At 34.6% G+C, this 40,517-nt stretch carries 35 protein-coding genes, 3 pseudogenes and 1 riboswitch; of the genes and pseudogenes, 13 read left to right on the top strand and 25 right to left on the bottom strand.

The window, feature by feature from the left end; translation table 11 throughout:
• A partial coding sequence (locus COE49_RS27810; RefSeq protein ID WP_141556610.1) for an LPXTG cell wall anchor domain-containing protein occupies positions 1–768 on the top strand: 768 nt, incomplete at its 5' end.
• Positions 769–1,170: 402 nt separating this feature from the next.
• Here the strand turns inward: COE49_RS27810 and topB are convergent.
• Positions 1,171–3,315: a DNA topoisomerase III gene (gene topB / locus COE49_RS04895; RefSeq protein WP_098945741.1), complete on the bottom strand. Its 2,145-nt coding sequence runs from the start codon at positions 3,313–3,315 to the stop codon at positions 1,171–1,173.
• Positions 3,316–3,649: 334 nt separating this feature from the next.
• Here topB and COE49_RS04890 point away from each other — a divergent pair, with 334 nt between their 5' ends.
• Complete coding sequence (locus COE49_RS04890; protein WP_098882647.1) at positions 3,650–4,195, top strand: hypothetical protein; 546 nt, start codon at positions 3,650–3,652, stop codon at positions 4,193–4,195.
• Positions 4,196–4,335: 140 nt separating this feature from the next.
• Here COE49_RS04890 and COE49_RS04885 read toward each other — a convergent pair whose 3' ends face one another.
• Positions 4,336–4,782: a MarR family winged helix-turn-helix transcriptional regulator gene (locus tag COE49_RS04885; RefSeq protein WP_088231286.1), complete on the bottom strand. Its 447-nt coding sequence runs from the start codon at positions 4,780–4,782 to the stop codon at positions 4,336–4,338.
• Positions 4,783–5,103: 321 nt separating this feature from the next.
• Between COE49_RS04885 and COE49_RS04880 the strand changes: the two genes are divergently transcribed.
• Positions 5,104–6,546, top strand: coding sequence for a DHA2 family efflux MFS transporter permease subunit (locus COE49_RS04880; RefSeq protein ID WP_249278325.1), 1,443 nt, complete (start codon positions 5,104–5,106; stop codon positions 6,544–6,546).
• 59 nt (positions 6,547–6,605) lie between these two features.
• On the opposite strand, the gene COE49_RS04875 is transcribed toward COE49_RS04880, so the two are convergent.
• Entirely contained in the window at positions 6,606–7,889 is a 1,284-nt protein-coding gene (locus tag COE49_RS04875) for an aminopeptidase P family protein (protein ID WP_088231284.1), read from the bottom strand.
• A gap of 187 nt (positions 7,890–8,076) precedes the next feature.
• Here COE49_RS04875 and COE49_RS04870 point away from each other — a divergent pair, with 187 nt between their 5' ends.
• Positions 8,077–8,307: a DUF896 domain-containing protein gene (locus COE49_RS04870; protein ID WP_088231283.1), complete on the top strand. Its 231-nt coding sequence runs from the start codon at positions 8,077–8,079 to the stop codon at positions 8,305–8,307.
• Between the two features lie 46 nt (positions 8,308–8,353).
• On the opposite strand, the gene COE49_RS04865 is transcribed toward COE49_RS04870, so the two are convergent.
• The 3 genes from COE49_RS04865 to COE49_RS27520 form a co-directional block, all read right to left on the bottom strand.
• On the bottom strand, positions 8,354–8,836 hold the full coding sequence (locus COE49_RS04865; protein WP_088231282.1) for a CcdC family protein: 483 nt from the start codon (positions 8,834–8,836) through the stop codon (positions 8,354–8,356).
• Between the two features lie 15 nt (positions 8,837–8,851).
• Positions 8,852–9,247: a DUF2871 domain-containing protein gene (locus COE49_RS04860; RefSeq protein WP_088231281.1), complete on the bottom strand. Its 396-nt coding sequence runs from the start codon at positions 9,245–9,247 to the stop codon at positions 8,852–8,854.
• A gap of 384 nt (positions 9,248–9,631) precedes the next feature.
• Positions 9,632–9,961 carry a hypothetical protein gene (locus COE49_RS27520; RefSeq protein WP_088231279.1) on the bottom strand — a complete coding sequence of 110 codons (330 nt, stop codon included), beginning with the start codon at positions 9,959–9,961 and terminating at the stop codon, positions 9,632–9,634.
• A 120-nt stretch (positions 9,962–10,081) separates the two neighbouring features.
• Here COE49_RS27520 and COE49_RS04845 point away from each other — a divergent pair, with 120 nt between their 5' ends.
• From COE49_RS04845 to COE49_RS04835, 3 genes are all read left to right on the top strand, one after another.
• The gene (locus tag COE49_RS04845; protein WP_176549298.1) at positions 10,082–10,252 is read left to right on the top strand and encodes an EndoU domain-containing protein; all 171 of its coding nucleotides are present in this window, start codon (positions 10,082–10,084) and stop codon (positions 10,250–10,252) included.
• A gap of 79 nt (positions 10,253–10,331) precedes the next feature.
• Positions 10,332–10,670 carry a hypothetical protein gene (locus tag COE49_RS04840; protein WP_088231278.1) on the top strand — a complete coding sequence of 113 codons (339 nt, stop codon included), beginning with the start codon at positions 10,332–10,334 and terminating at the stop codon, positions 10,668–10,670.
• Between the two features lie 352 nt (positions 10,671–11,022).
• Complete coding sequence (locus COE49_RS04835) at positions 11,023–11,364, top strand: hypothetical protein (RefSeq protein ID WP_088231277.1); 342 nt, start codon at positions 11,023–11,025, stop codon at positions 11,362–11,364.
• Positions 11,365–11,417: 53 nt separating this feature from the next.
• On the opposite strand, the pseudogene COE49_RS04830 reads toward COE49_RS04835, so the two are convergent.
• The 9 genes and pseudogenes from COE49_RS04830 to COE49_RS04785 form a co-directional block, all read right to left on the bottom strand.
• Positions 11,418–11,962: pseudogene (locus COE49_RS04830) on the bottom strand (IS3 family transposase); the annotation flags it as partial.
• 382 nt (positions 11,963–12,344) lie between these two features.
• Complete coding sequence (locus COE49_RS04825) at positions 12,345–13,376, bottom strand: hypothetical protein (protein ID WP_098882646.1); 1,032 nt, start codon at positions 13,374–13,376, stop codon at positions 12,345–12,347.
• A gap of 245 nt (positions 13,377–13,621) precedes the next feature.
• Positions 13,622–13,999, bottom strand: coding sequence for a helix-turn-helix domain-containing protein (locus COE49_RS04820; protein ID WP_088231275.1), 378 nt, complete (start codon positions 13,997–13,999; stop codon positions 13,622–13,624).
• A 93-nt stretch (positions 14,000–14,092) separates the two neighbouring features.
• Positions 14,093–14,488, bottom strand: coding sequence for a cytidine deaminase (locus COE49_RS04815; RefSeq protein WP_088231274.1), 396 nt, complete (start codon positions 14,486–14,488; stop codon positions 14,093–14,095).
• Positions 14,489–14,521: 33 nt separating this feature from the next.
• Entirely contained in the window at positions 14,522–15,823 is a 1,302-nt protein-coding gene (locus COE49_RS04810) for a pyrimidine-nucleoside phosphorylase (protein WP_002118293.1), read from the bottom strand.
• A gap of 36 nt (positions 15,824–15,859) precedes the next feature.
• Positions 15,860–17,041 carry a NupC/NupG family nucleoside CNT transporter gene (locus tag COE49_RS04805; protein ID WP_088231273.1) on the bottom strand — a complete coding sequence of 394 codons (1,182 nt, stop codon included), beginning with the start codon at positions 17,039–17,041 and terminating at the stop codon, positions 15,860–15,862.
• A gap of 106 nt (positions 17,042–17,147) precedes the next feature.
• Positions 17,148–17,819 (bottom strand): deoxyribose-phosphate aldolase, encoded by a 672-nt coding sequence (gene deoC, locus COE49_RS04800; protein WP_016088364.1) that lies wholly within the window; start codon positions 17,817–17,819, stop codon positions 17,148–17,150.
• A gap of 305 nt (positions 17,820–18,124) precedes the next feature.
• The gene (locus COE49_RS04795; protein WP_088231272.1) at positions 18,125–19,063 is read right to left on the bottom strand and encodes a DNA-binding transcriptional repressor DeoR; all 939 of its coding nucleotides are present in this window, start codon (positions 19,061–19,063) and stop codon (positions 18,125–18,127) included.
• Positions 19,064–19,357: 294 nt separating this feature from the next.
• On the bottom strand, positions 19,358–20,533 hold the full coding sequence (locus tag COE49_RS04785) for a DUF4272 domain-containing protein (protein ID WP_088231270.1): 1,176 nt from the start codon (positions 20,531–20,533) through the stop codon (positions 19,358–19,360).
• Positions 20,534–20,949: 416 nt separating this feature from the next.
• Between COE49_RS04785 and COE49_RS04780 the strand changes: the two genes are divergently transcribed.
• The gene (locus COE49_RS04780) at positions 20,950–23,130 is read left to right on the top strand and encodes an HYR domain-containing protein (RefSeq protein ID WP_098945739.1); all 2,181 of its coding nucleotides are present in this window, start codon (positions 20,950–20,952) and stop codon (positions 23,128–23,130) included.
• A 68-nt stretch (positions 23,131–23,198) separates the two neighbouring features.
• On the opposite strand, the gene nheC is transcribed toward COE49_RS04780, so the two are convergent.
• From nheC to COE49_RS04755, 4 genes are all read right to left on the bottom strand, one after another.
• Positions 23,199–24,278: a non-hemolytic enterotoxin subunit C gene (nheC, locus tag COE49_RS04775; protein ID WP_098841120.1), complete on the bottom strand. Its 1,080-nt coding sequence runs from the start codon at positions 24,276–24,278 to the stop codon at positions 23,199–23,201.
• Between the two features lie 107 nt (positions 24,279–24,385).
• Positions 24,386–25,594 (bottom strand): non-hemolytic enterotoxin NHE subunit B, encoded by a 1,209-nt coding sequence (nheB, locus tag COE49_RS04770; RefSeq protein ID WP_098253224.1) that lies wholly within the window; start codon positions 25,592–25,594, stop codon positions 24,386–24,388.
• 32 nt (positions 25,595–25,626) lie between these two features.
• Positions 25,627–26,787 carry a non-hemolytic enterotoxin NHE subunit A gene (gene nheA / locus COE49_RS04765; RefSeq protein ID WP_098945738.1) on the bottom strand — a complete coding sequence of 387 codons (1,161 nt, stop codon included), beginning with the start codon at positions 26,785–26,787 and terminating at the stop codon, positions 25,627–25,629.
• A gap of 603 nt (positions 26,788–27,390) precedes the next feature.
• A complete protein-coding gene (locus COE49_RS04755) occupies positions 27,391–29,217 on the bottom strand; it encodes an APC family permease (RefSeq protein ID WP_098253223.1) in 1,827 nt (608 codons plus the stop codon).
• Positions 29,218–29,361: 144 nt separating this feature from the next.
• Positions 29,362–29,508: riboswitch (cyclic di-AMP (ydaO/yuaA leader) on the bottom strand.
• Between the two features lie 140 nt (positions 29,509–29,648).
• Here COE49_RS04755 and COE49_RS27910 point away from each other — a divergent pair.
• The gene (locus COE49_RS27910; protein WP_000031873.1) at positions 29,649–29,777 is read left to right on the top strand and encodes a hypothetical protein; all 129 of its coding nucleotides are present in this window, start codon (positions 29,649–29,651) and stop codon (positions 29,775–29,777) included.
• 62 nt (positions 29,778–29,839) lie between these two features.
• On the opposite strand, the gene panE is transcribed toward COE49_RS27910, so the two are convergent.
• Positions 29,840–30,784, bottom strand: a complete 945-nt coding sequence (panE, locus tag COE49_RS04750; protein ID WP_088231263.1) for a 2-dehydropantoate 2-reductase — start codon at positions 30,782–30,784, stop codon at positions 29,840–29,842.
• 166 nt (positions 30,785–30,950) lie between these two features.
• On the opposite strand from panE, the gene COE49_RS04745 reads away from it, so the two are divergent.
• A complete protein-coding gene (locus tag COE49_RS04745; protein ID WP_088231262.1) occupies positions 30,951–32,426 on the top strand; it encodes a hypothetical protein in 1,476 nt (491 codons plus the stop codon).
• Between the two features lie 167 nt (positions 32,427–32,593).
• Here COE49_RS04745 and trhO read toward each other — a convergent pair whose 3' ends face one another.
• Positions 32,594–33,553: an oxygen-dependent tRNA uridine(34) hydroxylase TrhO gene (gene trhO / locus COE49_RS04740; RefSeq protein ID WP_088231261.1), complete on the bottom strand. Its 960-nt coding sequence runs from the start codon at positions 33,551–33,553 to the stop codon at positions 32,594–32,596.
• Positions 33,554–34,033: 480 nt separating this feature from the next.
• Between trhO and COE49_RS04735 the strand changes: the two genes are divergently transcribed.
• The 3 genes from COE49_RS04735 to pssA all read left to right on the top strand — a co-directional run bounded on the left by COE49_RS04735 (position 34,034) and on the right by pssA (position 36,956).
• Positions 34,034–35,329: an Nramp family divalent metal transporter gene (locus COE49_RS04735; protein ID WP_088231260.1), complete on the top strand. Its 1,296-nt coding sequence runs from the start codon at positions 34,034–34,036 to the stop codon at positions 35,327–35,329.
• A 147-nt stretch (positions 35,330–35,476) separates the two neighbouring features.
• Positions 35,477–36,007 (top strand): GNAT family N-acetyltransferase, encoded by a 531-nt coding sequence (locus COE49_RS04730; RefSeq protein ID WP_088231259.1) that lies wholly within the window; start codon positions 35,477–35,479, stop codon positions 36,005–36,007.
• 457 nt (positions 36,008–36,464) lie between these two features.
• Complete coding sequence (gene pssA / locus COE49_RS04725; protein ID WP_088231258.1) at positions 36,465–36,956, top strand: CDP-diacylglycerol--serine O-phosphatidyltransferase; 492 nt, start codon at positions 36,465–36,467, stop codon at positions 36,954–36,956.
• Positions 36,957–37,090: 134 nt separating this feature from the next.
• Here pssA and COE49_RS04720 read toward each other — a convergent pair.
• The 4 genes and pseudogenes from COE49_RS04720 to COE49_RS04700 all read right to left on the bottom strand — a co-directional run.
• A pseudogene (locus COE49_RS04720) lies at positions 37,091–37,327 on the bottom strand (DDE-type integrase/transposase/recombinase); the annotation flags it as partial.
• A gap of 26 nt (positions 37,328–37,353) precedes the next feature.
• Positions 37,354–37,848 (bottom strand): hypothetical protein, encoded by a 495-nt coding sequence (locus COE49_RS04715; protein WP_098253220.1) that lies wholly within the window; start codon positions 37,846–37,848, stop codon positions 37,354–37,356.
• 53 nt (positions 37,849–37,901) lie between these two features.
• Positions 37,902–38,294 (bottom strand): annotated as a pseudogene (locus COE49_RS04710) (collagen-like protein).
• 871 nt (positions 38,295–39,165) lie between these two features.
• The gene (locus tag COE49_RS04700) at positions 39,166–40,266 is read right to left on the bottom strand and encodes an RNA-guided endonuclease TnpB family protein (protein ID WP_098945742.1); all 1,101 of its coding nucleotides are present in this window, start codon (positions 40,264–40,266) and stop codon (positions 39,166–39,168) included.
• Positions 40,267–40,517: the final 251 nt, after the last annotated feature.

Genomic DNA, 40,517 nt, shown 5'->3' with positions numbered 1-40,517 from the left:
TCTGATTCTGACTCTGATTCCGATTCTGATAGCGACTCTGATAGCGACAGCGACTCTGACTCTGACTCTGATTCTGACAGTGACTCTGATTCTGATTCCGACTCTGATTCTGATTCCGACTCTGACTCAGATAGTGATTCCGATAGTGACTCTGATTCCGATTCTGATTCCGATTCCGACAGCGACTCTGACTCTGATTCTGATTCTGACAGTGACTCTGATTCTGATTCCGACTCTGATTCTGATTCCGATTCTGACAGCGACTCTGATTCCGATAGTGATTCCGATTCTGATTCCGATTCCGATTCTGACAGCGACTCTGATTCCGATTCCGATTCTGATTCCGATTCCGATTCTGACAGCGACTCTGATTCCGATAGTGATTCCGATTCTGATAGCGACAGTGATTCTGATTCCGACTCTGACTCTGACTCTGATTCCGATAGCGACTCTGATTCCGATTCCGATTCTGACAGTGACTCTGATTCCGACTCTGACTCCGATAGCGATTCTGACAGTGACTCTGATTCTGATGGTGACTCTGACAATGGTTCAAGCAACGAATCTGGCAATGGCTCAAACAACGGATCGAATAATGGCTCGAATAATGAAAGCAATTCCGGTATTGAATCTGACAATTCTACAAAAGTTTTACCAAAAGCCGGTGCTAGCACTGAAAATTCTCTTTTAACATCATTAGGAGCGTTATTCGCAGCGTTAGGAAGTAGCTTATTCTTCTTCAATAGACGAAAAAGAAAAACTAAATAAAAAGTAATTTAATATTAAAGAAGTTCTAAAAATTAAAAAGCACTCCCATACACTTGATCTATCATAGTTTCTCAAGTATATGGAGTGCTTTTTATTATTTAGAAATTACATAATTAACGAAAATTATTATCTCTTACTCATTAATAAGAAGGGAATAGCCTGTTGTACATGCTTTTCTTCCACATACATTACTAACACTGTATTTGAAGCTGATGTAAATACATTACCCAATGATCGAATGATAAATAGAAGGAATAAGCGGATGTGGTTGCTGAGGTTACAAAGAGCCAGTCCCTCCACCTCTCTTAATAAGAAGTTTCATTTAATTATCTGAATTCACAGTTCATTACATCAATATATGTAAAAGAGGATGACATCTAACTGCCATCCTCTTTTTATAAATTAATTCTCAAACACAAAATTAATCTTATTATCTTTCCACTCTAACTTCGCATCAAACGTTTTCTCGCCTTTTTTAAAACCTTTAATTAAATCGGTCTTCTCACCTTTTAAGAGCTTTGTCATATTCTTTTGCGAAATTGTTTTGCTTAAAATCTTCTTCGAGATAGTAAAATCACATTGTGTTGTATTATAGTTAGCACAACCGTAAAATGTCGACTTATCGACTACATCACCATCACATTTTTTACAGCCACCAACCTTTTTACCTGTTGTAAATTTCGATCCTTTTCGCTCAATCGATTCAACATGTAATCCAGTGAAATCCCACTTCTCAGACATTTCCACCGCATCTTCAATAATTTTCGCTGATAGCTTTTTCGTTTGTTCCATAAATGTAGCTGGTGAAGCTGTACCTTCTCCAATTTCGGCAAGGCGTTGCTCCCACTTCGCCGTCATTTCTGGTGAAGCTAGTATTTTGTCACCGATTGCGGTAATTAATACTTTCCCCTTATCGGTCGCATACACTTGGTTTTTCTGTACATCTATATATTTACGGTCTTTCAGCATCGTAATAATTCCAGCGCGAGTCGCTTCCGTACCTAAACCTTCTGTTTTCTTTAATACTTTCTCTAATTCTTCATTCTCTAAATACTTACCTGCTGTTTTCATTAACGTAATAAGTTGTCCTTCTGTATAACGCTTCGGTGGCTGTGTTTTTCCTTCTTTCACTTTCACCTTTACAACTTTTCCTAGTTCACCTTCAGCTACAATTGGAAGAATCGTTTCGTCATCTTTATCGTCTTGGAAAATAACTTTACGCCATCCTTCTTGAATTTGCTGTTTTCCTTTTGAAACGAATGCAGCACGTTCATCTACAAGCGTAATGATTGTTGTATAGTCAAAGATTGCGACTTCATAGTGAGCAGCAATGAGTCTTCTTACGATCATATCGTAAATTTTCTTTTCATCACCCGATAATCTACTTGGGTTTGTAACTTGCTCTGTCGGAATAATGGCGTAGTGATCTGTAACTTTCTTTTCATTCACATAACGCTTATTGTTCATAATTGATTCAATTGGTGCTGGTAATAAGCCTTTATATTCATCGAATTGACTTAATTTCTGTAAAATATCAGGGAATGTTGCTGCTTCTCCTTGCGTAACATAGTTAGAATCCGAACGTGGATAAGAGACTATCCCTTTTTGATATAGTGCTTGCGTTATATCAAGTGTCTTTTTCGGTGAAAATTTAAATGCTTTATTTGCCGTTGCTTGTAGTGATGATAAATTAAATAAAAGCGGTGGTTGAAACTCTTTACGCTCCGTTTTCATTTCCTTCACTTCAGCTGGTTTCCCTTGACAAAATGCCGCAATTTTATTTGCCATATCAGGGTCTTTTAAGCGAGATTCACTATCTTTCTCCCATTTCCCCTCATACTTCTTTCCTTCTATATTAAAGGTTGCAAACACTTCCCAAAACGGCTCTGATTTAAAGTTTTCAATTTCTTTCTCACGTTTTACAATCAATGCTAACGTTGGTGTTTGTACACGACCGGCGGAAAATACATCATTCATTCCTTTTTTCTTTAGCAAAATACTAAAGACACGAGATGCATTCATACCAACAACCCAGTCCGCACATGACCTTGTATATGCCTCATAGTACGTATTGATTGTATCTGATTCATCAAGCAAGTTTTTAAATCCTTGATAAATCGCTTGCTTTGTTAAAGATGAAATCCAAAGACGTTTCATCGGTTTTTGTACGTTACAAAGATTAATAATATTTCGTACAATCAATTCCCCTTCGCGCCCAGCATCGCCCGCGTGAATAATTTCTGTTACCCCCGGATTATGTAACAGCTGTTTCACAACGTTAAATTGTTTATACTTTGACTTTGTTACTTCAAATTGAAAACGTTCAGGAATCATAGGTAACGTATCAAGTGACCATTTCTTCCATTCAGCATGATAATATTCTGGATTACATAACTGCGTCAAATGACCAATTGCCCATGTACAGTACGCTCCATTTGGAAATAACTCATTTGCTTCTACTTCTAAATATCCATCTTTCCGGCGATATTTAAACTGTGAAACAAGAGCCAAACCTTGATCTGGTTTCTCGGCAATAATTAATTTCATTTTATAACTCCCTATCTGTATTCCAGTGTTACTTTCGTTGTATATATGTTTAGAAGCGATGATAAAACAACAATCTTATTTATCATTCGCGGGTTACTCCAAGTAATGGGATAACTATAATATTATACGCTTATTCGTCATGGCTTCACAATAGAAACTCATTATATAACAATTTCTTTCGCTTGCTCACAAACGAAAAAGAAGCCCTGAAACATGAAGCGCCTACTTCCTTCCATTCCTGAAATTGTGCAGATAATATGCAGATATAAATAAGCATAAGTACTCCCCCTATGAACATATGATGAAGTGAATGATCGGACAGGGAGGTATCATGATGTTTGCTTATACATTAACTACCTTAACACTTTGTTGTATCTCGATTTTTATTACATCGTATGTTTCTAAACGCAGGGGTACCCTAATGGAGTATATGGTATTTATTATGTCTTTTAGTATGAGTATCGGGTTAAGTATTGGTTTTTATTTTGGGATTCTCTTTAAGGGAGAATTACTATATTCTACTTTGCTTGCTATTTTAATTAGTAGCTTTATCGGTTTTTTTGTTGGTCTACGTTTTCATCTGTATACTGCATTAGAAGGAATGTTCTCTGGATTAATGGCCAGTATGATGGGAGCTATGATTACAGAAATGCTAAATGCGCAACAAGCCCATAGCATATTGTTCATCAGCCTTTTACTTACTATAACGATAACTATGTCATGTATGATTCAGCTTTTATCTGAAACCTTTTCTACTTTTATCCACCGGCTCTTTTTATTATTACTTTCAATTAGTGGGGTAATTATTATTTCTGTATTCGTAACATTCCCAGATCATACTCCTCCACCCTCCTCTAAGCATAATCAACATACGCATTAAACAGATATTACTCTTACACTTGTAAATGATAATTTCTTATATTATGTAAAACGAACGAAGTGAACCATTAGAAATCAGTAAAAAAACAAAGTCGCTCCCGTTATACGAATAGAATGGGAACGACTTTGTTTTTTACTTGATTATTTAATTTTAGCAAGAGAAACCTCAGCATTTCCAGCCATCTTTTTAAATAATTTCAATACATATTCTTGCTCCTCAGTAGATAAATCTTCGACTAAAATGTTTTTCCAGCCCAATAAAATTTCAGTTAGTTTTGCTTCAAATGTATATGCTTTATCCGTTAAATATAATTTTTTTATACGTTTATCAACTGTAAATACTTTTCTTTCTACATAACCTTCCTTTTCTAATTTAGCTATCGCTCTTGCAGTTGTTCCTTTATCAACCTTTAGTATGGAAGCTATTTCATCTTGAGACGCACCTTCATTTTCGTACAACACTGCCAAAAATTGATATTGTCCTGCTCCAATATTAAACTCTTTTAATTGTTCATTTATATACACATTTCCATATCTATGTAGTAATGAAATCCAACGTCCAACTGACTCTTTATCGTTTATATTCATTTGTAAGTCCCCTTTCTGAGATTACATTGCTGATACAATTATTATACATATTTGAATTGTAACATTCATGTAAAGTATTGGAGTATTCCCTCTAAAAACATAAAACTTGATTCATTTATAATTTTACCGTAATATTAGTTGCGTTAACAACTAATATATTTATTTTTCAATTTAACTTCTTTAATAGAAAGATATAATAGTTGCGTTGACAACTATTATATCTTTCTTCATTATCGAATTTTAGAAACTAAAAATATATTTCGGAGGGATTTTATATGTAAAAGATTGCGGAAATTTTTATTTTATACACTATAAATGGAGATGATTATCATAGAAGCGACTCAACATAAATTCAACTCATTAAATATGAGCAGTAAAGCAAGGTTATTAATTCTATCTATTTTTGTTCTCGGATCATTTATGACTCTTTTAAACCAAACGCTATTAAATGTCGCAATTCCTGAATTAAGTAAAGTATTTCAATTAGATGTAAATACCGTTCAATGGTTGAGTACTGGATTTATTATGGTGAATGGAATCGTAATTCCCATCACCGCGTATCTTATCGGAAAATTTTCTACAAGGCAGTTATTTATAAGTTCTGTTGCACTTTTTTCAATTGGTACAATTGTAAGTGCCATCGCACCTAACTTTTCAATTTTATTAGTGGGAAGATTACTACAAGCAACAGGTGCTGGTGTAATGATGCCACTCGTACAAACTGTTATTTTTAGTTTGTACCCACCTGAAAAACGAGGCAAAGCAATGGGGATGATTGGTATCGCTATGACATTTGCACCAGCTATCGGCCCCACATTATCAGGATGGATTTTACAGCACTATTCTTGGCGAGTTCTATTCTATATCATTATCCCTATTGGCATAATTGATTTAATTCTAGCTTTCTTCTTTTTACGTAACGTTACAGAAAAAAGCAATCCTAAATTTGATTTGTTAGGTGTAATTACATCAACAATTGGCTTAGGCTCGTTATTATATGGATTTTCTATGGCTGGAAGTCTTGGATGGAGTACAAATGAAGTAATCGTTACTATCATCATTGGAGTCATCTTTATTAGTCTATTTATTTGGAGAGAATTAGTCGCTGAACAACCTATGCTTAACCTATCTGTGTTTAAAAACAAGCAGTTTGCACTAACAATTGGAATTGGAGCTTTTATTGCGCTTGCGATGTATAGTGTAGAACTTTTAACACCTGTTTATATTCAAAATATTTTAGGACACTCCACACTTCAAACTGGGTTAATTTTATTACCTGGTGCAATTGTGATGGGAATTATGTCTCCTATAACTGGTATTATTTTAGATCGTTACGGTATACGACCATTAACTTTTGTCGGTATGCTTACGATTATAGTCACTTCATGGTTCTATACAAATTTAAGTTTAGATTCAAGTTTATTATATGTCACTGTCCTTTACTCTACTTTTATGTTTGGGATTTCTTGCATTATGATGACCGTGATGACATTTGGGTTAAATCAGCTTCCTCCTTCTATGAGTCGTCATGGGGCAGCAGCAGCAAATACTGCTCGCATGGTTTCAGGAGCAATTGGTACCGCATTATTAACAACCGTTATGTCTACACAAACGAAAAATTATTTACCTGACTTAATGGGAAAATTACCAAAAGTAGAGGCTTTACAAGAGGCAAGTATTTTAGGTATGCAAGATGCTTTCCTCGTAACAACTGTATTAGCAGTTCTCGTATTTATTATGACGTTGTTTCTTAAAAAGAAATGATACTTAGTTTCTCAATAGCAAAAAAGGTAACCCATAACGTAGCGGTTACCTTTTTCTTATTATTTAACTACAGACTGATTTTCCTTTACATGAGCATTATTTCCACTCATAAACTCTTCAATCTCTTCAACTTCTCTAATGATATCTTTTGATAAGTTTTCATACCCATCTTTCGTTACAAGAATATCATCTTCAATACGAATACCGATTGATTCTTCTTCGATATATAAACCTGGTTCAATCGTAATAACCATACCTTCTTCTAACACCCTATCTTTGTATGTTCCTACATCATGCGTATCTAAGCCAAGGAAATGGCTTACTCCATGATAATAGTATTTAGACAATTCCTCGTCTTCTTGAATTAAGCCAATTGCTTTACACTCTTCTGCTAGTACTTTTTTTGTATGCTCATTTAATGCAGCAAACTTTACTCCTGGCTTAATAAGTTCAGTTGTTTCTTTCAATGCTTTTAACACGATATTATATATTTGCTTTTGGCGACTAGAGAATGTTCCACTTACTGGGAATGTATAACTAATATCAGCGTTGTAATAGTCTTTTTGAGCACCTAAATCCAACAGTACTAAATCACCATTTTGAATTTGTGCATCATTATCTTCATAATGCAGGACTGTGGCATTTTTACCACTCGCCAAAATTGTATGAAACGCATGATGTTTAATACCTGCTGATTTCAGCGTAAAATCAAAATGAGCTTCTAATTCATATTCCATCATGTCTACTTTTGCATGCTTTAGCACATTGTAAATACCATCTTTCGTTACAGCAATCGCTTCTTTAATAATTTCAATTTCTTCTTCTGTTTTAAACACTCGTAATTCACAAATATTCGGATATACGTTACCAATTAAAACGTGTGGATATTGTTCTCTTATATGTTTAGCAAACGTTAAAACTTTTGTCTCCGTACCATTCCACTCTCGACGCTCTAAATCTAAATAGATGTGCTTCACATTTTCTGTAAAAAGTATATTTGACATTGTCTTTTCAAAGCTATCCAAATATACAACTTTCTTTATACCTGAAATTTTCTCTGCTTCTTCACTAGAAACTGTTTTACCGACCCATTTTTCCATCACTGGATCTGATTTTTCAATGAAAAGTATTTCTTCTACGCTATTTCCTAGCTTCTTCAACATGAAAATAACATTCGGCCCATCGATTCCTGTTACATAGTAAAAATTGCGATTCGGCACAAACTTATAATGTCCATCAGCTGACATGTGAGGTGCTTGTCCAGCGAATAAAATAGTAATGGACTCATCTGGTAATGTTTTCGTTAGTCTCTCTCTATTTTGAGCAAAAAATGTTGATTTCATAATAATCCCCCTAGCGTTCTATATATGTAAAGCTAATTGTCTTCTGCTATTCATTTTATTATTGTTATAATTTTTCGTCAATTTTTAATCTTTTTAGACGGTATTGACATAATAAAAATTAAGCGTTACAATAACTATAAATTAGTAAGTAACTAATTTAATTAAATTTAACTAGAGGTGAAAACAAATGCAAAACATTTTATTCCGTATTAACGAATTAGCAAAAAAAGAAAGAACATCTGGATTAACAATTGATGAAAAACAAGAACAACAAATGTTGCGACAAAACTATACAAAAACATTTCGCGGAAGCTTAGATTCCATTTTATTAAACACAAAAATTGTTGATCCAAATGGTATTAATGTTACACCATTTGCATTACAAGACGCTCAAGATCGTTTGAAATTTAGCAAATGAGTTCCGCGCTAAAAAATTTCAATAAAACATAAAAAAGCTGGAATTCCTATATAGAAATTCCAGCTCTTTTTATTGTCTTTTCTAATTTAACATATGAGCGATACATCGCAATTCTCCACGATACAATCATCGCAAATGCGAGTAAGAAAAACATTCCGCTTAACTGTGCTAAATCGATCGATTGACTTAAATACGATTTCATTGCTACTCGCACTGCTAATAAGCCAACTAAAATAAATATAAATGCTTTTGACGGTTTCATATATATTTGTTCGCTTCTTACTTCGAACTTCGTTGTTTTAATAAGAAATATAGAGAAAATAAGCCCTACTGCAATTGCTTCTACTATTTCTAATGATGTTAACCGAAACTCTGGTAAGAAGTACATCATAGCACCAGTACTCATAAAAAACGGTGGTAATATAATTTTCTTTTTCGTTACTGGTTTTTTCGCTGCTTTAAAACGTAGAAACATTACTCCAACAGCCATACAAACTGCTACGATACTTGATAAAAGTGCTACATTCATATTCTCCACTCCTACCTATTTAAAAGACTTTTTAAGCAAAATCATAAACCAAACGAGCCCGACACTTATAATGACATGAGCTAATCCAGCCATATGGCTTAAACCGTTAAAATCAGTTCCGTTTACTTGTAGAAGACCTCTAAATACCATTGTAGCAATAGTAAAAATGAGTCCTATATTATAAACAACAAACCATGCACGAAAACTTTTTGTATCTTGCATTTGAAATACTTTAAATAAAGCGAAAGCGACCAAAAAGAATATGAATCCTAATACTAATACGTGTGTATGCACTAATTGCAACATAGTAGAACCTTTAATTCCTTGTGCTTTCGTATACTCTCTTGCAAATACACCTGATAATAAACCAATTATTAAGTACATGAATGCTGCATTATATAATTTCTTCATTATACTCCTCCTGCTGTAAACTTTCCATATTCGATGCAATCATTTTACGTACAGATTATGAACGGAGTATGAACAAAACATTACATTCTATTTTCGAAAATAAAAAATCCATTTCACAACTATTTGAACAGCTCCTTGTCAAGTAGACAGTGGAAATAATAAAAATACTTTTTCCACCTACCGTATACGTTACGGTCTGACCCATTTCCTCAGCAATACTTTTAAAGCGGGTTATGTTGTCAGCACTTACCTTCATATTCCGTGTAGAACCGTCACTATAGGAACTCATGCCTCCGGTAGTCGGAAAGCGGAGTGTCTGTACCTTTTCTCCGTTTACATATAAGCTCTTGGTACTATTGGTAGCGTCAGTCGCATACCTTATTTTCAATATTTTTTACCGCCTGAAGTTCCTCCGTCAATCTTAAGCATTTCTAAATATGCTCGTCCATCGTTCATATTGACAACCTTACTACTAAACACATTGACGTCATCGCTCATGGTTGCGTAAGCGAACGCACCATCTTCAGCTTCGTACACGCCGATTTTATTCGGTTTCAGTTGTACCGTACCGTTCCAAATTGTTGTCAAAGTGTTGAAGTCTCTGCCCCTAATATTCACCTTGTCATTATATACGTCAAATATTAAACCATGACCACATGTAACACATCCATCTCTTACTGCTGAGAATTCTTTGTTATATAAATTGCCTTGCAATTTCATATCTTCATGGGAATATAAATGGTAAAGGGGACGCTGGTGGATATCATCATGTTAGTATGATGGGTGAAGGGGAAATTTTAAAGATTACAAAACAGCCTAATAAATATGGCGTATATGAAGCATAAAATAACCGTTAATGGTAAAGTAAAAGGACCAACTTCTACATTTTTCCCAAATGAATGGAGTAGAGTAGAAGTCTTACAAGCAATTAAAGAAGCTTATAACAATAAAGTATATACAAGAAGATCAAATAGTTATATTGGTACAACATCAAACAGTATGTAAATTAGAATATTTATCGATTTGAATGATCGTATTATTCCTACTTTTCCAAAATATCAATAAATGAAAGGATAGTTTTTCTATGAAATATACATATGAATTTTTTAAAGGACCTTTTAATGTCCTAATGATTAAACTTCCAAAAGAAATTGAATTAGTTTCAGAGTTATTAGAGAATGATGTTCATGGTAAAGAGTGGGTAGAAGAACTAGATAAAGTTTTGAATAAAGAAATTAATTGTGCAAATTTTAGAGGTAACTCTTGTGATTTGGACGTTAAACCAGATTTCACAAAGATTATCCACCGGTATGTGGAAGATGAAGAATACACTTGCGAAATTGAAACGATTGAATTAAAGAACTTGATGTTAGTATGGTTAACAGAGTATGAAAATGACTTACAAAACCGTAATCTTAACTAAAATAGATAACAAGACCCCCTCCTCGCCAGAGGCGGTCTTGTTATTTTTTACGTTCACATACAAATAACTATTCGTATTGTTGTACGCGTTCCCTTTTAAATTATATACGTTTACTTTACCATCGATAGCAATGACTAATGTTGCTTTTCGATTGTACTAATTGCCTATACCTTGTTCTAAAGGAATCTTCTTGGCTAAAATGATAAACATAATTTGTTGCATAAAGTAAGTTCTGCATTTGACTTGTATTAAATATACATAATTACATTTATCCCCTGTAGAATTGGCTTCGAAATTATCAACTGATGAAATGAAAATAACCGCATATCCTGTTTATACTAGGAGGTAAAAAATGAAATATACATACGAATTTTATCGTGATGGACTTGGCGGATTGAGAATACGTTTGCCAAAGGAGATTTCTATAATTTCTCATTTTTTAGAAGATATTTTAGATGATGAAGCAGATGAGTATATACAGATTTTAGATAATGTAGTAGACCAAAAAGTTCCGCAATATGAAATAGAAGGGAACGTAGCAGCAGTCTACATTGAACCTAATCATACCAGTGCTATTAACTTCTTTATGAGTGCCCCAAATAATCAATGTAAAATTGAGACCTCTGAATTTAGAGAACTGCTTGCGTTGTGGAGAGATACAGTGGTAGCAGAGGGGAAAGATATAGAAGCATAAAAGAAAACCGCCTGAAATGATGTGCACCCAAATAGTAGTACATGAAAAAACACCTAAACCATCTGTTCCCTATATTCTTTAGGGGATAGGTGGTTTAATTTCTCTTGAATTCGCACACAATTATAGTAATGAATGTATTCTAGTACAATCTTTCGCACAGTTGTGTTGGATACTTTTGTTATCTGTTGTGAATAGAAAGCTTCGCTTTTCAAATGACGAAAGAAGCTTTCCATGACGCATTATCATGGCCTTTTCCTCTCCGGAACATGCTGGTAATAATGCCTTTTTCTTTGGCATACGCTTGAAATTCTTTCGCGGTGTAAATGCTTCCTTGATCCGAGTGAAGGATGACATCTTTTACTTTTCGCCCTCTCATTGCTTTTTTTAATGTCTCCATCGCTAATGTCAGCGTTTGTGATTCACTGATGACATAACTAATAATTTCACGATTAAAGGCATCCATAATCGTTGATAAATACAAGGTACGCTCTCCAAATAATAGATAAGTCACATCCGTAAACCACTTTTCATTTGGTGCCGATGCTTCAAATTGACGTTCCAATCGATGAAGGGCTACCACTGGTTCCGCACCATATATTCAAGATTTATAGATTTCTTGCACCAGAACCGTATTACTCTCACTCTCCTCCTACACTTATTTTCACACCATTTAGTTAGCCTAAAGTTTTAATACCTCTATCTTAGAATCACTTGCACATGAGACAAGACTGATTTAACGTACAAGAAAATGTCAAGCACTGGTTATCGTTTCTTTATGTGCCTTTTAAAAATTGGTAGAAAAGCTTATTAGTATAACTCAAGAATATCAAAATCCACTTCAACACACCTCTAAAAAAATATATATTGAGATCCTATTGGAATATATCAAATAGGAAAGCTTATATTCTATAGTTAGCAAAAATAAACCAGNNCTGGTTTATTTTTGCTAACTTAATGGCTATGCCCCTTAAGGGGTATTTTTATGCTGCAGGTTCTGTTGGAACTGGTTGAACAGGAGTTACTTTCCCACCATCCAATTCACTATTCATCATGAATTGATTCATAAATTCACCAATCATTTTTTGCAACTCATCCATTGGAACAATGTTCTTTTCAGAAGTATCGAATGTGAATTTGATTGGTTTATCAATAGATTTGATATCAGAATTAATATTCATATCAAATTTAAATGTTTCTTTTTCATCTTTAGGATTTTTTGCTTCGAAATGAATTACTGCATCCTGTTTTTTAATTGTTTTTCCATCCATTGTATAAATTAAAGAAACAGAAGATTTACCAAGGTTTGCACCTTCCAATTCTTTCTTAAAGTCTGCAATTTCTTGTTTTGTTCCAGTAAAGTTTTTCATTGTAGACATTTCATCAAATACCTTTTCAATCACTGCTTTTAAATCTTTACCTGTTAATTTCACAGTATATACATCTTCTTCTTTTGTAAAGTTGTCTTCAGGAAGCGCTTTGATTGCATCTAATAACGATTTCTGTACTTTCTCTTGGATTTCCGTAGATTCTTTTGTATCTACTTCTCCTAAATCTTTCATATCCATTTTGATAACTTTTCCCTCTAGAGTAGAAAAACTATCACTAGGAATTCCAGCTAATTGTAATAGTGATTTTACATTATTCGCTTTTACATATAAAGCCTTTTTCCCTTCATCCATAAGCATTGGAATCGATATATCCATTTTCATTGCATCTGTTTTAATATTTGCACCAATTGTTATTTCATCTTTTTTTGCATCTTTATCTGTTTTTGAATCAACTGTAATTGATATGTTTTTTAACATATCAATTGCCGCTTTATCTTCCGGTTTCATATCTTTCGCATTAGAATCGAGTTTAATAGAAATTGAACCGCTTGATTCCATTTGTTTTGCATTTAAAATGCTTTCTGTTGAAGAAACAACTGTTTCTTTTGCAGATTTTCCACACGCAGATAAAGCAAAAAGACTTAAACTTGCTACAACCAATAATCCCTTTTTACCAAACTTCATAAAACCACCCCTTCAATACATTAACGTTCCCCTTCCATACATTAACATATCTTTTCTATCTTAACAATCATATAGAAGAATTTAATGTTGAGAAGAACTGGTGTGTATTGAGAGATGCACATTGTCATCTATTGGTTAAACATGGCTACTACAAATTCGATAAAGAAGAGGTTAAGTGCAACTAATTAAATTTACTGAATGGAATTAATTCTAAACATGGTGTAGTCAAAGAGGTTTCAGTTTCCTCAAAAGAATGCAATGGCTGTAAGAGGAGATTTAAAACTAGTAATATTTAATTCTCTATGACTATTATACTTTTTTATCCATTTTCTCAAAATCGCAGTACTATATATATTGTATTTTTGGATAACCTTGCTTAACGAATAGTGTCCAGATAGATAATCATTGACGGCTGCTAACTTTAACTCTTTTGAATAACGCTTCCAAGAAAGTGCTTCTTCTAGGCCATCTTCACCATTCGCTTCATACCTTCTCTCCCAATCTCTAATTGTCCCAGGATCAATCAAGAATTTATCAGCAATGTCAGCTATTGATTGATGACCATCTTTATAAAGAGCTAAAATAGCCAATTTTTCAGCTTTAGAATATTTCATTCGAGCCATAAGAAAATACTCCCCTTAGATAAACAGATTTTTATTTTTTATCTGTCTACCTAATGGGGAGCATATCTATTGATTGCGAAATGGATTCTTCACTTATTTTAAATCTTCAATTGAGAAAGCGCCTGGAAGTAACTGTTCAACAGTTACTTCTTTTTCATCACCTTTTACATTCGTTAGTAATACAGGCATTTTCGGATTACAAAACTCAGCAATTACTTGTCTACAAGCACCACATGGTGAAATCGGCCCGTCCGTTTCTCCTGTAATAACTAAGTAACTAAAATCACGCTCACCTTCTGATACTGCTTTAAATATCGCTGTTCTTTCTGCACAGTTACATAAACCGTAAGAAGCATTTTCTATATTACAACCAGTATAGATTTTACCTTCTTTCGTAACTAATGCTGCACCAACTGGAAATTTAGAATACGGAATATACGCTTTTAATAACATCTTATTTGCTTCTTCAATATATTTTTTCTTATCCATATTATTTCCCCCTGAAAGTAAATGTAATGATGATTAATCAGTAATAACTGTATGAACTAATTTTGGAGCAACTGCTGTTTCAGCGATAGAAATGTTCTCATAAATTTTAGCTTTTACATCTTCTACATTTTCGCGATTTGCATAAATCGTTACGAACGGCTCGCCTTCTTTTACTGCATCGCCAACTTTTTTACGTAACATTAAACCTACTGCTAAATCGATTTCATCTTCTTTTGTCGCACGGCCTGCACCTAATAACATAGCTGCGATACCGATTTCATCTGCAACAATGTTAGAAATAACGCCTGAAGTTTTAGCCGGTACATCAATGACATATTTCGCTTGTGGCATTTTTTCTGGATGATCTACAATCGAGCTATCTCCTCCTTGATTGCTTAAGAACTCTTTAAACTTCTCAGTTGCTTTTCCGTTTTTCATAACTTCAATTAACATTTCACGTGCTTCTTCTAATGTATTTGCTTTTTTCGCCAATACAACCATTTGGCTACCTAATACAAGCACTAATTCTGTTAAGTCTTCTGGACCTTCGCCTTTTAATGTATCGATTGCTTCTTTCACTTCAAGGGCATTACCAATCGCAAAACCAAGAGGTTGTGACATATCTGAAATAACAGCCATCGTTTGACGTCCAACATTATTTCCGATACGTACCATTGCATGTGCTAATTCTTTTGCATCTTCTTCTGTTTTCATAAATGCGCCGGCACCTGTTTTTACATCAAGTACGATTGCGTCAGCACCTGCTGCAATTTTTTTACTCATAATTGAACTTGCGATTAATGGAATTGAGTTTACTGTTCCTGTTACATCACGTAATGCATAAATCTTTTTATCAGCTGGTGTTAAGTTTCCTGTTTGTCCGATAACAGCCACTTTATCACGGTTTACAATATCGATGAACTGCTCGTTCGTAATTTCAACGTGGAATCCTTCTACCGCTTCTAATTTATCAATTGTTCCGCCTGTATGTCCTAAACCACGACCAGACATTTTTGCTACTGGTACATCTAAAGCAGCAACTAATGGTCCTAATACTAATGTTGTTGTGTCACCAACACCGCCAGTTGAATGTTTGTCTACTTTAATTCCTTCAATTGCTGATAAGTCAATCGTTTCTCCAGATTCAACCATTGCCATTGTTAAATCTGCACGTTCACGATCTGTCATATCTTTAAAGAAAATTGCCATTGCAAGTGCACTCACTTGATAATCCGGAATACTTCCATCTGTATATCCATTAATAAAGAATTTGATTTCTTCAGTCGTTAATTCTTTTCCGTCACGTTTTTTCGCAATAATATCTACCATTCTCATTATAATCACCATTCCTTTTCATATTATATGAATCTGTTAAAATAATAAGCCAACGATTGTTGCCGATAAGAAACTTACTAATGTTGCACCGAAAAGTAATTTCAAACCAAATCTTGCGACTACATTTCCTTGTTTTTCATTTAAGCTTTTCACCGCTCCTGCAATAATTCCAATTGAAGAGAAGTTGGCAAATGAAACTAAGAATACAGATATAATCGCTGTTGTTCTATCTGAGAAATTGAAGTTTCCTTGTGCTAAATCTGTCATAGCTACAAATTCATTCGATACAAGTTTTGTTGCCATAATATTACCGGCATTAACTGCTTCGTGCCAAGGCACACCCATAATAAATGCAAATGGTGCAAATACATAACCAAGAATTTCTTGGAATGAGATACCGATTACACCTTTAAACAATGCATTAATGAATGCGATAAGAGCAACGAAACCAACTAACATAGCCGCTACTGTAATCGCAACTTTAAATCCATCTATAATGTATTCCCCTAATACTTCAAAGAAGGTCTTTTTCTCTTCTTCTTGTACTTCTAACATATCTTCTTCTTCAGTAACTTCGTACGGGTTAATGATAGAAGCAATAATGAAACCACCAAATAAGTTAAGCACTAAAGCGGTTACAACATATTGCGGTTTTAATAACACCATGTACGATCCAACGATAGACATAGATACTGTTGACATCGCAGATGCACATAATGTGTACATTCTTTTCTCTGGCAATAAACCTAGTTGTTTCTTAACTGAAATAAACACTTCAGATTGTCCTAAAATCGCAGAAGCAACAGCGTTATACGATTCTAGTTTCCCCATGCCATTTACTTTACTTAATGCTAAACCGATAGATTTCACAATAATAGGTAATACTTTAATATGTTGCAAAATACCTATTAAAGCTGATATAAATACGATTGGCATTAATACACTTAAAAAGAATGAAAACTCTTTTTGATTTACTAATCCACCAAATACGAAATTCACACCGTCAGCAGCATATTTTAATAATTCTCCAAACCCATCTGCTATTCCGCTAATTAATATATTCCCAGCGCTTGTATTTAATAATAAAAACCCCAAAATGAACTGTAATATAACCATCGTTATGATTGGGCGATATTTGACTTTCTTTCTATCATTACTAGCCAGCCAAGCGATACCTAAAATCAATACGAGGCCGAAAATACCTATTAAATATTTCATAAGTCGTCTTCTCCCTTTCGTATCCGCTTACATTTTTTTCAATTGTTAAAGCACTAGATACAATTTACTTGAAACGTGTATCTAGTGCTCTTTCATTCATTTGTAATTAGTAGTTATCTGTAGCACCTTTTGCATCGTTTAATACGATTGCAACACTAGCACTTGCTCCAACGCGAGAAGCTCCAGCAGCTACCATTTTGTCTGCATCTTCACGTGTACGAACGCCGCCAGATGCTTTTACACCAACGTTTGGTCCTACTGTTTTGCGCATTAATGCGATGTCTTCAGCAGTTGCTCCGCCAGTTGAGAATCCAGTTGAAGTTTTTACGAAATCAGCACCAGCTTTTACTGATAATTCACAAGCGCGTACTTTCTCTTCATCTGTTAATAAGCAAGTTTCAATGATTACTTTTACAAGAGCTTTTCCTTTTGCTGCTTGTACTACTTCATAAATGTCTTTTTCAACAAGTTCATTATCGCCATCTTTTAAAGCGCCTACGTTGATTACCATATCAACTTCAGTTGCACCTTTTGCGATAGCATCTTTTGTTTCAAATGCTTTTGTTTCAGTCGTGCTTGCTCCTAATGGGAAACCGATTACAGTACAAACGTCTACATCATGTCCAGCTAATTCTTCAGCAGCTAGCTTTACCCATGTAGGATTAATACAAACTGAAGCAAATTTATATTCTTTTGCCTCTTCGATTACTTTCATAACATCTTCTTTTGTAGAATTAGCTTTTAAAATTGTATGATCAATTAACTTTGCAATGTTCATTATATTCACTCCTCATATCTTTTAACAACTTCATTCTAACCCTTAGTTGAACAAATGTAAATACACTTTTGAAATTTTGTTCATTCTTTTCCGAAAAGGCGTTTCTTACATTGAATGAAACGCAATCTAGCTGAAAAACAACTGATATAGATTACATGTTGAAATCAAAACTTTGATGTTAACACTGGTAGTATGTATCTCAATATCCATAATTATTTTAAAAAAAGGAATCTTTTTCATTCATGCACGACTAAATAAAAGGCTTTCTCAAAANNTTTTGAGAAAGCCTTTTATTACTAACTTTTTTAATAATGTAACAATTCTTTCGCTGTATGCTGATCGATAATTAATACATTTGCATAGCCGCCACGTAACGCACCATCAATTGCTTTTATTTTTCTATTACCACCAGCAACTAAAATTGAACGTTTCTTTAATTTCAGTTCCTCTAACTCAATTCCAATAGTACGCTTATTAATTTCTTCACTACTAATATTTCCGTCTCCATCAAAGAAACGTGAACAAATGTCACCGACAGCTTGTTTTTTCAAAATGTTCGTTTCATCCTTATCGAAATATCCTAATCGGAATAATAACGCTTCATCTCGCACTGTTCCAACAGTGAAAATTGCAATATTTGCTTGTTTCCCCATTTCGATAATGTGATGAATATGTCGATCCTGCTCTACCAATTCTTTTGTCACTGCATTATCAAATATAACTGGGAGCGGTAAATTTCGTGGTGTCGTTTGAAAAGCCTCTGCAAATAAAGCAATGGTCTCATTCGCATATGTATTTACACTCGAATGACTAATACCGCCTTTTAACTGGACAACTTCTACACCTTTTACATGTTGCGGTACAATTTTTCTAGCGATTTCATACATCGTCATTCCCCAGCTTACACCAACGATATCACCGTTTTTAACCGTCTTTTCCATATACTCAGCTGCATATTTACTAATATATTCTGTAATCGTTGCATATTCTGGAACTGGAGAAAATACGACATGTGCCTCTAACAAGTTGTATTTTTCTTTCAGTAAATTTCCAACGTTATCTAAATCAGCAAATGGATCGGCTATACTAATTTGAACAAATCCTTTTTCCTTCGCGTACTTTAATAATCTAGAGATAGTCGGTCTTGAAATATTTAATTTATTAGCAATTTCTTGCTGACTATAATCTGATTGATAATATAATCTTGCAACTTCAACGCTTAATTGTTGTTTATCTTTATCCATAGTAACTCATTACATATCCTTTCCTGTATTTCCTTTTCGTTACAAGCATTATACAGCTTTATGTAAAAAATTCGAATACCGAATTTTTTCTAACTGAACTTCTACTACACTTAATATATACAACGAAACCTTATTGTATATATTTATAAACTCAATATAGATGCTCTTGAAACATGTAAATCGATTTATATTTGATTCATTCTTTTTGTTTTTTTTGTAGTAACGATAACAAACATTAAACATCGTTGATGGAACTTCCTTAATAAAAAAGCTCTACAAAACAAAGAATATAGATTATGTATCCATAGAAATGCAGTCCCAATCTTCATTTCTATGATTGATTAGCCAGAACAAGCCCCTTCGTCTTTCAATAACAATACTTTCCTGCATACCTGCAGTTGCTTCTCTCTCATTAATTCTATCATGTACACAAGCCCAATGAAGCCGATAAATGAGGTCGGCCTCGTCCAACATCTCTTCTGCACTTCGCAATCTTGTTTGTTGATAAAATTCATTAAAAGAACTACAATCAGAAACAAGTTTAATTGCGTAATGACAATCACAGATATCTTTTGGAAATTTCAGTGTATTTATGAGTCCTATTGACCAAAGTAAAACCCATTGGGCTTCATACTGCCATGTAATCTGTATTGCTTCTTTCTGGTCAGGGTGCTCTGAATTTAGGAAATTTCTTTCCTGCTTCGTTAATGATTCAACCACATCGAATTTGTTCAGCAGCTCCATGACGAACTCTTTGGAAGTTTTCAAATCACCTTCTTGGGCAACATCACAAGCATATTGTATGACAATCAGCAAAGCTACCGCTCTCTTCGTAATCTCTTCTCGACTTCTTAACTGAATACTTGTCAAAGGAGGCAATTGAGGCAACCCTTCGATATATGGAATCCCTTTATCTTGCAGGTAGCTTATCGATTTCTGTCTTCTTTTTTCCCCATCGGTAGAAGTACTATTCTGTCCCGTTATTTTTTTCGTACATGCGTGAGGAGTAAATTCTGAAGGACCAGAGGATCCATCGGGAAATACGATTACTTGTCCATCCTTCCCGATGAGAGTTCGATCAGGGATAAAACCAATACCGTTTACCTGATTAAGTAACTTAAGGAACAGCTCCACGTAGTCATCACTATAATCCTTCTTCGTCTCTATAGCAATTATGGTATTAATTACAGAAATCTGTGCCAAAACCATCCTCTTAAGACGTTCTTCTTGAAATGCAATTTGATCGTACATATGCATCATTCCAGGAATATTATTGGAAAAATAATCAGGAGATGATTCTTCAGAATCCACCCGAATAATAATTTTATTTTTGCCAAATAGTCCCTTTGATTGAATAGTATATTCATTTTTATTGCGTTCAACCTTGAATCTATTTTGGAAAACTTGAGTAATGAAACCTTCTATATCATTTGTATCGTTCCTTGATGCGAATATCGTGAAAAATCTCAATTTTCCCCCTCCTCTAATTCTTATATTCATCTTATCTATTAAATTTAGAAAAAAAGAACATAAGTTGTTTAACATATTATACATGACTAATATATTAAACAGCCATTTTATTATGGCTTGTTCTTCAACTAAAGTCCGTATTAGTGAAATAATCTAACCTACGTTTTTGAGCTTCGATACCACGCTACTACTTCTCGTTCAATCCCCAATACTAGCTGCTCCTTTTCTTTGATTCTACAGAAAGGATAGCGTGTTTTTTCATTTTAGGGGGGGATTTTAAATAAATGAGAGTTTGTCCAAACCCTATTTTTAGAAGTTCATATACTATAGTGTGCGAACTAATATTTTGCACAGTTTGATTTATATTCCAAATGTTAGACAAGCTCGATTAAAAATAATAAGAAGGTGAGTATTTCATGTTAGAAGAAAGTTTATCTAAGAAAATGAGTGCACCACAAAGACAACAAATTATAAACCAAAATAATGGACATAGAGAAAATAGAGATAATTCATCCATATCAATACAGCAAGTGGACTCAACTGATTTTCGAATCTCAACATTAAATGGAAATCCCGAAAATGAGCCTACTGTTGGGGTCAATCCAAATAATCCAATGTCAATTATTGCTGCTTCTCACGCCTATACGCTTCCAAGTGGGTTTCCTCAATTTGGATTATATCGATCCACTAATGGTGGGGCCACATTCACGACTAATTTTCTCCCAGTCCCAGCAGGGTTCAGAAATACTGGCGATCCAATCATAGACGCCGATCTAAACAATAGGTGGCTATTAGCCGGTATCGCTGTTCAACCTCTTTCATCAACAGTAGATAGAGCATCAATCATTGTTTATCGGTCAGTTGACGATGGAGCAACCTTTTCTAATGCCATTAACGTTTCTGGTATAAATAACAATTTCTTTGATGATAAAGAATATCTTGCATTCGACAAGACCTCATCAAGTTCGTTTGTAGGGAATGCCTATATTAGTTATACTAGGTTTACTAATGATACAGGAACCTCTCAAATTTTACTTCAAAGGTCTATAGATGGTGGATCAACATGGCTGCCACCAGTTGCAATCTCAGGGGTAATTGCAGGACCTACCTCCTTTGTACAAGGATCAAATGTTCAAGTAGGTCCGAATGGGGAAGTATATGTCGCTTGGATTGAGGGAGATTTCACTAGCGCCACATTTCGAATTCGCCGATCAGATGATGGCGGGGTAACATTCGGTCCCACTGTTAATGTCAGTGCTATTATTCGAGTTCCCGATCCTCTAACTCCAGCGGTCCCTACCTGGGCATTCCGTGTACCTACCTTTGCTTTTCTCGCGGTAGATAGATCAGAATGTTTTGGCTCTGCAAACTTTGCGAGGGTGTATGCTGTATGGCAAGCTAACGACCCAACAAATGCTCATATCCTTTTGTCTTTCTCCGATAATGGCGGAGCCACATGGTCAGCCCCAATACGTGTTGATAATAGTCCTGAGAATACCCAAAATTTTTTCCCGTTTGTAGCAGTTTCCCCATGTAGTGGCACCGTAACCGTGATTTACTATACAAACCGGGAATCTTCTTCTCTTCTAGATGTTTTTTTAGCAGTTTCGACTAATGGTGGAGCCACATTTACAAATACACGGATAACAGACGTTTCTTTTGACCCTAACGCCGATCCTTCCTTTGGTAATCCGTGCACATTTATAGGCGATTATATCTTTTCTGCCTTTATTCCTCCAGCTTTGCCGGAACCGGAAAAGTTAATCTCAGTATGGACTGACACTCGGAGCAACAACAGTCAAGATATCTTTGGCAACATCAGTGATCTTGAACGGATCCCATCCATCAGCTGTCCTGGTAATATCACTCAGGATAATGACCCGGGTGTTTGTGGGGCGATAGTGAACTATCCACCGCCAACTGTAAGTACTAGCTGTCCTGGAGTGACTTTTAGCTGCAGCCCTGCTTCTGGATCCCTATTTCCAGTAGGTGAAACCACTGTCACTTGCACTGCTACTGACATTTGTGGAGGAACTGGAGAATGCTCTTTTACGGTTACAGTAAACGATACTGAACCACCAAAAATCCAATGCCCTAACAATATTACAAAAGCAAATGATCCTGGTGAATGCGGTGCTATTGTTACATTTCAACCTACGGTTACAGATAACTGTCCAGGTGTAACTTTTTCCTGTTCGCCAGCTTCTGGATCCTTCTTCTCTGTAGGAACCACTCCTGTGACTTGTACAGCCACAGATGCATCTGGAAACACAGCTACATGTTCCTTTACCGTCACAGTAAATGATACTGAACCACCGATCATCAATTGTCCTGCCAACATTACTGTAGCTATTGCACCTTGTCAGGTAGAACCTATAGTCAACTTTGCACCTACTGCAAGCACCAACTGTGGTGTAGCTTCGGTGACTTGCTTCCCACCATCCGGCTCCTTTTTTAATGTGGGAACCACTACCGTAACTTGTACGGCTACCGATATTCATGGAAATAGCAGCACTTGCAACTTTTATGTTACAGTGGTGCTACTACAACCTTGTATTGCACAATGCAGGTGTTTTAATTATTACAAGTGTTTGTAACATAATAATTAGGTAACTTAAATATAAGAACAGTAATTGCACAAAAAACGATAAATAACCGCCATTGTTTATTTCGCCACACCTTCATGTAATTTTTCTGTATAATCCTTTACATCCTTCCAGCTATCTTTTGCTGTATGTAAATCTTCTTTTATAAACGTAAACTCTTCAGGACTGATTCCTTTTACGTTTTGTAGTAAATTATTATATTTTGCCCCTACTGTATACCATTGATTTGATATGTTTTGCAGTGCTGTAATTGCTGCGTCAATTGTTTCTGTCATGTTTGTTGTTTTATTTTTCACATCAGTCAAAATTGCGACCTCTGCTTGTGCTCCTGAAATTCTATCTTTTAAATTGGCGATTTCTCTTTCTGCATTTGCGATATCGTTTTTCGCAATCGCAATCATCGGTCCGCCAGCAAGACATGTTATTAGCGCTGCGCAAAGTACACCACCGGCAATAACCATATCATTGCTCTTTTTGATCGAATCGTTATATGTATTGATTTGTTGCTCTAAAGCTGGAATGCCCGCATTCGTACTTGCTAAAATCGCCGTTAATTGATTTGTATCCTCTTTAAAACTATTTGTGTCTTTCGCCATTCTATCGCGAAAAGCTTTTAAATCCCCTAATAATACCTCTACCTCATTTTGATTCTTTACAATATCCGCATACAACTTTTCTAAATCAGCTTTTAATTTACCGCTATCCTTTTGATCAACCGCTACTAGCATGTCATTATAATACGTTTGAAAAGTATTATTGTAATCAATAATATTTTGATCCGTTTTCATAATTTGAGGTTTCATACTATTTAACCAATATGCTGCGTTAATTTTTGCATCTCTTTGGTGCTGCACCATATTCCCTTTAAACTCACCATTAATCGAACTTATTTTGCTCAAATCAGTCTCCTTTTGATTTTGAATTAATTTTGCATATGAATCCATCGCGAATATGCTCGATGTCGTTTGCGCCATTACATCTTGGAATCCTGCTGGTCCGAGAGAATAATTTTTCGCAGTTTCTTGTAATGTATTTACGTTTTGTTCCGCCGCGAAAGGATATAAAGGAAACGCATTACTCGTTGCCACCCCAGCAATCATTAACGTTAAAAGACATTTTTTATAAAATCTTTTCTGCATACTTTCCACCTTTTTTCTTTATAAGGATATAAAAAGCTCCTGCTCACAACTGAACAGGAGCTTTAACTCGTTTATCAATACTTAACGCTCTAACGATTCATATTCGATTATGCTTTTTTTGTATCTACTACTTTAATATCTTCAGCATAAATTTTTTCTGCATAGTCTTTAATGTTTTTCCAGCTATCTTTCGAAATGTTTAAATCTTCTTTAATAAAAACAAGGTCATTCGGATTAATTGAATCTACATTTTGAAGTAAAGAATTGTATTTTGATCCCATTGTGTACCATTGATTTGAAATGTTTTGCAATGCTGTAATTGCAGTGTCAATTGTATTTGTTAAATATTCCGTTTGAGTTTTAATGTTCGTTAGCCCTGCCACTTCTAATTGGGCAGTTGTAACTTGTCCAGTTATTTTTTGAATTTCAGCTTGTGCATTATCCAGTTCTTTTTTAGCTAGTACAATTCCAGCTGTACCACCACCTATAGCTCCTGCTCCACCTGCAATTAATGCGATTCCTAGCGGAGTTCCTGCGCCAGTAGCAATTACAACAGCACCACCGATAATTGCAATTGGGCCTAAAGCTGTCGCAACAGATGAACCGATGATAATTGCATTATATTTACTAATCGCTTCATTATACGTTGTGATTTGATTTTGCAATAGCGGAATTCCAGCATCTTGACTAGCTAATATAGATGTAATTTGATTTGCATCTCCCTTGAAATTTTGAGTATCCGACGTCATTTTATTTCGGAATTTCTTCAAGTCTTCTACTAATTGATCTACTTGCGCTTTATTTTCATTAATACTATTTGATAATCTAGTTAAACCTTTCGTAAGAGTTGCTTTATCCTTTGCATCTACCGCAGCAACTAACGTATCATAATAGTTTTGGAATTTTGTATTGTAATTAATAATATTTTGATTCGTTGAAATAAGCTGTGGTTTTAATACATCTAGCCATTGTTTCGCATTTCCTCTAGCTGTATCTTGGTGCTGGATCACTTTTCCTTTTAAAGCCGCATCAACAGACGATACATTACCAAAGTTAACATTACCTTGTTTAATAATTGTTAAAGCGTATAGATCCATTACTAAAGCGTTTGAACCTGTTCTTTCCATTGCGTCTTTCAGGCCTTCAGGTCCTAATGAATATTCTTCATAGTCATTATAAGCTTTTGCTACCGCATGAACTGGAGCTTGCTTTACTGCAGTTTCTGCTGCATACGTATGGGCCGGCATAATATTCCCTGCTGCAAATACTGCCATAAGTGCTGATAGAGCCATTACTTTATAAGGTTTTTTTGTCATTTTTCTTCTCTCCCTATATCGTTACTTATTTTTTAATGTACTTCAACGTTTGTAACGTAATCCTCAAATTGATTTGTTTGCTTATTCATTTCATCACTTACTTTTTTAAGTTGATTGAAATGTTTTTGAAGTAAACTACTGTCTGTATACATGCCTTCTCCAATATTAGTTTGAATTTGGATCATATTATTATTTAAAACTTTCCAATCCGTTAATAACGTTTCTAAAGTTGTAATTTGGCGATCAATTAGTTCTGTAAAGCTACTTACTTGATCTTCAATAAATGTAATTTGAGTCGCCTCCGCTTCAGTTTGTGATAACTTTTGAATTAGTGGCAATAACTCTTTTTGCTTTTGTTGAATACGAAGAGCAGATTCCCTCGTTTGACTATCTGCAGCATTTACAATTTCATTACTTAAAGTACCGATAGAAACAAAATCGATTGTTTTCGTTTGGGCAGTTTGATTTGTAATTGTAAATACTTGTTTACCGATATTAATAGAACCTTTAATAATTTCTTGTGGTCTATTCAAAATATTAGTAAGTTCAGCTTGAATTTCCCCTTGAATTCTTTTAATATCTTCTCTTAATTTCACAATATCTCCACTTGATCCTTGCAGTGTTTTTATTGCTTCATCAGCTTTAGTTGATAAATTGCTACTATCTTTTTCTAATACCGTTTTAAATCGATGTAACTCTAATAAATCTTGCTCCATGCTCCCTTGAATGCTTTGTACTTGCAATTGTAATTTTCCATATGCGCTTGTAAAATCTGCTTTTGCCTGTTCATCTTCATTTACATTTCCTGCCAGTTCATAGAGCTTACTATAATAGCTATTAAATCTAGTACTGTATCTCATCATCTCTTGATTTAAGTCGATTAGCTTCGGATTATATTCATCAATCCACTCTCTTACATTTGCCTTTGCAAACTTTTGATGATTCGTCAAACTACTCATAGCGCTCACCTTAATATCCGGCTGTTGTAAAATAACTAATCCGTATGCTTGTATAAGCGGTGACTGCGATCCTAACATTCTAATTGAATTGGATAATGTATTTGGAGCAATTACATTTTGTGCATATACTGTTTTCAACTCTGGTTGCCCCTCTTTAGCGTAAGCGCTTACAGGAATAAAACAACTCGTAGATACTGCTGTAACCAATAACCCTGTAATTAAAGTCTTTTTCACTTTAACTCCTCCTATGTATTAGCAACTATTACTATCGCATTTTATTATTCTATTTTTTTGCACATGATTTGAGATGGTAAAAATAGAGAACATTATCACCGTGATTCATGTACGAATCACCTATCTCAAATTTTATTGCTACAGTACTAACTTATTGTTATAAAACATTTCATAACTTTTCATATGTGCTTAGTGTGAATAATATTGTATAAAATTTCTATATTACCGCAAGTCCAGCATTCGCACAGTGAATATATCACCTGAAAATATTATTCATTTTAAACTAATTAACGTACGAAAGTATGAAATTTTGTTTTGTTTTCATGTAAGTTTTGTACTGTAAGGTCATTTAAACACAGCTATTTATATACCGTAAAGAAGTATTTTCATTCCCTTTATTTTCAAGCTCTCATGTCCTTATTCCAAAATAAAATTCGATTCATTTTCTCAATTGAAATATCCATATATCACAACAGAAAACTCTACTTGCTTACAATAAATAAAATTATGTTAATATAATTTTTAAGTGTGTATGCAATTATGCATAGCATATACACAAAAAGGATAGCTTCACTTTCGTGAAACTATCCTTAAAAAACACCCTTACTTTTTCAAATGATATGGAACTGTCGTAATAACAACATTTCGCTTATAGAGTAAATACGCACGTATGAGTAAACTAGACTGGTTATGAAGAATGTTATGCCAACCTTTTTTCGGAATAAACTGTGGTATAACGACCGTAACTCGGTAATTTGATTCACTCGCTTTATATTGCACTGTATCAATAAACTTGGTTAACGGCTGAATAATACTTCTATAATGAGAATGCAATGTAACAAGCCTTACTTCAGGTTGCCACTTCTTCCATTTCTCTTCAAATTTCTTTTCCTCTTCTCTGTCAAAAGCAACATATACAGCGATAACTTGATCTGCAGAAAGAGCCTTCGCATAGTTCAAAGAATTTTCTACTACATGAGTCATGCCTGCTACAGGAACGACAATTACATTTCCCTCAATCGGAACAATCCGTTCACAAGTTTTTAAACTTAATTGATCGCCCACTGCATCATAATGCTTCTTAATTCGATGGAATAAGAAGATGATAACAGGTAAGAAAATAAGAATCGACCACACTTGTGCGAATTTAGTTAAAAAGAACATGATCATTACGATAAAACTAATGACTGCCCCAATTAAATTAACCGTTAATCTCAAAGCCCATCCTTCAGGCTTTTCACGAAGCCACTTTAATACCATTCCAGTTTGAGAAAGTGTAAATGGAATAAATACACCGACTGCATATAACGGAATTAAATGTTCTGTTTGTCCTTGGAAAGCTACAATTAAAATAATCGAAGCGATTCCAAGTATAATAATACCGTTTGAGTAACCTAAGCGGTCTCCTCTAATCGTAAACATTCTCGGTATGAATTTATCTTTTGCAAGGTTAACCGCTAATAAAGGAAATGCAGAGTACCCTGTATTAGCAGCAAGAATTAATATTAAAGCTGTTGTACCTTGTATGAAATAGTACATGAAATTACGTCCAAATGTTTGTTCAGCAATTTGTGAAACAACTGTTACTTCTTTACTTGGGGAAATTCCATAATAATAAGCTAAGAAAACAATTCCTGAAAATAAAACTGCAAGTAATGCACCCATTGCAAGCAATGTTTTCGCTGCATTGTTAGGTGCAGGATCTTTAAAGTTTGGAATTGCGTTTGAAATTGCTTCAACCCCTGTTAAAGCTGAACTACCTGATGCAAATGCTCTTAACAGTAAAAACAAACTAATTCCCGCAACCGGTGTTCCAATCGGTGAATGTAGCGTAGGTGAAACGTGACCAGTTAAAATATTGTATACCCCTACACCAATTAATATAAATAATGCTAAAACAAATAAATAAACAGGATATGCCAAAATGGAAGCTGATTCAGTTACCCCTCTTAAATTTAAAATGGTAATTAGTATTACAAATATAATTGCAATAATTACATTATGTGCATGTAGGCTAGGAAAGGCAGATGTGAGCGCATCTGTACCTGCAGATACACTTACTGCGACCGTTAAAATATAATCGACTAATAAAGACCCTCCTGCTATTAAGCCTGGATTCATCCCTAAATTCTCTTTTGATACAACATACGCGCCTCCGCCATGAGGATAAGCAAAAATAATTTGTCGATAAGATAAAATAAGAGCTGTTAGTAATACTAATACCCCTATAGCAATCGGGATGGAGTACCAATAAGCTACTGCGCCAAGACCCGCTAGCGCGATTAATATTTGCTCTGGGCCGTATGCAACCGATGACAATGCGTCAGAAGACAAAATTGCTAGCGCCTTCGTTTTATTAAGCTTTTGTTCTCCAAGCTCTGTTGATTTTAACGGCCTTCCAATTAAAAACTTTTTGATAGATGAAACCACTGCTGTCCACTCTCCAATAATTTTGTACGAAATTTTCTGCTAGTTACAGATCATAAACTATTTCTTCAGAAAACAAAAAATGTCTACAAGCCATAACGAAATAGACTTGTAGACATTATTTTTTTTGTCGCACAAGCTCCACCTTCCTTCTCAATATAACGCTTACGAGGTTAGCTGTCGGATTCGGGCCTATGAGTAGCCCTACCTTTTTCAAGGATTCACCCCATTGGATTATGTATTAATCCATAAAAACGGGTCCCCCGTACCATGCGGTTTCAGCGATTTAGAAAATTGAAACTGTGGATTATAATACTCCTTTATTTTCAAAAAGTAAACAAAAATTTTCAAAAAGAAAATAATTAAAATGATTGTGTATAATCCACCGATAAATATACATAATGAATACTAAAAAATCCGCAAAGGAGACCCATATGTCTAAAGAAAAGAAGCCTATTTTTTCCGATTCATATTTAGATGCAGTAGCAAATGAAATTAATCAGTTATACGGTAAACGTGAACAGGAAATAAATTTGACAGATAGAACGAAAAGAAACAAATAATTTGCCATACAAAAACAAAAAAGATAGCAATACACTTATATATTGCTATCTTTTTTATTTTTTCATACATCTAATTCTATTACAGCCTTACTAAAGCTTATCTCTTCATACACCTTTAAATTTTGATATACAGCGCCTAATAATGGTGCTTTTATAGAAAATTGCTCTGCTAAATCCAGTAAATATCCTTGCAAGTGTTTCCCTTCAATGAATGAACCTTTTTCCATATCTCGCTGCATCGATGACTTCATATCATACGAAATTTTATCGATCGTTTTCATATGTTCTTGGGCAATATTTTCCTTTACTGGAGCTCCTAACGCCCTCATGATTTGTACAGATTCTTCAAATAAGTTTCGGATAAAATCACGACCACCCTCGCTTTCACGAATCGGTCCTATCGGCGCACGCATTAATGTTGTCACACCTGACATTACAGTAATAAATAAATATTTCTGCCACATATCTTGCGTAATATTTTCACTTAAAACAAAACTAGATTTCGTACCTGCAAAAGCTTTAGAAATACGCTCTATCCTCGCTGAATCTTGAGGCTTAATTTCTCCAAATACAAGTCTGTTAGCAGTACTAGTCTGTACAATTTCACCTTGATCATTTAACGTCGTCTCGATAAAGCATAGACCCCCAATTACTTTTTCATCGCCGAATTCCTTTTGTAACAATGATAAATGAGCAATACCATTTAGCAATGGAATTATTACGGTATTTTCACCTACAAACGGCTTTACATCTATAATCGCATCGTTTAAATGATACGCCTTTGTTGAGAATAAAATCACATCAAATGGAGCAGTCCGATCTTCTTTCGTTATTAATTTTGGTTGAAAGGAAAAATCCCCGTTAACACTACGAATTACAAGTCCCTTTTCCTGTAATTGCTGCTTTCGTCTACTACGAACGAGAAATGTTACATTCTCTCCCTTTTCTACTAATCGGCCACCAAAAAAGCCTCCGACGCCTCCAGCTCCTAATACTAAAATACGCATACTAATCCCCCTTTTCAAAATATTAACTTTAGTATACATAACATTATACATGTCCCCTACTGAATAAGCTGAATTTTCATTCTTAACCCGATATAAAACAGTGGTTATTTTCAACTGAATTTGGGCATGTTGTTTCTATAGCATATATGGAAAGGAAACATTGTAGATGGAGGCAATACAAACAATTGAGGAAAAAGATGTAACAACAGCTGTATTTCAATTTATATTTCCGTTTTCATTTAAAACTGGATATGAACAAAATATGTTCCCTTTCTTACAAAAAAATGATTTTCGTCCCTTTCGACTCGATCATCTTGAAAATCAAAATACATACTACGGGAAGTTTAAAGTTTCACATCAAAATATGGAAGCATATTATCTTTCATTTACAAATAAAATTCTCTTTCCTCACTCAGAGCATCAAAAAGGATTACAACGTTACTCTAAAGATCTTAACTTAAGCGGACTATTAACAACAAATTTGATTTCTATTCCATTCACAGTACACTCAATCGATATAACATTATGCCCTTATGAACTTGGATTTTTAACAATACGAACCGAAGTGAACACTTCTCCAAATATGACGTTATCAGAGTCCATCGAATTCGCTTCTCGCTTCCGTGTTCTCGAAACAAAAAATGAAAGCGAAGAGAGGATTTGTATAGAATGTGACGGGAAAAAATATTCCCAAGTTGAAAGGTTCATTTTTGGTTATTTATTTTATGGCGTAACAGATTTCTTTGAGAAGAAGAGATTAAGAAGTTCATACTTTCAAACCTTCCCTTTCTTTGAAGACCAAAGAATGTACGTACAAACTTTATTGTCGCTAAAAAAAGATATGGAACTTCATGTAGTTGATGTGTATCGTACTTCTAGTTTATCTGGCTTAACAAGTGATGGTAATCCATATGTGAGCGCAAATAACCTTCCCTATATTCATGATTATTTAAAGCAACATGCCTACCAGAGATGGGCACCTAATCGTTATTTCATAATGGAGGAACATATTTTCACATGTATTACGAACGAAGATGACGATGAAATAGCGAAACTTGCTAGTCAAATGTACGGGGAGTTTTATTACGCTTTATTATTAAATCTATTTCATAAAATTGTTTTATTAAAAATGGCAAACGCTTATGCTGAGCTAAATATTGAACAAGATACAAATGAAATAGAGAAATTAATTTATTCGATTAACTCGTTTACAGCGAATTACTTTTCTTTAGAATTAGTATCTCAATCACAAAGTGAAGATATATTTTTCCGCTTAAGAAAGCTTTTTAACATTGAAATTTTATATGCAAACGCGAAACAAAATCTTGATAGTTTGTTTAAATATCAAGAAAATGTTGCGTCAAAAAAAGATAGCCTTTTATTATTAATTTTAACGCTTTACTCTGTAGTAGGCCAAATGTTAGGGTTTACTATGATCGATCTTCTAAAAAATACTGATTCCAACAAAGTGTCCTCACCTCTTGAATTTTTCGCTCTTTTAATAGCGATTAGCGGTATAGTCATTTCACTTATTTTAGGTGCGCAAGGTTTATATCAATGGGGTATACAGCATAGAAGAAGAAAAGCATGGGTAAAACAAACTGTACTGTCTGCTGTGAAAGAGAAAGATTATAAGAAGTAAAGAAGATTATTTTCAAATTACAAACACGTAGTGTAATTCAGTAAATGAAATTTTTACCAGCGATTTTTCAGATATATCGACTTACCAACACAAGGCAGAACCGGACGATATAAAAAGGGTACTCCAAAATGAAGTTTGGAGTACCCTTTTTATTACACAAATTTCACTTACTTCCCTGCTTCGATCTTCTCTAATGCAGCAGCTACTTGTTCTTCAGTTAATTCATGCTGTATTACGTAGCGGTTACGTGGGCTTACACGACACTCATGAGAACATGCACGTAAATATTTCGCTTCGTTTTCTTCAGAACATAAAATTTTCTTGTTACATTCTGGATTTGCACAGTTTACATAGCGCTCACAAGGTTCACCTGTAAAGTGGTCTTTACCAACGATAACATGCTCTTTTTGGTTTACTGGTACAGAGATACGCTCGTCAAATACGTAACATTGACCATCCCAAAGTTCACCTTGTACTTCAGGGTCTTTTCCGTACGTTACAATTCCGCCATGAAGCTGACTTACATCTTCATGACCTTCACGAACTAACCAACCAGAGAACTTCTCACAACGAATTCCGCCTGTACAGTACGTTAAAATCTTTTTACCTTCAAGCACCTCTTTATTTTCGCGAATCCAATCTGGTAATTCACGGAATGATTCGATATCAGGTTTAATCGCACCTTTGAAGTGACCTAAATCAAATTCATAATCATTTCGTGCATCAATGATAACTGTATTTTCTTGTTTCATTGCTTCATAAAAATCTTTCGGCTCTAAATACTTCCCAGTTATTTCGTGTGGGTTAATGTCATCTTCTAGACGAAGTGTAACTAACTCTGGACGAGGACGTACGTGCATTTTTTTGAATGCATGCCCTTCTTCTTCATCGATTTTAAACACGATGCCATCAAAACGTGGATCATTGTTCATTGCTTCCATGTATTTCTCTGTTTGCTCTACAGTACCAGAACAAGTTCCGTTAATACCTTCTTTAGCTACAAGGATTCTTCCTTTTAACTCAAGTGAATTACAAAATTCTAAATGTTCTGCAGCGAATTCTTCTGGGTTTTCAATTGTTGTGTACATGTAATATAGTAATACTCTATATGGTTTTGTAGTTGCCAATGTATTTCTACCACCTATCTAAATTTTAAAATCATGTATAAGTTAACGTTCATATCAAAACATATATAATAAGAAAATGAATCCCATTTTCTTCTCTTTATACTATTTTTTATAAGTTAACAAAAATAAAAAACAAGATTACACATCAAAACACTACGGTTATGTTGCAATCCCAATATATTATATATCATACAATTTCATTTCCATCAATTAATATGCTGTAATATAGGCTGTATGTTCACATAAATTTCAAAAACAACCCTCTAATTTATTATCTTCTCCTTTATTCAGCGGCCATAAACTCCCAAAATATTTTTGCATCATTACACCATTCTTTGCGCACAGTCATATAATTTGCATTAAGGAAACTTTTATGCTCAAATAAAAATGGCACATAATATATCCAAATGTATTGAAATAACGCGTAAAAATCAATACAATAATCTCAATTAAGTTAAGATTTCAAAGGGGAATACTACTATGAATAAAGATATAACAAAAGAGGAACAAGTCCCTTCTCAAAGCACAACCGTTCAATCCGCCCATTTAGCATTAAGCGGACAAACGAAAGGTTTGAAAAGACTATTACCATTTTTAGGTCCCGCTTTTATTGCTTCAGTTGCTTATATTGATCCTGGGAACTTCGCAACGAATATTGCTGCTGGATCACAATATGGTTATTTATTACTTTGGGTAATACTCGTGTCTAATTTAATGGCTGTATTAATTCAAACTTTATCCGCTAAATTAGGAATCGCTACAGGACGAAACCTTCCTGAAATCGCTCGAGAAAACTTCCCAAAACCGGTATCCATCGGTTTATGGATACAAGGCGAACTCGTTATTATGGCGACCGATTTAGCTGAATTTATTGGCGCCGCACTCGGATTATATTTATTATTCGGAATTCCAATGTTACCCGCCGCTTTAATTACAGCAGTTGGGTCGTTTATTATTCTCGAATTTCAACGCAGAGGCTTCCGTCCATTAGAAGCTATCATAACAGGGATGATTTTTATCGTTGTTATCGCTTTTGGTGTACAAGTCTTTTACGCAAAACCGGAATTAAGTCCTCTTCTTTCAGGACTTTTCATTCCAAAATTCCAAGGGGTAGACAGTATATTACTTGCAGCAGGAATTTTAGGTGCGACAGTTATGCCACACGCAATCTATTTACATTCGGCCTTAACACAGCGCCGCGTAGTCGGAACAAATGAGGAACAAAAGAAAAAGATTTTCCGTTTCGAATTCATTGATATTATTATTGCAATGGTTATCGCTGGAGCAATTAATGCAAGTATGTTAATTGTTGCTGCTGCACTGTTCTTTAAAAACGGCTTGCACGTCGAAGACCTTGATGTCGCCTTTAACCAATTTAGTAACTTAGTTGGTCCAGTATCCGCTGCTTTATTTGGAATTGGCTTGTTAATAGCGGGATTATCTAGCTCGTCTGTCGGTACAATGTCAGGTGATATTATTATGCAAGGATTCATTCGCATGCATATTCCGTTATATTTACGCCGATTTATAACAATGATTCCGCCTCTCGTTATTATCGCTTTAGGCGTAAATCCAACTTACGCTCTCGTTATGAGTCAAGTTGTATTATCCTTCGGTATTGCTTTTGCATTAGTACCGCTTATTATGTTTACAAGCAACAAAAAAATTATGGGTGCGCTCGTTAATCACCGCATAACAACCTTTATCGCTTGGATCATTGCTGCACTTGTTATCATTTTAAATATTTTCTTACTGTATCAAACATTTGTAGGGTAATGAAAAAAGGTATTCCAAATTGAATTTGGAATACCTTTTTCTTTAACCTAAGTCAAAATCACCATTACACCTTGAGTAATCTTTATTTTCAGATTAAATTATATAATAACAAATGCATTCTAGTTTCATAAGAAATGGAGTGAAAACATGTTTCCTAAATTAAAAACTGAGCGACTGATTTTAAGAGAACTTACTGAAGAAGATGCACCGGGTATACTACAATGCTTTTCTAATACTGATGTACTGCGCTATTATGGCCAAAAACCATTACAGAATGTAGATCAAGTAAAGCAAATTATTAATAATTTCAAGTTGAGTTACAATGCAAGAAACGGTATAAAATGGGGCATCGAATTAAAAGACAAGAAAGGGCTCATTGGAACAATTGGTTTTCACGATTGGTCTTCTGAGCATAAACGAGCAAATATTAGTTATGCCTTTTTGCCTGAACACTGGGGAAATGGATATGCTACTGAGGCAGTTTCTGAAGTTATATCTTACGGCTTCCATACTATTCATTTAAAGCGTATCGGTGCAATTGTCTTCCTTGAAAATGAGGCATCAAATAAAGTGCTATTAAAACTAGGGTTTGAAAAAGAAGGAGTTCTAAAAAATTATATGTATCAAGATGATATTCCATATGATACAAATTTTTATTCTTTATTAAAATCGGTTTAAAAGAACTCATATGTAAAAAAGAAACCTTACTCTCAAAAGTAAGGTTTTTTCAGGCTGTGGAGAAAGTCTTTTCATGTGTCAACACTGATAAAAAAGGGAAAAAAGAGAGATTTTTTATGATGAGTGCTTAAAAAAATCATCGTGATGAGCTTGTATCCGTTTCTATAGAAGAGTTAGTTCCACAAGACCATTTCCTTCGTACTATCGAAGCGACAATTAGTTTTCATTTTATTAAGGAAAAACTACCCGAAACTTCAACTATCAGGTGCTAATGTTCAACAACGTGTACCGAAAATGATCAAACATTTTTATAAACCAACATAACGGACAGGAAATCGGCTTTTCTCTTGTCGAAATTCACTTAGCATACAGTGGTCATATATTTTTAAGAATAACGGAAGAATATATAGAAAATGCTACATAAATGTGCAGTTTAATCAACTTAGGGGGGACAACCTTGTTCAATCATATGGTAAAAGCTATACCGAATTTATTTACGATTGGAAATTTATTGTGCGGTGTTTTTTCAATTACTATGAATATGAATGACTATTTGGAAGTAGCCTCCATTTTCATTTTCTTTTCAGCTGTTTTTGATTTTCTTGATGGAAGGATCGCGAGAAAATTAAAAGTGAACAGTGAGTTTGGTGTAGAATTGGATTCCTTAGCTGATATTGTTAGTTTCGGAGTTGCTCCTGCACTTTTATTTCATTCGATAGCAACACCATCTATTTTAACTTCTTTGGCATTTATCCTTTTCCCAACGATGGGTGCTTTAAGATTAGCTAAATTCAGTGTTAAACCAACCATTGGATATTTTAAGGGATTACCTATTCCAGCTGCTGGATTACCATTGGCTGGCATGGGATTGTTTTCATATAGCAATGCATGGATTACATTAATCCTCGCCCTCTTAATGGTAAGTCCAATTAAGTTTAAAAAATTTTAAGTGCGGGCTGCCCATCACCATCAAGACTTTACGGAATATCGTTTATTTGAGTAAGACTATAGAAATAGTAAAGGAGAGGTTCTGTTGCAAAGTTTGGAAAAAGCATAAACTAGTTGGTAAATAAGGATAAAGGTTTAAGCATTAGCTAGTAATGGTTGAATTTCATTGTACGTTGAAAAGGCGGAGTCTCTTTGAAGACTTTGCCTTTGTTTATATAGGGCATGAATGCTCTCGATACCTTTTATCGTACGTGAAGCATGACGAAGATTTTGGAATCCTACGAATTTGGCAAAACGTCTCCTTACATGCCTATGATCCTGTTCAATAAGATTGTTTAAATGTTTGATTGTACAATGGGTTGTAATTTGATAAACCGAGAGACCCTTTAGAATAGAAATCACTTTTGACACAAAACAATGATTTTATATGGTGTAGTTTGAGCTGGTATACTCATTGTTGTAAGACCATAAATAGCTATTAAATTTCGATTTACAAGATTACCTGTAAAAAATTGACCATTTGTTAATAAAATTTGAGTAGAAGGAGAAATATTTAATTTTAATTTCCCATCACTACTCTCCAACTGCTCATTAAAATAGTCTACTTTTACATTTTGATGCGGTGTATATTTTACAATAACAATTGCTTGAAATTGTGGTGGGAAAATGAGAGGAGCAGGAGCGTTAGCATCGTAAAACCCAGTTACTTTATCTCCTACTACTACCGTTGCATAGTCGATAAAATACGTATTTGGTTTCACTACAAAATTTATTAGATTCCCATAACCATTATATACGGACATTAATTTATTACATCCTATTTCTTCGTTTGATCCTGTTACAAAATCGTTAATCATAGTTATTGTACCATCAACTGATTGAAATTTTTTCATTCAAATACCTCTTTTGTTTATATAATTTAACCTCTATCGTTACTCTATAATTTTTAAATACATGTAAATGAAATAATCCTTCTTGTATCAATCCCCAAAAAAACCCAAAACCTACCGTTCCATCTAAAACCAGCAACAGACCTTGATCCTACAAAAATTAGGAAATACCAAAACTGTTCACCATTACTAAGTCATATATAAGTATTTCGAAATAAACATAATGAAATTGCTCCTGGATCAACAGCAAATGGTGAACCAGTTGATTGTTGAGGAATAAATGATGGGGGAGGAGCTGTTGAAGCTTGTGAACTTTGCTGTCCTGGAAAACTTGGTACACCCGGAAAAACTGGTATTCCAGGTATACCTGGAATCTGAGGACCAAGGAATTAACGATCGAAGCATTGCTCATAATTTATATAAGGAAAATATATTGACTCATTATACATTTAAAAACCACCTCTTTATTTTTAAAACACTATAAATTATTAATATGTAATGTTGTTCGTATAGGAAGNNCTTCCTATACGAACAACATTTTAAACAAAGCAAATATCAAACAGGAAAGTATACCTATCCCCTTTATTTTTCGGTATGAGGTAAAGGCTGGGGTAAAGTGGAGCGAGGAGCTAGCCTCTCCTAATGTCATAAAAAAATAAAGAGTGATAGGAATTCATCAAACCTGAAAATTACCTAAAATAAAAAAAGAATTACCCTTGGTCAAAAACAGACTGTAGGGAAAAAGTATACATTCAAAACACTATAAATAAAGAATCTAAAAACTACATGAACAAAAACAAACATCTCATTGATATACAACTGATTCGAAGTCATTCACATTACTCTAAGGACTATCCAAAGTAATAATGACCCATACTAAAAATAGATATAGACGCTTAGATGAAATGGGTGATCAATATGTATATGCCAATGGAACAAGAGATTAGAGGATATTTAGTTACAGGTTCCTGTCTTGTAATTATAGTTTCTTTAATACTTCTCATTTATTGGCTCTTTAAGTACAAAGAAAAAAATATCATCTGGTTTATTGCACACTTCTTAACACTTGCTTTAAGTTTATTCCTTTTGATAAATCTACTAATCGGACCTAACTTTTCTAATTATCCTATGACATCAGAGGATAATTCACTTCAATTGGTCTTATCAGGAATCACTTGGATAGTAAGTATTATTCTCCTCTTAAAAGGAATTTTGAAGTTTATTAAACGAAACGTTCGTAAGTGAACTACCCACCACTTAGTATCTCTTACGAGCTTACCCCAAAGTGGGGGCTTCTCGGTTTATCGCTACTTTTGATAGCTAACGAATTTGTCTTAGGACAGCCGAGCTAACTCCCNNGTTATAGTCACGACTGATTGTGAGTCCACACGAACACGCATACGTGCGTTCACATAATGGCATTTCTTTTTTGTTTCCACAACGACTACACATCTTTGTAGAAGGAAACCATCTATCTATTTTTACAAGCTGTTTTCCTCGGTCTTGTAGCTTATATGCTAAAAATGTCGTGAACATCCTCCAACCGTTATCCGCTACACTCTTAGCAAAGCGAAGTGCTTGTGACATTCCTTGCATATGTAAGTCTTCTATTGCTACAACGTCAAAACTCGTAGCTAATTCTTTAGACTTGTGATGAAGGAAGTTTTTACGTTGATTGGCGACTTTTTCATGTAACTTCGCTACACGAATGCGTTGTTTATTCCAGCGCGCTGAATCTTTTACACGTCTTGCTAATACTCGTTGTGCCTTTGCTAATCTGTCTAACATCTGACGATAAAAGCGAGGATAATTGGCTTTCTCATCTTCGCTACTCACGTACAATTCAGCCATTGCGAAGTCTAATCCAACTCCACTTTCTACTTCTTTTTGAGCGATTTCTTTTTCATATTCGGTCAAAATAGACACGTAATACTTACCAGTTGGTGTCATCGAAATCGTGCACGATTTGATGATATGGTTTTGCGGTATCTCTCTATGCTGCTTCAATTTCACCATTTTCAATTTCGGTAATTTGATATAACCATGAAATAACATAATATTTCCGTTTACTCGATTCGTTGTATAAGATTTTCTACTTTTTCTACTTTTGAATGTAGGAAAATCACTTTGTCCACTAAAAAAATTCTTATAGGCAGTTTGCAAGTTTAATTGAGCGTTAGCCAACGCTAAGGAATCGACTTCTTTCAACCATTCATACTGCGCCTTGTATTTCGCAGGAGTAGGGAATTTTTGTTTCTTTAGCTCTTCCTTGTTCTCTTTGTATGTTTCGTATATTTCTTTCCGCTCAGCCAGCATTTTATTATACACAAAGCGTACACACCCGAAAGTTTTACGAATGAGATGTGCTTGTTCTTCTGTTGGATACAGACGAAATTTGTACGCCTTATTATACTTTGTCATATCCATTCATCTCACTTTTCGCTTCATTTCCCATAAGCTATGACGGTGATCACACAACCTGAACAATAACATGATTATTATCTACTTTCATTGTTATACCAAACTTTACCTCTTATAAGACTGCGTATATCAGAGGCGAAATAAATAGGAAAATCAAATGTTTGGCTACGCCAAACCGAAATTCATCTCCCACCTACCGCTAGACTATCGTCTTTCACACGCCCCAGGAAGGAGACTTCTTTCGGATAATG

It is taken from the genome of Bacillus sp. AFS029637 (assembly GCF_002584985.1).
Taxonomy (GTDB): Bacteria; Bacillota; Bacilli; order Bacillales; family Bacillaceae_G; genus Bacillus_A.
Note: the sequence above shows the minus strand (reverse complement) of the source record. Positions and strands in the feature narration are given on the sequence as shown.

What these genes read in the sequence shown, in the direction of transcription:
- COE49_RS04860 (WP_088231281.1), bottom strand. Translation starts at nt 9,247, where the DNA reads ATGAAGAAATTATATAATGCAGCATTCATGTACTTAATAATTGGTTTA.
- COE49_RS27910 (WP_000031873.1), top strand. Translation starts at nt 29,649, where the DNA reads ATGTCTAAAGAAAAGAAGCCTATTTTTTCCGATTCATATTTAGATGCA.
- COE49_RS04880 (WP_249278325.1), top strand. Translation starts at nt 5,104, where the DNA reads ATGATTATCATAGAAGCGACTCAACATAAATTCAACTCATTAAATATG.
- COE49_RS04835 (WP_088231277.1), top strand. Translation starts at nt 11,023, where the DNA reads ATGAAATATACATACGAATTTTATCGTGATGGACTTGGCGGATTGAGA.
- COE49_RS04840 (WP_088231278.1), top strand. Translation starts at nt 10,332, where the DNA reads ATGAAATATACATATGAATTTTTTAAAGGACCTTTTAATGTCCTAATG.
- COE49_RS04780 (WP_098945739.1), top strand. Translation starts at nt 20,950, where the DNA reads ATGTTAGAAGAAAGTTTATCTAAGAAAATGAGTGCACCACAAAGACAA.
- COE49_RS04795 (WP_088231272.1), bottom strand. Translation starts at nt 19,063, where the DNA reads ATGGATAAAGATAAACAACAATTAAGCGTTGAAGTTGCAAGATTATAT.
- COE49_RS04820 (WP_088231275.1), bottom strand. Translation starts at nt 13,999, where the DNA reads ATGGCTCGAATGAAATATTCTAAAGCTGAAAAATTGGCTATTTTAGCT.
- nheC (WP_098841120.1), bottom strand. Translation starts at nt 24,278, where the DNA reads ATGCAGAAAAGATTTTATAAAAAATGTCTTTTAACGTTAATGATTGCT.
- panE (WP_088231263.1), bottom strand. Translation starts at nt 30,784, where the DNA reads ATGCGTATTTTAGTATTAGGAGCTGGAGGCGTCGGAGGCTTTTTTGGT.
- deoC (WP_016088364.1), bottom strand. Translation starts at nt 17,819, where the DNA reads ATGAACATTGCAAAGTTAATTGATCATACAATTTTAAAAGCTAATTCT.
- COE49_RS04865 (WP_088231282.1), bottom strand. Translation starts at nt 8,836, where the DNA reads ATGAATGTAGCACTTTTATCAAGTATCGTAGCAGTTTGTATGGCTGTT.
- COE49_RS04845 (WP_176549298.1), top strand. Translation starts at nt 10,082, where the DNA reads ATGAAGCATAAAATAACCGTTAATGGTAAAGTAAAAGGACCAACTTCT.
- COE49_RS04810 (WP_002118293.1), bottom strand. Translation starts at nt 15,823, where the DNA reads ATGAGAATGGTAGATATTATTGCGAAAAAACGTGACGGAAAAGAATTA.
- COE49_RS04715 (WP_098253220.1), bottom strand. Translation starts at nt 37,848, where the DNA reads ATGAAAAAATTTCAATCAGTTGATGGTACAATAACTATGATTAACGAT.
- COE49_RS04885 (WP_088231286.1), bottom strand. Translation starts at nt 4,782, where the DNA reads ATGAATATAAACGATAAAGAGTCAGTTGGACGTTGGATTTCATTACTA.
- COE49_RS04805 (WP_088231273.1), bottom strand. Translation starts at nt 17,041, where the DNA reads ATGAAATATTTAATAGGTATTTTCGGCCTCGTATTGATTTTAGGTATC.
- COE49_RS04870 (WP_088231283.1), top strand. Translation starts at nt 8,077, where the DNA reads ATGCAAAACATTTTATTCCGTATTAACGAATTAGCAAAAAAAGAAAGA.
- COE49_RS04730 (WP_088231259.1), top strand. Translation starts at nt 35,477, where the DNA reads ATGTTTCCTAAATTAAAAACTGAGCGACTGATTTTAAGAGAACTTACT.
- COE49_RS04815 (WP_088231274.1), bottom strand. Translation starts at nt 14,488, where the DNA reads ATGGATAAGAAAAAATATATTGAAGAAGCAAATAAGATGTTATTAAAA.
- COE49_RS04745 (WP_088231262.1), top strand. Translation starts at nt 30,951, where the DNA reads ATGGAGGCAATACAAACAATTGAGGAAAAAGATGTAACAACAGCTGTA.
- nheB (WP_098253224.1), bottom strand. Translation starts at nt 25,594, where the DNA reads ATGACAAAAAAACCTTATAAAGTAATGGCTCTATCAGCACTTATGGCA.
- COE49_RS04890 (WP_098882647.1), top strand. Translation starts at nt 3,650, where the DNA reads ATGTTTGCTTATACATTAACTACCTTAACACTTTGTTGTATCTCGATT.
- topB (WP_098945741.1), bottom strand. Translation starts at nt 3,315, where the DNA reads ATGAAATTAATTATTGCCGAGAAACCAGATCAAGGTTTGGCTCTTGTT.
- COE49_RS04825 (WP_098882646.1), bottom strand. Translation starts at nt 13,376, where the DNA reads ATGAAGTTTGGTAAAAAGGGATTATTGGTTGTAGCAAGTTTAAGTCTT.
- COE49_RS04735 (WP_088231260.1), top strand. Translation starts at nt 34,034, where the DNA reads ATGAATAAAGATATAACAAAAGAGGAACAAGTCCCTTCTCAAAGCACA.
- COE49_RS04875 (WP_088231284.1), bottom strand. Translation starts at nt 7,889, where the DNA reads ATGAAATCAACATTTTTTGCTCAAAATAGAGAGAGACTAACGAAAACA.